Consider the following 57,671-nt stretch of genomic DNA (forward strand, 5'->3'; position numbering starts at 1 on the left):
TTCATCGCGATCCACGGAAAGTAATTGTAGAATTTCCTCCTGATTCAATGTAATATTGAGTTGAGCCATCGTGTTCTCCTTCCTTGGTATTAATGGTGATTTTGGTCGATTTTCATTATACCTAAAGGTCGAGCACCTGGCTCTTTTTAATTTTTCAATTTACACCATTATACGGACGCCGCCCCCCTGCAGGTGCGGAAATGATGAAAACGGCCGTTTTCGCACTTATGATCCTGCGCCGAATATTTAATTCATGTTTTTCTTTCGTTTTCGCACCCCGGAATTCGAAATTCAGGTGCGGAATCCCCCGAAATGATTGATTCCGCACCTTGCATACTCTTTCAAGCCCTGAGTTGGGGGATTTTTCGGCGTTTTCTCGTCATTTTCACTTTCTTAATTTAACGCACGAAAGCACACCGAAATAGAAACGCAGTGCGCAGCACTGCGCACCTCTTCTCACAATCCCGCAGTGCAATAGCACTGCGCACCTCTCTCTCATAATCCCGCAGTGCAATGGCACTGCGCACCTCTCCTCACAATCCCGCAGTGCAATGGCACTGCGCACCTCTTTCTCACAATCCCGCAGTGCAATGGCACTGCGCACCTTTCCTCACAATCCCGCAGTGCGCAGCACTGCGCACCTCTCCCTCACAATCCCGCAGTGCAATGGCACTGCGTACTTCTCCCTCACCTATGCGAAAGCCGCTGCCCGAACCCTCAGGTTCGGGCAGCGGCCCATAAGTCAATATGATTATTTCGCGTAATCCACGGCCCGGGTCTCCCGAACCACGTTGACCTTGATCTGGCCCGGGTATTCCAGTTCGGATTCGATCCGCTTGGATACGTCCCGTGCGAGCAAAGCCATTTCGTCGTCGTGAACCTCGTCCGGATTGACGATGATACGGATCTCCCGGCCGGCCTGGATGGCGTAGGAGTTGGAGACACCCGGCGTGGTGTTAGCGATCTCTTCCAGGTTCTCCAGTCTTCTGACGTAAACGTCCAGGGACTCTCTCCGGGCGCCCGGACGGGCGGCAGAAAGGGCGTCGGCAGCTGCAATCAGCACGGCTTCCATGCACTTCGGCTCGTAATCGCCGTGATGGGAGGCCATTGCGTTGATGACAGCGTCGGATTCCTTGTATTTCTTCAGGATCTGGATGCCGATATCCACGTGGGTGCCCTCGTACTCGTGGTCCAGGGCTTTTCCGATATCATGCAGCAGGCCAGCTCTCTTCGCCAGTTTCACGTTCAGGCCCAGTTCTCCTGCCATGAGACCTGCCAGATGAGAGACTTCGATCGAGTGCTTGAGTACGTTTTGTCCATAAGAGGTGCGGAAATGCAGTCTGCCCAGGAGTTTCACCAGCTCCGGATGCAGGTTGTGGATGCCCACTTCGAAAGTGGCCTGTTCGCCCTCTTCCTTGATGGTGTGGGCAACTTCCCGGCGGGCCTTCTCCACCATCTCTTCGATTTTCGCCGGATGGATGCGGCCGTCGGTGATCAGTTTCTCCAGGGCGATCCGGGCGATTTCCCGGCGGATCGGGTCGAAGCCGGAGATGATCACAGCTTCCGGTGTGTCGTCGATGATGAGGTCCACGCCTGTGGCGTTTTCGATGGCCCGGATGTTTCTGCCTTCCCGGCCGATGATGCGGCCCTTCATGTCGTCGTTCGGCAGGTTGACCACGGACAAAGTGCTCTCCGCCACGTGATCGGCAGCGCAGCGCTGGATGGCGCCGGTGATGATCTCCTTCGCCTTGGCGTCCGCCTCTTCCTTCGCTTCGGTGCGGATATCCTGGATCATCTGGGATGCTTCGTGGCGGCACTGTTTCTCAACGTCCTCCAGCAGGATCCGCTTCGCTTCCTCGGCGGTGTAGCCGGAGATCCGCTCCAGCTCGGTCATCTGCTGCTGGAGCAGGTCGTCGGCCTTCTGCTGTTTCTTCTCAATTTCCTTCTCGGTCTGGGTGATCCGGTTCTCCCGGCGCTCGATCTGTTCCAGTTTCCGGTCAGCCTGATCTTCCTTCTGCTGGACACGGCGTTCCTGGCGGGACACTTCGCTCCGGCGGTCTCTCACTTCCCGGTCCACATCATCCCGGATGCGGTGTGCTTCTTCCTTCGCTTCCAGTTCGGCTTCCTTACGGATGGTCTCGGACTGGTTCTTCGCACTCTGCACGATGTTCATAGCCTGCTGCTCGGCGCTGCCAATGGTCTTCGAACTGATATTCTTCCGGATAATGTAGCCGATGAGAATACCGATGCCAAGGCCCAGTACAGCCAGCAGGACTCCTATAATCGGAGACATGGGTTAACACCTCCTCTTTTCAGTGTTGCTTGGTTCTCTCAGTTGGTAGTGGTTGTCGATAGACAAAAGAATGGATGTGAGTCCGCTCACATAAAGAAAAAACCGGCACTCTGCCGGGTTCAACTCTGCTGCTCTAAATACATGGTCCCGCACACTGCGGGAATATATATCAACGACCGGCGCAGTCAAAAGCATCGTCTAATTGCGATAACACGCCCGCCGCAGTCGGGGTCCACCCTTCATCTATATAAAATGAACGAAATATATCTCGGAAGCCTCAGGCGGCGGCCGCCACCGGCAGCTAACCCCTGCACTGGCTTCTTCATAATATACCTGTATCATTAATATTATAAGTGCGGGCCGAAGGGGATGTCAATACCGATTCACGGGCGGGCGAACGGAGGGTCCGCCCGTTTTTTGTCAGAAAATCAATTCGTAAATCAATTAAAGCGTATGTTGCGGCTCCGGGCATGGACTGTCATGATGAAGCCGAATGCCATCATGTTCGCAATGATGGAGGAGCCCCCGTAGCTCAGGAACGGCAGCGTAATGCCGGTGACCGGCATCAGACCCATGGTCATGGCGATATTTTCAAAGATCTGGAAGATGAACATGCCGATGAAACCGACCACAATCAGGGCGCCGTACAGGTCCACAGCCTCGATGGCCACCCGCATGAACCGGATCATGAGCCACAGGAACAGACCGATCAGAATCAGCCCGCCGATCAGCCCCAGTTCTTCCGCCACCACCGAGAAGATGAAATCCGACTTCTGAACCGGAATGAAATCCAGTTCCTTCTGGGTTCCGTGGAACAGACCTTTGCCGAATACCCCACCGGAGCCGATGGCGATCTTCGACTCATAAACCTGATAGTTTCCCGCCAGCCCCAGATTGTTCGGGTGCAGGAAGGACGCAATTCTCTCCTTCTGATAATCCGCCATCACGAAATACGCCGGCGGAATGAGCACCGCCACAATGACCAGGAACCGGGCGAAGACCTTCAGACTCAGTCCCGCAAAAAACACCATCGCCAGCCACATCGTCATGAACACCAGCGCACTCCCCAGATCCTCCTTCAGCACAATGGCAATGATCGGCGCAGCCACAATCCCGGCCCGCACCAGCCCCCGGAAACTGTACAGCTCGTCCCGGTGCGTATCCAGGTATTCCGCCATAATCAGCGCAAACAAAATCTTCACAATCTCCGACGGCTGCACCGTTGTAATCCCCAGGTTGATCCAGGACCGCGCTCCGAACTGCTCCACGCCCAGTCCCGGGATGTATACCGAGAGCAGCAGCAGCAGCGACAAAACATAAAGTCCCCGGATCGATCCCTTATAAGCGTGGTAATCCACCACCATAATGACCGCTGCCAGCACCAGCCCGATAATGTAGGCCCCGGTCTGCACAATCGTGTCCCGGCACCAAAAACCGGTGGTAGAGATTGCGGTGCTCCCCACCATCAAAATACTGAGCACCGCCAGAACAGCGACAATGCCCGCCGAAATCTTATCCGCATTCCTGATACTTTTCACCAATCTGATAATCATTCTGCTATCATACCACAAACCGAAGCCGTGCGCCAGATGAAGATGGGGGCGGATGGCAGGCGGTCGGCCAAGGTGCGGGCGGTCGGCCAAGGCGCTGGCGGTCGGCGGGTGCTGGCGGGCGGCGGGTGCGATTCCGCAAAAAATCTCATTTTCGCACCCCTTCCAGGCCGATTCAACTGAAAATCAGGGACGACACGATTCTCCCGGGTGCGGAATCACAAAAATTTCCGTTTCCGCACCGGGCTGTCCGATCACCAGATTCTTACACCGTAATTATTTTACTCAAATCATCCACATCGTATGCAATCTCCGATCTGTCCGTTCATTCCACCGCTGCACCACCAATGCACCCGGAAATTCGATCGGCAGCTGAGTAATTTTTTATCCATCTCACCCAGAACGTATACGATTCATCCGGCGGCCCAAGTGCGGAAATCTAATTTTTCTCCAAACCGCACCCTCGCAGGGTCGGAAGATAAATTAATCGGGATTTTCTTTTGTTTTCGCACCCCCCGTCACGCGGTTTCGAGTGCGATAATCCACTTTTTCCGAATTCCGCACCTTTGAGATTTATCATCGCGATTATGAAAAGTGCGAAAAACGATTTATTCGCAGATCCGCACCCGTCGTCTTCTGTGCATAGCTGAATGTGCCCGCTAGCATTTTCTAATCATGATCAGAACTGACAATCTAATCGCAATTAGGCGATTCTTCGCATAACTGCCGAAGTGGAAGCTGAAGTACTAAGGAAAAAGAACGACTTTTTAAAATCACTGGAATTTACTGGAAGCCCATGTTATAATCGGTACATACATATTTTTCCAGTTGCATGACCGTGTCGATAGGATTGTCAGGAGGTGGTGCAGATGGTCGATTTCCGGGAGCTGCTTCAGGAAGAATACGAGGAGCAGAGCCGGCTGCTGAAGATTGCGGTCGAGCAGATGCGGCGGTTGGAAGACGTGGCGAACTACCGGCTGAAGTATAGTGACTCGGAGAAGAAGTCGGTCATTATATATGAAGCCGGGACGAAGAATGCGGCCAGTTTCCGTGATGCCCGGGTCAGGAGGCAGGCGATCCGGAGGACGAGGGCGTGCCGGTTCTATCGGGAGCTCGGGCGGTCGGCCCAGAGAAACCGCAGCTTGCTGCGGCGGGCTTTGAAAACGTATCAGCCGAACCGGCCGGGGGATGTGCTGGAACGGCTGAGGATGCCTTACCGAGCGGTGGAGCGGGAATTTTTTGTCAAACTTGGAGCAGAGGCGCCGACGGGATGGCTGACGCAGCAGGAAATCAACGGGGCGCTTGCGGAAGCAGTGGGGCCGGCCGTCATGCGGGCAAACGGCGTCGAACGGCTGAAAATGCTAGAGCAGCTATCGCCGCCGGAGCGGGCAGAACTGGAGCGGCGGATCGGCCGGAGCCGGGTGGAATGGATGATGGACCAGCGGTTTGCGGGAGATCTGACGAACCACGCCCGGGATGGGACACTGGTGCGCTCGAAGTCGGAGGCGATCATTGCTGATCTGCTGCGGGACATGGGGGCGAAGTTCCGGTACGAGGAACCGGTGGCGGCGGGAGGACGGGTGCTGCATGTGGATTTTTGTGTGCTGGCGCCCGAGGGGCTGACGGCGGCGTACATCGAGCACGCAGGCATGATGGACCAGCCGAACTACCGGAATCTGCTCTGGAGAAGAATGGACGAGCTGATTGAAGCGGGGTTCGAGCCGGACAGGAATCTGTTTCTGACTTTCGACGCACCGGACGGAAAGACGGACACCAATGCGCTGGCGAGGAAGCTCCGGTACATTCTGTCCGTTGCCCGATGACAAATGGAGCCCCGCATCCGATGCGGGGCTTCTAATGACAAAAACAGCCAGCCGCCCCCGGCGGCTGGCAACAGCACCCGATCGACGGATCTTTCCTCGATCGCTGCGGCTCTATTCGTCTTTCTGGTCCGGCTCGTTCAGAATCCGGTCCGCAATGGCCTCGAAATTTCTGCGGATGTAGGTGTCCGGTTTCATGACAATCGGAATGCCCAGGTTCGTGGAGATGTTGATGTTCTCGTCATGCTGGATGACACCGGCGAACTCCGGCAGCATCAGAGAATTGATCTCCCGCAGGGACGGAATGTACCCCTCCTGCATCAGTTCAACTCTGAGGTTGTTGATGACCAGGTAATGTTCCCGGATGCCCATCTTCACCAGTTCCCTGTCCACGGTATCCGCATTGCGGATGGAAGCGTATTCCGGTGTGGTGACCATGATGGCGGCATCGGCACCGGCGGATGCGATCACGAGACCGTCGTCCACGCCGGACGGGGCGTCGATGATCACGTAGTCGAACTGCTCCCGGAGTTTTTCACACAGCACCTTGGCATGAAGCGGTGTCAGTGTCCCGTCCTCCCGGACCGGAGATGCACTCATCATGTACAGTTTCTGAAAACGTTCGTCCCGGATGAGCGCCTGCCGGATGCGGCATACGCCGGTCATCACATCATGGGCGTCATACACCACGTTGTTCTCCAGACCGAAATACAAGTCCACATTCCGCTGGCCCATATCCATGTCAACGATCACGGTCCGGTACCCCCGCATTGCGAGAATTGCTGCGAAGTTAACAGCAAACATCGTTTTCCCCGTACCACCCTTTCCGGATGCTACCATGAATACACGTCCCATACTTTCCTCCAATAGCTGTTCTATCTATATCGATGCCATCTGCCGATGTGCGATATTCTCCTGCGGGAAGTGAAAACCCGCTATGACCCGATGATATTCTTTATTGTACCACAACTTCGGGCCGTCATGTATCGAATTCTGACAATATGTTGAAATATCCGAACGCCGCAGCTCGGGCGAACGATTACGACTTGGCCGAACGCAGCAGCTCGGCCGAACGGCTGCGCCTTGGCCGAACGCCGCAGCTCGGGCGAACGATTACGACTTGGCCGAACGGTTACGCCTTTCCGAACGGAACGCCTACGCCTTCGTCGAATCCTTCTTCGCCGAACTCTTCTTCTCCGCATGCTTCTTCGCCGGCTTCCGCTGGCCCGTCTTCGCATTGTACAGCTTGTAGTAGGAGCTGATGACGGACTTGTTCACCGGAGCGGCGTTGCTGGAGAAGCCGCCCTGGATCAGCAGGGTGACCACGGCGATTCTCGGGTTGTTGTATGGCGCCAGGGTTTCGGTCCAGGCGTAGTAATCGTAGGAGCCCTTTCCGGAATCGATCATGGTCTGGGTGATCCGGTAATTGCTGGCCCGCATGACCGCCGCATCCGCCGCATCGTCCTTCGAGGAGTAGCGGGTCGGATATTTGCGCATCAGGTAGGTCATGTTCTTCTCCACCTGGGACCAGGTCACTGAGGAGTGGGCCCGGCTGTTCAAAGACCCCAGGTTGGACCGGATGTACTTCACCTCCGACTTCGGCTGGCGGATGCCCTGGTTCTGGGCGGTACCGGTCTTGCCGGCCACGGGAACCTTATAGGAACCGAAGAAGGACTGGAGGGTTCCGCCGGTACACACTTTCCGCATGCCCTTCAGCACGTCCGGCACCGTGTTTTTCTTCAGGTCGATCGTGCGGGCCGACTTCGTTTTGTCAATCACCCGATCCCCGACCTGCTTCACCACCGAGGCATGGGTATATTTCCCGCCGTTCCCCAGGGCGCTGATGTAGGTGGCCAGCTGCAGCGGGGTGTAGGAGTTGTCCCCCTGGCCGATGCTCAGGTTGAACTGGTCGCCGGTGGACCACTTCGCCTGGATGCAGTAGTTGTACTTGATGGCCGTGGCCACGGACGGAATCCGGGAGGCCTTCATGTCAGTTTTCTTCAGGTCCTCCACGATCTGATCGTAGGACGGATCCATCCGGACGTAAGCGGAGATGGTGTCCAGTTCTCCGGACAGTTTGTTATAGTCATCCGCCACGGAGGACGGGAAGAACTTGTGGGCGTTCTGGTACAGGTACTGCCAGCAGGCGGTGACGTAGGATTCCATCTTCCGCTTCTTGGACGGCAGCGGAGAAACGGTTTCCCGAAGCTCCACGCCGGTGGCATGGCCCAGGCCGAATTCGCTGGCGGTGTGAACGATGTCGTTGACGCCGATTTTGTAGCCCAGCGAGGCGCCGGTCCCCCAGTTCTTTCCGGTGCCGATGCAGTAGAAGTAGTAGTTGGAGGAATGGCCGATGCCCAGTTCCAGGTTCTCGTCGCCGTAGGAGCCGCCGCCCTCGTTGTAGGCGGAAGTCGCCCACTTGTGACCGCCGATCTCGATGTAGCTGTTGTCGTGGATCATGGTGTTCGGGTTCAGGCCGCACTGCAGGGCGGTCATGGCCGTAATCGGCTTGAATGTGGAACCCGGCGCCACGGAGGCCATGGTGGCGTTGTTGTACAGCGGGGCCGGTGCGATCACGTCCCGGGGATTCTCGGACTGTACGGATTTCCACGCCTTGGTGGTGATACCGTCGGAGAAAATATTCGGGTCGTAGCTCGGGTTGCTGGCCATGGCCAGGATCTGGCCGGTCTTCACGTCCATGCAGATGACGGCGCCGCTCTGACAGTTTCCGCCGGCATGGGCGATGCCGGAGGCCAGGGCCTTCTCCGCCGCCTGCTGCAGGTCCATGTCGATGGTCAGCTTCACATTCTTTCCTTTCTTGGACTTGGTCCGGGAAATGGTGCGGACGTAGGATCCGCTGGAATTCACCTGGATCTTCTGAACCCCCGGGGTGCCGTGGAGCTGCTTCTCGTAGCGGCTCTCGATGCCTTCCTGGCCGATCAGATCGTCACTGTTGTAATTCCGTTTTTTGACGTAATAATCCGACTGGCTGTCAGAAATCGCCCCCATATACCCCAGAATGTGGGCCGCCGAGCTCTTGAACGGGTAGTACCGGCGGTACTGGGACGACACGCTGACGCCGTCGATGCCGGATTCCTCCACCATGGCGATGGTCTTCTTCGAGACATCCTTCGCCAGGGTCACCGGGGTGTAGCGCTGTCCGGTGTCCACCACCTTGTTCCGGACGACAAAGATTTTCCGGGCTTCCCGGTCGCTCAAGGATTTCGAAACCTTGTACTGTTTCCGGAGGGCACGGAAGCATTTCTCTGCGGAAACGCCCTTCTTCACTTCATCATCCGTGAAGACCCCCCACTTGGAGATGAAGTTGGTCCGCTGCTGGTCGTAGGTGTAATGCATGTTCTTCACGGAAATCGGCACATTCACCTTGTACACATCTGTCAGCTTATCGTACGCATCGTAACGGGACATGCTGTCCGGAATTCCGTAGCGCCGGCGCATGGCCAGGAACGTCTGGCTCGGGGAGAAGTCCGTGTGAAATCCTTCGGATTTCAGCCACTTTTCCTTGTTCACGTCGTAGGTGTAGTACATGGAACCGTCTTTCCGGATGCGGATCGGGAAATCGTCCTTGTAGGTGTCCCCGTTCTGCTCCAGCAGGTTCAGCACCTTCCGGGATGCATCGTTGATCTGCTTCGTGTCCAGGCTGCTGGAATTGAAGGTGACGGTGAACATCTGCCGGGTGGTGGCGATGACCTTTCCGTTCCGGTCCAGAATATCGCCCCGGGGCGCAGAAGTATAGATCATCTTCGTGCTCTGGTCGGTGGCTTTCCGGCTCCACTTCTCGTGTTCCACCACAGTGACGACGAAAAGCCGGAGGGCCAGAAGCGCCATCAGGAACGCAATGAAAATCACCAGCACATAGTACCGGTTACTGAATGTATCTCTTGGTCTGTTTCTGAATCTCATAGGAAACCCCTTCTGTTAGCGGTACCAGTTCTTCCGCCGCAGCCTGACATTCTCCCGGGCAGACAAATAGTAGAGAATGAGTCCCGCAATCAGGTTGCCGATCACCCGGGCCGGATACCCCTTCAGTACGTAGAGCAGGCCGTAAGGTGCGCCGCCGATCCGGGAGAATACCCAGGAAAGCAGCATGTACAGCAGCGTCACCGCCGCCAGGTAGATCAGGTACAGGACGAACCCCTCCGCCTGAAAGTTCCGTAGGAAAGCCAGCACCAGCAGATACACCGCCAGAGAAGCGGCGAAGCCCATGCCGATGTACAATCCGAAAACCATGTCCCAGATCAGTGCGAAGATCAGCCCGTAAACCATCCACTGCTCCCGCTCCTCCGAAAGGAACATCAGGCTCGCCGTCATGATCAGCACCACATCCGGCACCGCCGGGAGACCCGGCAGCAGGGTCCGGAGGAAGACCTGAAGCAGGAAGCAGATCAGATAAAAAATCACATTTTTCCATTGACGCCTCATAGGAGCACCGCCACCTTCCGGAGACCGTCAAACTGAACTGCCGTTTCCACGGTGATGCGTTTCAGTTTCTCCTCTTCGTCGTTGGTCACTTTCTTCACCTTTCCCACCGTGATCCGCTCCGGGTACACCCCCATGCCAGATGTGACGAGCGTGTCACCTGCCCTGACCTTTGCCGATTCGTCCAGCATATAGCCTTCCAGCTCTCCGTCGGTGCTGACGTGGAGGATGCCCATAGTCTTCCGGCTGTCTTCAAGGCAGAAAGAGATGCCCCGGGAGCTGTCCAGAATTGTGGACACCTTCGCCCAGCCCCTTCCGGCGGATTTCACAGTGCCCACCAGGCCGTCGCCGTTCACCACCACCGATCCGGTTTTCACACCGTCTTCCTTCCCCAGATTGATGGTGAACGTGCGGATCCAGCGGCTGTCGTTCATGGCGGTCACGTCCCCGGAGATCAGCTGCTCCGTGTCCGATCCTCCCTTATAACGCAGCGCCTTCTTCAGCGCCTCCAGATCCTGGGTGTCATCCTCCCGGAGCCTCAGTTTCCGGTTCTCTTCCTGCAGCTCCCGGTTTCTTCTGGAGAGTTCCTCGTTCTTCTCCCGGAGACTCCCGGCGCTGAACACGCCGGAAATATTCTGTCCCAGCCGGGCAACCGGTTCCGTGATCTTCCCGAAAACGGTGCCTCCCAGCACCCCCGCACCGGTGCTGCCGCCGCCTGTAAATACCGCAAAAATCAAGAATCCTGCCGCCAGTATGATGACCAGCACCAGGAAACTGATGAACTTATGCTCTCTGATCCAATTCATATCCCTCACCCTTCCCGGGCGGCGCCGGACCTTCGCCCCGGCGCTCCGTATTTTCATCCCTTCGCACGCCGCCTGCCGCCGCAGGGGATGTGCAATATACCGAAAATGCCTGCTCTCGCAGGCATCCTCTCATTTCTGTCATTTCAGTTCCGGATCCGCCCTGCGGGTCCCTATGATCAGCCTCTCTGAATGGTGGAAGCGTAGATCTTCAGCTTCTCAATATCGTTGAGGCTCATGCCGGTGCCGGTGGCCACCGCTTCAAATGCATTCTCTGCCGTGGTGACCTTCATGCCGGTGGCCCGGTTGATCACCCGGTCCAGATTACGGATCAGTCCGCCGCCGCCGGAAAGCATGATGCCGTTGTGGGCGATATCCGCCGCCACTTCCGGCGGTGCCTTCTCGATGGTCTGTTTCACCCCGTCCACAATGACGTCGATGGACTCCTGCAGAGCCAGCATCATGTCCTTGTTCGTGACCTCGATGGTCTTCGGCAGTCCGGAGATCAGATCCCGGCCGCTGGCCGTGGTGGTTTCGATGATTTCCTCACCATTCTCGTCCTGGTCCATTTCCGCCGTGCCCACCTGAATCTTCAGTTCTTCCGCCGTCCGCTCGCCGATGGCCAGCGCATACCGCTTCCGCATGTACTGGATGACCGCCTCGTTGAACTTGTCTCCTGCGTAACGGATGGAAGTGGAAGCCACAATGCCGCCCAGTGCGATGATGGCAATGTCGGAAGTGCCGCCGCCGATATCGGCAATCATGCAGGCCGTGGAGCTGTCCACATCACAGCCGGCGCCGATCGCCGCCGCCATCGGTTCTTCCAGAATGTACACTTCCGAAGCGCCCAGTTCCTGAACGACTTCCACGACGGCCCGCTTCTCCACTTCAGTGACGCCGCTCGGCACGCCGACAACGACCCGGAAATTCTTCACCTTGTTTGCCGAAACGGCCTTCTCGATGAACGCCGTCAGCATATCTGCCGTACTGTCAAAATCGGAGATTACACCGTCCTGCAGCGGACGGATCACGTCGATGTTCGCCGGCGCCTTTCCGATCATGTTCTTCGCACTCAGTCCGACCGCCAGAACCTTCCCGGTTCTCTTCTCGATCGCAATGACAGAAGGTTCATTCAGGACAATCCCCGAATCCTTCAAGTAGATGAGTGTATTCGCTGTTCCCAGATCGATTCCCATGTCTCTGGTGGTTACCTTGAACATCGCCATTTCCTATCATACCTCCGTACTATGGTTAACTATATGGTGAATAGATGTTCCCTTCGTTTCCTCTCCGGGACGGGCAGGCAGAACGCCGGCACCCTTCCCGCACATAGTCGCCGGGGCCTCCGGAATCCCCCGGAATAACCCCGGTCCGGCGCAGACTGGTGTAAACGCCGTCGCCGATGATGATGTGATCCAGCACCGGAATGCCCATCAGCTCCCCGCAGCCCATCAGCCGCTTCGTGGTCCGGATGTCCTCCGAAGAGGGGGTCGGGTCGCCGGACGGGTGATTATGAATGAAAATCACCCCTGCGGCGCTGCGCCGCACCGCCAGCTGGAACGCCTCCCGGGGATGAACAATCGTACTGCTCAGTTCCCCGATCGATACTTCATCATACGTTATCAATTCATTCTTCACATTCAGCAGTGCCGCCAGAAAGTGCTCCCGGGTCTCGTGCCTGAGCTGCTCCATGAAGTACATCGCCACTTCTTCGGCGCCGGTCATGGACACTCTCGCCGCCGGTCCCCGGCTGCAGATCCGCTTCCCCAGTTCCGCACACGCCAGAAGCCGGACCGCCTTCGCGGTGCCGATACCCCGGATGGAACGGAGTTCGTCGATATCCGCCGAACCCAGACCGCATAGACCGTTTTCCAGGCTGCCCAGCAGATTCTCTGCCAGCCCCAGGGCGGACAGATTCCGGGTGCCGGAATGCAGAATCAGAGCCAGAAGCTCTGTATCGGACAGGGTTCCCACCCCCTGGTTCGCCCCCTTCTCCCGGGGACGTTCCGCTTCGGGTAAACACTTAATCTGCATGAAACCTCCTGTTCTGCCCCTTCGGGACAGGCTGCTTCACGCACCGCCGAACCTTCGATCATCAGACACTGCCTGCGCCCTTCTTCACACGGATGTTGGGATTCCAATACCTGTGCGCATTCGAACGCAGACTACATTATATCATTCGCATTCCGCTTCGGCAAGCGGGCGATTGTGATGATTACGGGTTTTTTCGGCGCGGCGTCTATGCAAGTTACGCAGTTACAGAAGGTGAACGAAGAGCCCGCTGGCCAGTTTCGGTTCGAACCAGGTGGATTTCGGCGGCATGGTCTTCCCGGCGTCCGCCGCCCGGAAGAGCTGCTGAACCGGCAGCGGGAACAGGGCGAACCCGATTTTCATATCACGCTCCGCCCGGCGCTGAACTTCCTCCAGTCCTCTGATGCCTCCCACGAAATCGATACGGTCGTCGGAACGGGGATCCCGGATGCCCAGTACCGGCGCCAGCAGACTATTCTGCAGAATGGACACGTCCAGAGACCCGATGACATCCTCTGCCGGCGGAATCACCCTGTCTTCTGCAGTCATTCGGAACCAGGTTCCGCAGAAATACACGCCGAATTCATGAAGTTTCCGCGGCCGGTAGGGTTCTGTTCCCATCCGCTCCAGGCGGAAGCCCGCATCGGTAACCGCTTTCATGAAGCCCACCGCAGACATGCCGTTGAAGTCCCGCACCACCCGGTTATAGTCCAGGCAGTGGAGATCCCGGTCCGGCAGGAAGGTGGCCAGGGTATAGTTGAAGGGCTCTTCTCCCGTCCAGTCCGGATTCTCGATCCGGAATTTCTCGCACGCAATGGCCGATGCCCGGCACCGGTGATGACCGTCGGCGATGTACAGCGTGGGAATCTTCCGGAACAGTTCCACAATCCGACAGATCACATTCTGTTCCCGGACCGGCCATACCTGGTGACGCACAGCCCCGAAGGAAACCACATCCACTTCCGGATCCTGCCGGGACGTGATATCCTCCAGCACTGCCCGGAGGGCCGGGTTCTCCCGATACACCAGGAATACCGAACCGGTATGCGCCCGGGTAGCCATGATATGGCGGATCCGGTCATTCTCCTTGGCTCTCCGGGTGAGTTCATGACGACGGATCACGCCGTTTCTGTAGTCCTCCACCGAGGAGCAGCCGACGATACCGGTCTGTATGCTGCCATTCCAGATCTCCCGGTACACATACAGCATCGGTTCTTCGTCCTGTACCAGCACGCCCCGGCGAATGAGATCCTGCAGATTCTCCCGCGCCTTCTCATACACCCGGTGATCGTAGGGGTCCTCCACATCGGGCAGATCAATCTCGGACCGCCCCACATGCAGGAAGCTGTCCGGGTTCGACCGGGCCATCCTCACCGCTTCTTCCCGGTTCATCGTATCATAGGGAAGCGTGATCACATCCCCCGCCCGGTCCGGCGCCGGCCGGAGGGCCCTGAAAGGTTTGATTTCCGCCATATTCTTTCTCCTGTTCTGACTTCTTCTGTGAACAGAGTTCTTTCCCTTCCGGATCGTTCCGGTCCGGAAATACCCGATTCGAAAATGCAGAGCGGGGGCGCGTTCTCCGCGCCCCCGGCCCTGCTGCTTCTGCGGCCCGAAGGCCGCATCCTAAATCGTCACCCGGGAACAAATCTCGTCCACCACTTCTTCTATCGTCATATGTGTGGAATCGATCTCCACCGCATCCTCCGCCTTCCGGAGCGGATTCAGTTCCCGGTGGGTATCCCGGTAATCCCGTTCTTCCACATCTTTCAGAATATCTTCATAGACGACGTCCTGCCCCTTCTCCTTTAGCTCCAGGAACCGGCGCTTCGCCCGTTCCTCCGGTGCTGCAGTCAGGAAAAACTTATATTCCGCATCCCGGAACACGTTCGTGCCGATGTCTCTGCCGTCCATAACCACGTTCTTCCGGCTGCCGATCTCCCGCTGAATGTCCACCAGCTTCTCCCGGACGATGCCGATCTGGGCACAGGCGGAAGCGGCCTTGGAAATCTCGGAATTCCGGATCTCCGATTCCACATCTTCTCCGTCCAGATACACCTTTCCTTCCCGGAAGTCGATTTCCGTTTCCGCCAGCACAGAAGACAGCCGGTCCGGGTCGATTTCCCGGGACGGATCCACTGCGCCGCCGTGCATTCCGTCCTCGCCGAAGAAGCCGCTCCGGGCCATCTTCAGGCCGATGGAACGATACATCGCACCGGTGTCGATGTAATCGAAACCCAGCCGGGCGGCCACCCGTTTCGCAATGGTGCTCTTCCCGGCACCGGAAGGACCGTCGATGGCGATACGGATTCCATGCCGGGCACGGGCGGATCCCACCTGGCGAAGCTTGTCGATTTCCTCGGCGAATTTCTCCACATTCGCAAACTGACGGTAGACAGAGGCGAACCGGATATAGGCCACCTGATCCACAGCCCGAAGCTCATCCATGACCAGTTCGCCGATGTAATCGCTGGTCACCTCGCTCCGGCCGGCTGCCTGGGCCTTCCGTTCGATCCGTGCCGCCATCTCGTTAATCTCCTCCATGGAGACCGGTCGCTTCTCGCAGGCCCGGATGATGCCGCCGGCAACTTTCTGCCGGTCGAACGCCTCTCTCCTCCCGTCCTTCTTCACGATCATGAGGATGGAAATTTCTGCTTTCTCATAGGTTGTGAACCGCTTGCCGCAGGCGTCGCAGATCCGGCGGCGACGGATCACATGGCCGTCTTCCGTCTGCCGGGAATCCAGAACCCGGGTATCGGGATTATCACAAAATGGACATCTCATACGTTCTCTTCCTTCGTTTCCTACGATAAAATCTTACTATTTTCTTCTGTTTCTGCTGTCGTTTTCCGCGGTCCGGGGAACACCTTTCCTCCGGCCCATCATATTATCATAGTCGAATCATCCCCGGGATGCAAGAGTACGGACCCTCCAGGGCCAAGAAAAATGGCTGTTTCTCCGGGAACCTTCCGGTTCCCGGGGAGACAGCCACCCCCTATGCTCTTCTTTTCGTATTCGCTGAATTCGTCAGATGCCGGAGACTACTTCGTCTTCTTCGCACTGCTGTAGATGTTGTCCACGACCTTGCTCAGCATGTATGCAGTCTTGAAGTCGTTTTCTTCACCGTACTTCTCGATGGTCATACCGTACTGGCTCTGGAAGGAGGATTCGGTGTAACCCGCATTCTTCAGCATCTTCTTCAGATAAGCCTTGTACTGCTTGTCTGTCACCTTGATGCCTTCCTTCTTCGCAATAGAGTACATCACGCACTTCTGCTTCACCACTGTCTTCGCATACTCGTTCGCCTTCTTGTTGAAGGTCTTCTCCGTCATGCCCTGGGCCTTCAGGAATGTCTTGAAGGACATGTTGTAGTTCTTCGCATAGTTCTTATACTGATTCGTGAACTTTTCCTTCTCGTATGCGAGCTGCTTCTTCGGGTACTTGCCCGTGCTCTTGGAAGCCGTGACAACCTGAGACCACAGGTCGGATTTCACTTCGCTCAGAGCGGTGGCTTCCTTCTGCTTCGTCAGATAGTCCTTGATATACTTCTCGTAATCTTCCTTCGTGGAATACTTATTTCCTGTATTCTGCTTGATGAAGGCCGTGTCATACTTCGGTGTCACCGTGACCTTCTTCGCATTGATGGTCACTTCGAACACCGCCTTCTTATTTCTCAGCTTCTTGGTTCCGTAATCCTTCGGGAAAGTGAGGTTCAGCTTCACCTTGTCTCCCACCTTGTGGCCGATGAGACCGGACTCGAACCCCTTGATCATGGAGTTGGATCCCAGCGTCAGGTCGTAGTCACTGGCGGATCCACCGTCGAACTTCTTTCCGTCGATCTTTCCCACATAGGAAATATTCGCCACATCTCCCTTGGCCAGCGTGCCGGACTTCACCGACTTCTGGGTCTGGGCGGAAGTTCTCCGGGAGGTGATCTCCTGGTCGATTTCCTTCTGTGTGACACTCACCTTCTTCGCAGTGTACTTCAGTCCCTTGTATTTCCCGACCTTGACATACTTGTCATAATTCAGGAATTTATAATTCGACTTCTCGAAAAATCCGATTTCAAAAAGTGTAACGAAAACTGCGCACACAGCGACCGCAAGGATGATAACTCCGATGATGATTTTCTTCGTCTTCGTCATGTTGATAACTTCTCCTTCGCAATTTCATCTTCTGAACCGGAACTGACCGGCACGCTGTTCATTATACCCCCGGCCTGTTGCTTTTTCAAACGATCCTGGTGTTTCTTCATACAAAATACAAAATCGGCATCCGGTCGTCACAATGTCCATTTTTTCAGAATTAACACTATTATTTGTTTTTCAATCAGATTTCACTATTATTCCACTTTACAGAAGATCGAATATACGCTACAATCAGGTTGTCAAGGGGAGTTTCACTCCTTTTGAACGTTCTTTCTTAATAATAAATATCGCAACCGGAAACTCCCGCCTCTACGGTGGGAGTTTTCGGTTTTCCGGCCCTTCTTCGGGCCGCTTCGTCGAATTTCACGCCGGACTACCGCTTCAAGGGAAGGAGCTCCCGGAACCCGAAATCCAGTTTGGTTCTGTCATGGCAGTCGCTGGAGTAAATCACCGGGCAGCCCAGTTCTCCCAGCGCTTCCAGCAGGAACGGGGCGGGATACGGCCGGCTTCGGTATTTTTTTGCCATCCCCCCGGTGTTCACCTCGAAAACCGGACGGGGCCCGGCCCCCAGGATATCCCGCATTCCAGAGCGGGGGCAGACCCGGGTCTCCGCCAGTTTCCGGAGGCTGTGCAGCGCCGCCGCCCGGTACCAGTCCGCATCTTCATCAAACCACCGGTTCCCCTCATTGAACTTCGTCACCAGATCGAAATGGCCCACAATGTCGGTGCCGGTCTTCCGCAGCACGTCGGCGGCCGTCTCATAGTAGCACTCCACATAGGCCCGCCAGTTTCCGCCGAACAGGCGGTTCACCCCGTCGGCCGCAATGTCCGCCGTGTCGTCCACTGCCAGATATTCGCCCCCGGCCTGCACATAGTGTACCGATCCGATTTCATAATCGTAGGGATAACCGGTGTTTTCGTTGTAATAATCCCGCTCCATGCCCAGCCGGATGTCGATCTTCCCCCGGTACTTCTCCCGGAGAGCCAGGATGCGGTCCCGGTATTCCCGCTCCCCCGCCTCGCTCATACAGCAGTCGATGTCCACTTCACAGTACCCGTGTCCGGAAAAACCCAGAACCCGGAAACCCTTCTCGACGGCTGTCCGCACCATGTCCTCCGGGTCATCCTTCCCGTCGCAGTAGCAGGTGTGGGTGTGGAGATTAATGTCTCCGTCCGGATTCAGAACCGGACTGCCCCAGGCATTTCGGATCATTTCGTTTCCTCCTCCCGCACCGGATAATTGAAGCAGGACACGGTTCCCAGATGACAGGCCGGACCGTCCGGATGAACCAGAACCACCAGTGCGTCCCGGTCACAGTCGGCGATAATGCGGGTCACATGCTGGAAGTTGCCGGACGTCTCCCCCTTGTGCCAGTACTCCTGCCGGGACCGGGACCAGAATACGGTCTGGCCGATGGCCAGGGTGCGGCGCAGACTCTCCGCATTCATATAAGCCAGGGTCAGCACCTGCTTCGTATCCGCATCCTGTACGATGGCGGGAATCAGTCCCCGGTCGTCGAATTTCAGATCTTCAATTCCCACCGGCGTCCCTTCCCGGCCGTCTGCTTCGATATATGTTTTCTCCTTCATGTTCTGTCCTTTCCTGTCTTATCTCCGATCCACCGGACCGGCTAAAACAAGGGCGCCGGACACCTGGTGTCCTGCGCCCGCATTCGTTTCGATTTCGCTCGATATTCTCATCTTCCGGCACGTTTTCTTTCGCTCCCCTACGGTTTCTTCCGATTACAGCCGGACGTTGATCCCCTGACGGGCCAGTTCCTCCTTCAGGTCCCGGATGCTGACCTCCCCGAAGTGGAAGATGGAGGCCGCCAGGCCCGCATCGATTTCCGGAATCTCCCGGAACAGATCCACGAAGTCCTGAATCGAACCGGCGCCGCCGGAAGCAATCACCGGAACATTGACTGCGTCTTCCACCGCCCGGAGCATTTCCAGGTCGAAGCCCTTCTTCACTCCATCGGTGTCAATGCTGTTTACCACGATCTCCCCGGCGCCGTGATCCACACCCCGGCGGATCCAATCGATGGCGTCCATTCCGGTGTTGTCCCGGCCGCCCCGGGAGAACACCGTGAACCGGCCGTCCGCCCTGGCCACATCCACAGACAGAACCACGCACTGGTTCCCGTAGATATTCGCCGCCTCTTCAATCAGGTCCGGATTCCGGATCGCACCGGAGTTGACAGAAACCTTGTCCGCCCCGCACTTCAGCACCCGGTCAAAATCCTGAATCGTGTTGATGCCGCCGCCCACAGAAAGCGGAATGAAGATGGTGGAGGCCACTTCCTTCAGGATGTCCGTGAACAGCTGCCGTCCCTCGGCGGATGCGGTGATGTCATAGAACACCAGCTCATCTGCGCCGTGGTCACTGTAATACTTCCCCAGTTCCACCGGGGAGGATACATCGGTCAGCCCCTTGAAGTTCACACCTTTCACCACCCGTCCGTCTTTCACGTCCAGGCAGGGGATAATTCGTTTCGTAATCACTGTTTCCTCTCTATTCTGCGAAGGTTTCAATGACTTCCTTCACATTCAGCGCACCGTTATAGAAGGCACGCCCGATCACAGCTCCGTCGATGCCCATGTCCGCCAGCGCATGGAGATCCTCCATATTGGAGATTCCGCCGCAGGCCATGATATCCACGTAGCCCTTGTAATTCTTCACCAGTTTCCGGTACAGCTCCAGGTTGGTGCCGTTCATGGCTCCGTCCCGGGCGATGTCCGTGCAGACGATGGTGGATGCTCCATCCTCGATCAGCGCCTGAACCAGGTCGTCCACGGTAGTGGAGGTGACCTTCGTCCAGCCCTGCACCGCCACATTAGCCCCGACAATGTCGATGCAGATAGATACGTTATCGCCGTATTTCCGGATCATGCGGGCCGTAAATTCCGGATCTTCCACCGCCATGGTGCCGAAAATAACCCGCAGTGCACCGATCTGGGCATAGTCCCGGATAATCTCCTCATTGCGGATGCCTCCCCCGATCTCCACCTTCAGCCCGGTATTCTCGATGATGTCGCTGACTGCGGCGAAATTCGGCTGTGTGCCGTCCTTCGCACCGTCCAGATCCACGACATGCAGGTATTCTGCACCTGCCTTCTCGAAGTCCTGGGCAATTTCCAGCGGGTTATCGCTGTAAATCGTTTCCTTGCTGTAGTCACCCTGCAGCAGCCGGACTACATTGCCGCCGCGTAAATCAATCGCCGGAATAATTTTCATACCTACAACCTCCTGCACACACCTCGCGGTCTCTCTCCTCAGGTCCGTTCCGCCGCACCGGTCCCCCGGCCTAAGCCGAAGTTACAGCTCGCAGAACGCCTTCAGGATGCGAAGACCCACCTCACCGGACTTCTCCGGATGGAACTGGACGCCGTACACGTTTCCGTCGGCAACGGCAGCAGTGAGTTCTGCGCCGTAGTCGGTGGTTGCGATAACAGAATCGTCACAGTTCGTCCCGTAATACGTATGGACGAAGTAGACGAAGTCCCCTTCCTCCGTATTCCGAAACAGTTCGTTCTTCGGCTTATCTTTCGGAAAATGAAGAGCGTTCCAGCCGATCTGCGGCACATGGAATCCCGCAGGCACAACCGGCTCCATGGAGACCACCTCGCCCCGGATCAGACCCAGGCCCTCGTATTCACCATACTCGAAACTGCGGTCGAACAGCATCTGCATACCCAGACAGATTCCCAGCAGCGGTTTCCCGGCTGCCGCCTGCTCCTTCACCACATTTCCCAGCCCGGTGTCCTTCAGCTTCTCCGCCGCATCCCGGAAGGCGCCTACCCCCGGCAGGATGACCTTCTCTGCACTGCGGATCTCCTCCGGATCTCCGGTCAGCCGGATATCCGCTCCGATCCGGGAGAAGGAACTCACCAGGGAGAAGATATTTCCGACGCCGTAATCAACGATTGCGATCATGACCGCTCTCCTTTCTTCGTAAACCGATTATTCTCATTTTACAATTCTTTTCTGTTCCGTGCAAGAAGCAGGATGCCTGCCCGGCGAGCTGCATTCCTTCCGGGGAGAAATTACAAAACCCCTTTCGTGGAAGGAATCTCATCGGCGTGATCCGGGTCCACGGCGGACGCTTTCGCCAGGGTCCTGCCGAAGGCCTTGAACATGGCTTCAATGACGTGATGGGCATTCTCCCCGGACAGCTCCCGGAAATGCAGGGTCACATCGGAAGTTCTGGTGAACCCCAGGAAGAACTCCTTCACCAGCTCGGTATCGAAGTCCCCCACCTTCGCCTGAGGCATGTCCACATGAAATCCCAGAAACGAGCGGCCGGACACATCCACCGCACAGATCATCAGCGTCTCGTCCATGGGCAGAATGATGTCCGCATAGCGGAAGATGCCCTTCTTCTCTCCGATGGCCATGGCATAGGCCTCTCCCAGGGCGATGCCGATGTCCTCCACCGTATGATGATAGTCCACATCGGTGTCCCCGGTGCACTTCACCCGGAGACCGAATCTGCCGTGCCGGGCAAACAATGTCAGCATGTGGTTCAAAAAACCGCAGCCTGTGTCGATCCGGGTTTCTCCCTCCCCCTCCAGATCCAGGGTCAGGTCGATATCCGTTTCGGCGGTGGTGCGTCTGATAGTACCGGTTCTCATTTGCAGCTCCTTTCCTTCTGTCTACGCTTCTTCCGCCAGGATTTCCCGGATCCCGCCGAACAGTACCTGCATCTCTTCCGGGGTACCGATGGTGACCCGGTTCCAGTTGGTCACCTTCGGGCTGTAGTCGAAGTGGCGGATCAGGATCTTCCTCTCCTTCAGCTTCTCATACAAAACCTTCCCGTCCACCCGCTCGGAAGAAACAAACAGGAAGTTGGCCAGCGACGGCACCACGGCGAAGCCCAGTTCTTCAAAAACCTTCACGGCTTCTTCCCGGGTCTCCTGTATTTTTCTGCAGTTTTCCCGGTAATAATCCGCCTCGTCCAGGGCTGCTGTTCCCGCCGCCGCAGAAACCGTATTCACGTTATACGGATTGGTGGAATACTTGATCTTCTCCAGATCCGCAATGACTGTTTCGGAGCCGATGGCGTATCCCAGCCGGGCGCCGGCCAGCGACCGGGACTTGGAGAAGGTCTGGCAGACAATCAGGTTCTCGTAATCCTGCACCAGGGCCACGGCGCTCTCCGCACCGAAATCCACATAGGCCTCGTCGATCAGAACCACATGCTCCGGGTTCGTTTCGCAGATCATCCGGATGTCATCCAGGGTGATCACCCGGCCGGTAGGTGCGTTCGGATTGGCGATCACCACCAGTTTCCCGGCATTGCGGTAGTCCTCCGGATCGATGGTGAAGTCCGCCCGAAGCGGCACCTTGGTGTAATTCACACCGTGCAGTTCAGCGAAAACCTCGTAGAATCCGTAGCTGATTTCCGGAAACAGAACGCCGTCCTCCCCGAAAGACAGGAAGGCGAAATTCAGAATATCATCCGAACCGTTGGAAACGAAAATATTCCGCCGGGTGACGCCGTAGCGTTCCGCCAGTTTATCCTTCAGTTTCACCGCATCCGGGTCCGAGTAGAGCCGGAGCCTTCTGGCCTGCAGCTGATCGCAGACCGCCTGCACGGTTTTCGGTCCCGCAGGATACGGGGATTCATTCGTGTTCAGCTTCGTATATACCGTATCTTTCGGCTGCTCTCCCGGTGTATATTCTTCCAGAGAGCGGTATTTCTGATTCAAAAAACTCTTTCTCATGATCGATCTCCTGATTACTTTTTGTCTGTAAGGCTAAATCTGCGCCGCCAGGGCGTCCCGCATTGCCTCAATCTCCCGGGTCTTGAACTGGAAGGAGGACTTGTTGGCGATCAGCCGGGCACTGATCGGCACGATCTCCTCCACCACCTCCAGGTTGTTTTCCCGCAGAGTGCTTCCGGTTTCCACAATGTCCACGATACAGTCCGAAAGGCCCACAATCGGCGCCAGTTCAATGGAGCCGTGGAGCTTGATCATGTCGATCTCCCGGCCCTTCTGATCGAAGTGGTTCTTCGCGATATTCATGAACTTGGTTGCAACCCGGAGGGTCCGTTCCTGGTCCTCGTGCCAGCCCTTCGGCGCCGCCACGCACATGCGGCAGCGGCCGATGCCCAGATCCAGCAGTTCATACACCGGGGACTGGTATTCCAGCAGAATGTCCTTCCCGGCGATGCCCACATCGGCGGCCCCCCGCTCCACATATTTCACCACGTCGGTGGGCTTGACCTCGAAGTAACGGATGCCCACACTTTCGTTGACAAAGATCAACTTGCGTGTATCGCTCTTGATCTCCGGGCATTCGTAACCGGCTTTCGCCAGCATCTCATATACCTGATCGCCCAGCCGGCCCTTCGGCAGCGCCACACTGATCATCTGTCTGTTATTTTCTGTCATCGGTCTGCCCCTTTCTGTCCGGTCTCTGCCCTTCTCTGTCCGGTGCACCGCCGGCTCCCGGCATGCGCACCACCCGGCCGGCCCGGATACCCTTCGGCACCGCCCGTTCCACCAGAATCGTCTCTCCGCCCCCGGTGATCTCCCGGGACAAATCGACAATCGCTTCCGGTGAATCATCGTCTCCGTAGAGCAGAACCACGTCCACGTCATTCTTCCGGCTGTCCCCCGGCAGCATGTCCAGATAATCCAGGTAGACAGCGAACCCCAGGGCGCCGCCCTGCCGGTTCATCCGGCTCATGAGCCGGTCGTAGCGGCCGCCGGACAGGATGCTCTGAGGAATGCCCCGGACGAAGCCCTGGAACAGAATGCCGCTGTAATAGGTCAGGTCGTTCACAATGCTGAAATCAATCTTCACCTGATCCCGGTACGGAGTGGAGGCGATGACACCGAACACCGTTTCCAGTTCCGCCATGGCCTTCCGGCCGCTGTACCCCAGGGGCAGCCGGTTGAGCTCCTCCCGGACATCGTCGAAGGCGCCGTAGGCGCCAATCAGTGTGATCAGAGACTCCGCCACCATCCGGTCAATCTCTTCCTCCCGGCAGATCTTCTCGATCTCGCTCAGGTTCTTCTCTCCCACCGCCCGGATGATCCGGTTCTTCGTGCCCGGATCCCGGACCGGTTCCAGCAGATCACTGATCAGTCCCATGTGGGAAACCGCCAGAACAGCATCTTGGGACAGGACGGCCAGGCTGGCTGCCGCCAGCATCGTCACTTCCGCCACCTGGTACTGGTCGATGTCTCCCATACATTCCAGACCGGTCTGCAGCATTTCCCGGTGCTGCAGGCTGTTCTTGGCGGAGCGGTAGACATTCTCGCTGTAGAAGAGCTTCCGGACCACCCCCGGCTCATACTTGTAATTCTTCACAATGGAGAGTGTCAGGTCCGGCTTCAGTGCCATGAGTTTTCCCCGGGCATCGCTGAAGGCGATGATGCTTTCCGTTTCGATGAAGTCCCGGTTCTTCAGGTAAAGTTCATATTCTTCAAATTTCTGCATCTTGTAACGGGCGTAGCCGTATTTCCGGTAGAGTTCGTGGAGCTCCAGACCGGCCCGTTCTTCCATGCTCATTCTGGTCTTGTCAATCTGTGACACAGCATAATCCTTTCTATTGTATTCCATCGTCATACGCTTTTCGCTTTCGTGCTTTAATGCTTTATCATAATAAACCACCCCGGTATCCCTGTCAATACGGCAGTCGGTTGTTTTTCATTCTATGCACGAAGACGGGGAATGTCAAAAAAAACGAAAACAGCGCCCCGCAAAACGATGCAGGGCGCCGGAGGACGGCGGAACGCCGGTCCGGACCGGTTCATGCTACCGGTCCGCTCCCGCTGTTTCCTGACGATCCTTCCGAATTTCATTCTGTATTTCTGCCTTCAGCTCCGCCACCGTCTTCTCGTCCACCCGGTCCGCACAGGAATCACCGTCGAAATCCGCAGGCTTCAGTGAATGCATATGATTGCACATGCCGGCCATCTTGCACCCCTTGCAGGCGAACTGGGCCTTGTCCCATTCCGGGTCATAGCCGTGCTCGATATTCGCCTGTTCGCTCTTCGCCTGGAAGAACACCGTCAGTGCGCAGAGCAGCGCCGCAAATAATCCGGCCACCAGTACATATCCGATATGATTGAAGAAATATTCCATGCTCATTACCTCCTGTTCCGTTTCCTTTATACCCCGGCGCCGGGGGTTCACGCAACCGGTTTTCCGTATCTTCCCGGCGCCGGAGATGAGGACGGCCGCCCCGTTTCTTCCTTCTCAGCGCCGGCGCAGCGGTTCTCCGGTCTTCACCTTCCGGAAGAGCCACACCGCTGCCAGGCCTTCCGCCAGAAGCAGGATCCCATCCCCGCCGGCGGATGCTCCGGGCCCCCGGAGAACCCCCGGGATCCAGCGGGCCAGCAGCCAGCCGAAAACACTCATCAGGTTGTTGGCCATGTGCAAGAAAATGACCAGAGTTAGGGAGTCATACACTTCCATCAGCAGCGCCAGCACCAGCCCCGCACCGAATGCGGTGATGCACTGGGCAGGATTCCAGTGCCAGATGCCCCAGAAGGCGGCGGAAAGCAGGGCCGCCGGCCAGAACCCCGCCGCTGTCCGAAGACTCCGGAAGAGAATCCCCCGCATCAGCAGTTCCTCGTAGATAGCAGGCAGAACAGCAAGACCGATCACCGCCAGAAGAATCTCTCCCGAAGCTCCGGTTCCCGCACCGATAGTCCCGCTCCCGGCCATCCTGGCTGCAGCACCGGAGGAAGCCGTCTGTTCCGGGAGAAATATCCGGCAGATTCCGTTCAGACAGTGCAGAGTGAAAAACATCAGGAGAACGGACAGGATAAGATCCTTTGCCGTAAACCTGCGGGACACCGCACCGCCTGCCCGGGCTCTTCCCCGGAGCAGCAGGAAAGCGATGACGGCCCCTGCCCCGTCCGCCGCCAGCGTGACGCAGAGGTCACTTCGGTTCTTCAGGAGAAAAGCGCCCAGGGCGGGGAGCAGAATCCCCAGAACCAGGGTCCAGAGGACTCCGGACCGGACATCCATCGGCGGGCGGAGCGTACCGCCGGCCCGGGAAGATGTTTCGTTTTTCTTTTGGTTTTTCTCGTTGTTCATAGGTTCCTCATATGAGCATCAGAACTGCGCATTGTCGTGGTGACAGTGACATACACATACCGGATTGAAATTATCCCCCGGACCGTTCGCCTGTTCGGAACGACCCGGGGGATCCTCATCAATTATTTCGTTGGATGCGAGAAGCATGATACTTTTTTGATGCAATTATGATGCAATGCTGCTCGTACTGCTTATGCCTCTTTCTTCCGCTTGTCCTTCTCCGCCGCCTTGGCCTCCTGGGTCTCTGCCCAGATATGATCCGCAATCGGCTTCCAGTTCTTCGCATACTCCTGGCACTTCGCACACAGATGCTCCGGGCTCTCCGGGGACTGCAGGTCTGTGGACTTGGCGCCGCTCTCCTTCACGAGACGCGGGAGAATTTCCGGATTCTCCAGCATCGGGCACGGACGGAGCATGTTGTCGTTGAACGGCTGGTTGTTATGATACGCCATGAACAGCGGGCTCTGCAGAATTTCCAGCAGACTGTGATCCCGGATGTTCGCATTGGAGTAGTGAATGAACACACAAGGCTCCGCATCTCCGTTGGCGTTGATGTGGAAGTAATTCCGTCCGCCGGCAATGCAGCCGCCCACATATTCTCCGTCGTTCTGGAAGTCGAAGCAGAAGAATCCCTTGCCGTCGGTCATGTTTCTGACTTCCCGCAGTCTGTCGTGCATGTAAATCCGCTGCTTCATCGTCGGCATCAGCTCCGGAGATGCATCCATGCCCACCGGCATCAGGTGGAAGTACATGGTGAACTGAACACCCTTCTCCAGCTCCATGTCGATGAACTCGTCGGATGTGACCAGTTCAATATTGTTTCTCGTATAAGCGATGGACGTGCCGAACAGACAGCCGTTCTTCTTCAGCAGATCCATGGCATGCATCACCTTGTCGAATACGCCCTCGCCCCGGCGTGCGTCGTTGGTATCCTCGAAACCCTCCAGGGAAATGGCCAGGTAGAGGTTTCCTACCCGCTTCAGTTCATCGCAGAACTCCTGGTCCACCAGCGTACCATTGGTGAACGCCACGAAAGCGTTGTCCGGATGCATCTCACAAAGCTTGATCAGATCCTTCTTCCGGACCAGCGGCTCTCCGCCGGTGTACATATAGTAGTAGATTCCCAGCTCGTTTCCTTCCTGAATGATCCGGTCCATTTCCTCCAGGGACAGGTTCAGCTTATGACCGTACTCCGCCGCCCAGCAGCCGACGCAGTGCAGGTTGCAGGCACTGGTCGGGTCCATCAGAATCAGCCAAGGCACATTGCACTGGTACTTCTCTCTGGCCTCATTGATCATCTTCGTTCCGGTGAACATCGCCTCGTAGAGGAAGTTCAGGAAGAAGGTCTTCAGGATATTCTTGTCTGTATTGTCGATAATCCGGTTGATGTACCGGCTGATGGCACTGTCCGGATCCTGGAGAAGCTGTTCGAATTTCGTCAGATCGACACCTTTTCCCAGCTCATCCACAGCGCCTTCCGCTTTCCGGAAAAGATCCACCAGCGCTTCCTGTCTGTCCGGACCCTGTACCTTGCTGTAAGCGTAGTCGAACATCTTCGACCAAGCTGCTCTTCCGATCTTATGTTTGATTGTTGCCATAACGAACACTCTCCTATTCTCCTATTGAGTATATTCTCTTGCATCTTTTCTCAATTTTAGGGCCCACAGAATCGGAAATCAAAGTACAAAAGTCGATTTTTGTCTAATTCGAGGAAACCAGCGCCTCCCGGGCACGGTCAACAATCTCCCGTGCCACCTCTTCCTTGGACATCAGTTCCAGACGCTCCGCACCGTGCTTCGTGATCAGGGTCACCCGGTTCGTGTCCGTGCCGAAGCCGGCGCCCTGCTCCATCAGGTTGTTGGCCACGATCATATCCGCATGCTTCTTCACCAGTTTTCTGGCGGAGTTCTCCACCAGATTCTGGGTTTCCATAGAGAAGCCGCAGATGAACTGGCCTTCCCGCTTCGTCTCACCCAGCCGGGCGAGAATATCCACGGTGCGCTTCAGCTCCAGACTGAGATCCTCATCGGACTTCTTCATTTTCTGCTCCGCCACATCCTTCGGCGTGTAATCCGATACGGCAGCCGCCATGAACACCGCATCCGCCGCCATGGAGCGGCGCATGACTTCCCGGTACATATCAGCGGCGCTGACTGCGTCGATATAGTGACAAAAAGCAGGGGCATCAGCGGTCGTATGAGCACGGACCACCACCACATCGGCGCCCCGGAGCATACATTCCTTCGCAATGGCATATCCCATCTTTCCGGATGAATGATTGGTGATAAACCGCACCGGATCCATGGATTCCCGGGTGGCCCCCGCCGTCACAAGAATCCGCTTCCCCGTCAGGTCCTTCTCCCGGAGCAGTTCCCGCTCCACATAAGCGTAGAGTTCCTCTGCTTCCGGCATCCGGCCGCTGCCGGTCACCCCGCAGGCCAGATAACCCTCATCCGGCTCGATGACCTGAATCCCGAATTCTCTCAGGGTGTTCAGATTACGCTGGGTCACCGGGTTCTCATACATGCCCGTATTCATGGCCGGCGCCACCATCTTCGGACAGTCTGCAGCCAGGAAGGTGGTGGTCAGCATGTTGTCCGCCAGGCCGCAGGCCAGCTTGGCGATCGTATTGGCCGTGGCCGGTGCGATCAGAAACAGATCCGCATCCGTGGCCAGCGCCACATGCTCTACATTAAACTGGTGGTTCCGGTCGAAAGTGTCTGTGACGCAGCGGTTGCCGCTCAGCGTCTCGAAGGTCATGGGATCCACGAAGTGTGCGGCATTTTCCGTCATCATGACGTGGACATCTCCCCCCTCCTTCTTCAGCCGGCTGACCAGAGCGCAGGCCTTGTATGCGGCGATCCCGCCGGTGATGCCGATCAGGATCTTCTTGTTCTGAAATTTCTTCGCGTTCATGGAATCCTCCCCCCGTCACTCCGGGCGACGGGCTGCCGAAAAAAAGAAAACAGACGACTGCCTGCGTAAGCGGCCGCCGTCTGTGTCAATCAATTTACTTCGCCTGAGCTGCTTTCGCTGTCTCGCAGAGCTTAGCAAAGTCTGCTTCATTATGGATAGCGATCTCAGCGAGCATCTTTCTGTTGATATCGATGCCGCTCTTCTTCAGACCGTCAATCAGCTTGCTATAGCTGATACCATTCTGTCTCGCACCAGCGTTGATTCTTGCGATCCAGATCTTTCTGTATTCTCTCTTCTTCAGCTTTCTGCCGATGTAAGCGGAACGGAGCGCTCTCATGACAGCCGGGTTCGCTGCCTTGAATGTGCTGTGCTTCGCACCGTAGAAACCCTTCGCCTGCTTCAGTACCTTCTTATGTCTCTTGTGAGCATTCATGCCCTTCTTCACTCTTGCCATTTTCTTACCTCCTGTTGTTCTCTCTCAATTACTTACCCATGGAACGCAGCATTCTCTTGTGATCTGCGCTCGTCAGAACGGTAGACTTACGAAGACCTCTCTTTCTCTTCGGTGTCTTCTTAGTAAGAATGTGGCTCTTGTATGCCTTATGTCTCTGAATCTTTCCGGAACCGGTGATCTTCAATCTCTTGCATGCGCCTCTGTGAGATTTCATCTTATTCTTTGCCATTGCTAACTCCTCCTTCATATTCACAGGTTTCACGGTACGCCGTGATCCCCAGTTAACTGCTATGCTTCCGGCTTCTGTTCGTCGGAATTGCGATTCCGCTTCCGTTTCCCCGCATTGCTCGGCTTGTTGTCACCCTTCGGGGAAAGGAACATGGTGAGGCTTCTGCCTTCGAACTTCGGTTTCTTGTCAATCGTTCCGAATTCGGAGCAGATTTCGGCGAACTTCTCCATAACGTCCCGGCCCTTGTTCACGTAATCCCGTTCACGGCCCCGGAAACGGAGGCTGACCTTCACCTTGTCTCCTGCCTGCAGGAACTTGGCGGCGGTCTTCGCCTTCACCTGAATATCGTGCTCTTCGATGAATGTACTGAGGCGGATCTCCTTCACCTGCATGGATTTCTGCTTCTTCTTAGCATCCTTCGCACGCTTCTGTACCTCGTAACGGTATTTTCCGTAATCGAGAATTTTCGCTACAGGCGGTTCTGCATTCGGAGAGATTTCCACCAGATCGAGTTTCCTCTCTTCTGCCAGACTCAGCGCTTCCTTCCGGCTGATCACGCCGACCATGCTGCCATCGCTGTCGATGACTCTTAATTCTTTCGCGCGGATCTCCTCGTTGATCCTGTTTTCCTTCTTATTAATGTCAGGTTCCTCCTTAGATTCATAAAAAAGAGCGGACACCGAAGTATCCGCCCGAATTCCGCCGGTCCCTGACCGGTTATCATCGATATATACCAGCCGGCTGCCGCACCACGGATGCCGCCGATCAGGTGAGAAGCGGATGACTTCTGCTTGATTTACTGGAACAGTATAGCACCGGGATGCAAGGCTGTCAATATGAAATTTCGTCCGCCTGCGATGTCTGCGGAGCGGCACGAAGGTCAGTTGAAGTACCGGAAGACGCCCCGCACCTTCCCCTGGATGGAAACATCCTTCACAATGATCGGGCTCATGGTGTCATTCTCCGGCTGCAGACGCACGTGACCCTCCTCCCGGTAGAATGTCTTCACCGTGGCTTCACTCTCGAACCCGTCAATCATGGCGACTACCACATCACCGTTATTCGCCCAGCTCTGCTTCTCCACCAGAATCAGATCTCCGTCCATGATGCCGATGTTCACCATAGACTCGCCCCGGACCCGCAGGACGAAGCAGGTGCCGTTCACGTACTGGCTCGGCACCGGGAAGGTGCCCTCCTGATTCTCTTCGGCCAGAATCGGCGTTCCTGCGGCCACCCGTCCCACGATTGGCACGTCCACGATGTCCGTGCGCTCCACCACCTCCGGCCGGGACGGGGTATCCATACCGGTTCCGAGCTCTTCTTCCACCCGCTCCTTCACCAGCACCAGAGCCCGTGGCTTGGACGGGTCCTTCTTCAGAAAGCCCTGCTCCACCAGGGTATTCAGGTCCTTATATACCGTGGAGGTGGACTTAATCCCGATGGCCTGGCAGATCTCCCGGACCGTCGGCGGGTAGCCCTTCATCGTGATCTCCTTCTGCAGGAACTCAAGAATTTTCCGTTCTCTGGTCTTCATTCCACTCCGATCCTTCATGTTCCCTCCTTCGGCCTTGCCAAAATCCCCATTATATATATAATAATTTTAGCACAATGCAGACAGGGTGTAAACACCCGTTCGCTTTCTTTTTCGAACGATTGTGCTCATGGAATTCACGGGAGAATTATGAGTCACCAATATACGGATGAAGAGATTATCCGGGTCATCCTGGAACAGAGACGACAGCGCAGACGGAAGATGATGCGGCGGCGCCGCATTGCGGCGCTGCTGGTTTTGTCCCTCCTGATCCTGGGGGGATGCGGCGCTTTCCGGGCACTGCACCACACCGGAGATTCCCCGGACAAAACAAAAAACGCTGCCACAGCGAAAACGGTAAAAATCCGGGGCACCGTATTCATTGATGCGGGCCACGGCGGCAACGATCCGGGCGCCCAGGCCCTGAACCGGACAGAGAAGGACGACACCCTGCGCCTGGCGCTGGCCGTCCGAAGCGCTCTGAAAAAACGAGGTCTTCAGGCAGAAATGTCCCGTACGGACGACACGGCGGTTGACCGGGCGAAGCGGGGTGAAATAGCGAACCGGAAAGGAGCGAACCTTTTCGTCTCCCTCCACCGGAACAAGGCTTCCCAGGGCCAGGGGGTGGAGATCTGGATCCCGTCCGACGACCCGAAGGACAGCCGTCTGCTGGCAGAAAATATAATGAAAGAACTGAAATCGGCGGGCATCACGGAGAACCGGGGCATCCGCACCGGCACCCTGCCGGACCCGAAGGACGACTACCAGGAAAACAAGACCCCGGACATGCCGTCCTGCCTGATCGAATTCGGCTTCATCAGCGACGAGACCGACAACCGGCTTTTCGACGAAAAACTGAACACTTACGGGAAGGCACTGGCGAAGGCCATTGACCATACATATCAGTCTCTATACGAAACCCAGGGAGGTACGAATGACTAACGAAAACCCATCAATTCCACCGAAGAAACCAGCGAAAGCCCCTTCCGCCCCGCCCGCCCGAAATGACAAGGGCATCTATGACGCCCGGGTTCTGGGCAAGCCCCGGATGGCCATCCTGGGACTTCAGCATATGTTCGCCATGTTCGGCGCCACCATCATGGTGCCTCTTCTCACAGGACTGAACGTGTCCACAACCCTGCTGTTCGCCGGCCTCGGCACGCTTCTGTTCCACATTGTGACAAAGGGCAAGGTGCCGGCGTTCCTCGGTTCCTCCTTCGCCTTTCTGGGCGGATATGCAGCGGTGGCGCCGATGCTGAAGCATGGCGTTCCGAACACCGAAATGCTGCCTTATGCCTGCGGCGGTGTGTTCTGCGCCGGACTGGTCTACGTGGTTCTGGCAGCCTTCATGCGGGCCTTCGGACCGCAGCGGGTCATGCGCTACTTCCCGCCGATCGTCACCGGACCGATCATCATCTGCATCGGCCTGTCCCTGGCACCGTCCGCCATCTCGAACTGCCGCACCAACTGGCTGATCGCTCTGGTGGCCCTGCTCACCGTCATCGGCTTCAACATCTGGGGCAAGGGCATGATGAAGATCATCCCGATTATTCTGGGTGTCATCGCCTCCTACGCCGTGGCCATCGCCACCGGTGCCGTGGATCTGTCCGCCATCTCCCAGCAGAAACTGGTGGCTCTCCCGCCGATCACCCTGATGAAATTCGACCTGAGTGCCATCATCACCATCGTTCCGCTGGCCCTGGCCACCATGATGGAACACATCGGCGATATTTCCGCCATCGGTGCCACCACCGGACGGAACTACATCGCAGATCCGGGACTGCACCGCACCCTGCTGGGGGACGGACTGGCCACCTGCCTGGCTGCGGCCTTCGGCGGCCCGGCCAACACCACCTACGGTGAAAACACCGGCGTTCTGGCACTGACCCGCATCTACGACCCGAAAGTCATCGAACTTGCGGCCGTCTTCGCAGTCATCCTGTCCTTCGTTCCGAAGGTGGGCTTCGTCATCCAGTCCATCCCGGCAGCCACCATCGGCGGCATTTCCCTGCTGCTCTACGGCATGATCTCTGCGGTGGGCGTCCGGAATATTGTGGAGAACCGGGTAGACTTCTCCCGCACCCGCAACACCATCATCGCCGCCCTCATTCTGGTCACCGGCCTGGGCTTCACCTTCAGCACACCGGCCGGCCTCACCTTCAAGGTGGCAGGCTTCTCCATCACCCTTTCCGGTCTGGCAATTGCGGCGCTGACCGGCATCATTGCAAATGCAATTCTGCCGGGGAACGAGTACGTGTTCCACGACGGAAAAGATTCCGAGAAGGACCAGTACCAGACGTACAAGCTGTAGAACACCTGAGACGGGCCGTACCACCGACCTGCCGGACACGAAAAATCCGTTCCGGGCGGCGGGAATGCAGGCCCCAAAAAAGCTCTTGCATTCCCGCTGACCCGGTAGTATACTAACTAATGTCGCTTGGGGCATTAGCTCAGCTGGGAGAGCGCCAGGTTCGCAATCTGGAGGTCAGGGGTTCGATCCCCCTATGCTCCACCAAGCAGAAACCGTTGGAATTTCATTGTTCCGACGGTTTTTTCATATCTTGTACCATTATTCAACAACAAGGCAAAAGAGCAAAATGCGAACATTTTCTGTGCATCATCCGCCGCCATCCGAAGATGATATACAATTTCACTGCATACCGATGCAGCTGTACGGCATCTATACTTTTTTATAGCGACTATGTAATGCAGTGAAGTGACGAAAAGACAGGGGGTCCGTCTCGGGATCCCCTGTCTTTTCGTATGTCATTCTATCTGTCTTCTATTTCAGGTCTGCAGCATTCCGGGACGGACTGTGATTCTTCCGGTTCCGGTCCGGGCTTCCCTCATCCTCTGTGCGGAAGCAGGCGAAATGTTTCTGAAGCCACGCATTGATCCCGCCCAGATCGGATGCGGAGATGATCATCATCACGCCGTTCAAGATAATCAGTCCCGCCATGAACATTTCTGTAATCCGCATAAAGTAAATTTCCATAACAACGCCCCCATTTCTCTGTTTGGGATGATGTTCGCCTTCTGAAGTGAACATATAACTCATTACGTGTATTGCCACTTTCATTATACATCAAATGAGAGAAGATGAAAGAAAAACTATGGCGTTTTTTGTTGTTTTTTCGGTCTTCAGACCAAAAAACCGATTCTGCAGCAGACAGATTATTCGTCCCGGTCCCCTTCTGCCCGGATATCCGCCTGGGCGGCCGCCAGCCGGGCCACCGGTACCTGCCGAGCCTGGCAGGAAACGTAATTCAGGCCGATGCGGCTGCAGAAATCGATGCTGTCCGGATCTCCGGCGTGGGTGCCGCAGATGCCGGCCTTCAGGTTCGGACGGGTTTTCCTTCCGGCTTCCACAGCGTACATCATGAGACGGCCGACGCCCTCCTGGTCCAGGGTCAGGAACGGATCCCGGTCCAGGATTTTCTGTTCCCGGTATTTCCGGACGATATGGCCGGACCCTTCCCGGGACAGGCCCATGACCAGCTGGGTCAGGTCATTTGTACCGAAGGAGAAGAATTCTGCTTCCTCTGCAATTTCTCCGGCCGTCAATGCCGCCCGGGGCACCTCGATCATGGATCCCAGGCGGTATTCCACCGTCCGTTCCTCTTCTTCCCGGACCCGGGAAGCGGCGTCCCGGATCAGCTTCTTGACCTGAGCCAGCTCCCGGCCGCTGACCACGAAAGGTACCAGAATCTCCGGATCCGGTTCTTTTTCCAGTTCCCGGGAGACTGCCGCCGCCGCCCGGAAGATGGCTTCTGCCTGCATGGACAGAATATCCGGATATTCGATGCCCACCCGGACCCCCCGCTCGCCCATGGTCTGATTCACTTCGTAGAACGAGGATGCCCGCTCCCGGACCTCCTCTTCGGAGATGCCCCACTCGGAGGCCATGGTCCGGAAATCGTCTTCTGCGCCGATCAGGAACACGGAAAGGGACGGATCCAGCAGCCGGATGGTCACCGGCCGGGTACACATAATCCGGAAGATTTCCGTGAAATCCCGGATCTGGAATTCCATCATCTTCTGTACCATCTCCTGGCGGACCGCCGGGCTCGGCGCCAGAACCGCCCGGCGCATGACGGCCGCCCGCTCCTCGTTATAGAACATCCGCTCGGAGCGGCAGAGACCGACTCCCTCCGCCCCCAGACGGAGGGCCAGAGCGGCATCCTCCGGGGTATCCGCATTCACCCGAACTCTCAGATGACGGAAAGAATCTGCCCAGGACATGATCTTACCGAAGGCGTCCCAGTCGTACGGCGGCTGCACCGTCAGCCGGCCGTCGTAGACTCTTCCGTTAAACCCGCTGATGGAGATATAGTCTCCTCTGGCGAATTCCGCATCACCGATCCGAAGAAGCCCCTGTTCCTCGTCGATGGTCAGGTCCGGACAGTCGGTGACGCAGCACACCCCCTGCCCCCCTGCCAGGGATGCGGCATAGATGGAGCGGCTGCCCGCCGCCGTCAGAACACCGTCTGCGTACCGCATGCCGGACAGCCCTTCCGGGGCAATATCCCGGCAGACCAGAATCGTGCTGATGCCCCGGCTCATTTTTTTGCGGGCATCCTCCGCCGTGAAAACAATCTGACCACTGGCTGCGCCGGGGGACGCCGGCGTTCCCCGGGCGATGAGCGTCGCCCCGTCTTCGTCTTCCCGGCTGAAGCGGGAATGTATCAGGTACTCCACCTGGTCGGTTCGAAGGCGCATCACCGCTTCCCGGCGGGTGATGAGTTTCTCCTCCACCATATCCACCGCTGTCTTCACCGCCGCCTGGGCGGTGCGGCCGGCCGATGCCGTCTGCAGGATGTACAGTCTGCCGGCATCCACTGAAAACTCCACACTCTGCACGTCCCGGTAATGTTCTTCCAGCACGTTGCAGACCTGAATGAAGTTTTTCTTCGCTTCCGGAAAAGCGGCCGTCATTTTCTCCAGAGGCCCCGGATAAGCCCGGTTGGTGCTGATATCTTCCCCCTGGGCTTTCCGGAAGAATTCGCCGCAGATCTGCTTCTCCCCGGTAACCGGATTCCGAGTGAAGGCCACACCGGTGCCGGAATGTTCGTCCTTGTTTCCGAAGACCATGGCCTGAACCGTGACGGCGATACCCAGATCCTCCGATACCCCGCATGCTTTCTTCCACTGCCGGATTTCCGGGGCCTGCCAGCAGTCGAAGCCGGAGACAATGGCATCCATCAGCTGGGTCTTCGGATCCTGGGGAATGAACCGGCCGTCATTGGCACCGCGAACCAGTTCCTCGTAGGCCTGCACCAGACTCTCCTCATCTTCTTCCGACAGATCGGCGGCGGAACTCACCCGGGAGGCTGCCATCCTGCCATTGACGATGTCTGTGAACAGTTCCTTCTTCATCCCGTAAGCCGCCGTACTGTACGTCCGGATCAGACGGGCATAGCAGTCCAGAGCGAAGGTCCGGTCCCCCAGTGAACGGGCGTACGGCTCCACAGTTTCCCGGGTCAGTCCCACATCCAGAATGGAACGGCCCAGGGTCAGTCCCCGCACCGGCGCGCTGGGACGGACGGCCAGCAGAAGGGGCCGCTCCGGATCCCCGAAGCGGCGTCCGATAACCTGTTCCAGTTCTTCCAGTTTGCTGCGGATTTCCTCTTCCAGCAGCGGATCCACCAGATTCCCGTCGCCATAGTACTTCCGGCTCGCCTCTGTGGTAATGGTAAATCCGTAAGGCACCGGTATGCCGATGCGGGTCATTTCCGCCAGACTGGCACCCTTCAGTCCCAGCAGGTCTGTCATCTCTTTCTTTCCTTCGTTGAAGGAACAGACGTACATCTTCTCCATAATACACCAACTGTCTGACCGCCGATGCGGCCAGCTTTTGTCCGGACACAGGGAAAAAAACACCGGGCCAATCACCGGCCCGGCTTCCTCTCTGGCTCCGGATCCATTCCGAATTTAGAATACCAGTTTCTCTTCGATATATCCTCTGACCTCGGCGATCGGCAGACGGACCTGCTCCATCGTATCTCTGTCCCGGATCGTCACGCAGCCGTCCTCTGCGGTATCGAAGTCCACGCAGATGCAGTACGGCGTACCGATTTCGTCCTGTCTTCTGTAGCGTTTGCCGATGGAACCAGTCTCATCGTAGGTGACGCTGAAGTGCTTCGCCAGTTCCTCGTATACCGGCTCCGCCTGCTCCGCCAGTTTCTTCGACAGCGGCAGAACAGCGGCCTTGTACGGCGCCAGTGCCGGATGGAAGTGCAGCACGGTGCGGACGTCTTCCTTGCCTTTCGCATCGGTCAGATGCTCTTCGTCATAAGCGTCCACCAGGAAGGCCAGCGCCACCCGGTCTGCGCCGACGGACGGCTCGATGCAGTACGGAATGAATGTCTCCCGGTCCGCACCTTCTCCCTCGGAATAGCTCATGTCCTCTTCCGAGTATTCGTCATGCTTGGACAGGTCGAAGTTCGTTCTGTCTGCGATGCCCCACAGCTCGCCCCAGCCGAACGGGAACAGATACTCGATGTCCGTGGTCATGGAACTGTAGTGGGAGAGCTCTTCCTTGGAATGATCTCTCAGACGCAGGTTCTCATCCCGGATACCCAGATTCAGCAGGAACTGGTGACAGTAATCCTTCCAGTAGCGGAACCATTTCTCATCTTCTCCCGGCTTGCAGAAGAATTCGATTTCCATCTGTTCGAACTCTCTGGTGCGGAATGTGAAGTTTCCCGGCGTGATCTCGTTGCGGAAGGCCTTTCCGATCTGGGCGATACCGAACGGCAGCTTCTTCCGGGTGGTTCTCTGAACATTCTTGAAGTTGACGAAAATACCCTGGGCGGTTTCCGGACGCAGGTACAGCTCAGAGGAGGAATCCTCCGTGACCCCCTGGAATGTCTTGAACATCAGATTGAACTGACGGATCTTCGTATAATCGGATTTCCCGCAGACCGGGCACGGAACCTGATGCTCTGCGATGTATTCTTCCATCTTTTCATTCGGCCAGCCGTCCACAATGATCGGATCCAGACCGTTGTCATGGACATACGCCTCGATCAGCTTGTCCGCCCGGTGACGGGCATGGCAGTTCTTGCAGTCGATCAGCGGATCCGTGAAGCCCCCCACGTGACCGGAAGCAACCCATGTCTTCGGGTTCATGAGAATGGCTGCGTCCAGTCCCACATTATACTTGGACTCCTGGACCATCTTCTTCCACCAGGCCTTCTTCACGTTGTTCTTGAACAGAACTCCCAGCGGGCCGTAGTCCCAGGTGTTGGACAGTCCGCCGTAGATCTGGGATCCCGGGAAGACGAATCCTCTGTTCTTCGCAAGTGATACGATTTTCTCCATAGTTACTTCTGTGCTCATTGAAATACCAACTTTCCTATTCCTCTGTTACCGCCGTTTCGGCGTTCTCCACCGTTTTCTGCGCATCTTCAGCATCTGCAGCATCCTCTTCCGGCGCCGCATCCGCTTCTTCCGTCGCTTCCTTCATGGCTGCCGCCACATCGGCCGCCTCATCTTCCTGTTTCTGCGGAATATCATCGTTCATTCCGCCGTACCATTCTCTGTCAAAATCCTCCTCGGACACGGCCTCGTCTCTGGAGCGGCTGAAGACCGCTTCGCCGGCCTCCTTCACACCCTCATAGAATCCCGGCGCCTTCTCCTTGAATTCCTCGTAGAACCGGGATCCGGTCTCCTTCGCACTGCCCGCCAGGTTCTCCGCCTTTCCGGACAGGTCGATGGTCGTGCCGTCCTTCTTCAGAAGTTCGATCTCGCACTTCGTTCCCAGCGCCACCAGAGCTGCGGCAATCATGCCCCACGGTGCAATGACAGCGCCCAGCACACCGGCATTCACCGGAACATTCAGGAATTTCTCCCCGTCCTTCCGGATGATGATCCGGGTGACGTTGCCCCGCTTCACGATCTCCTTCATCTTGTCCACCAGCGCTTCGCTCTGCTTTCCGATCTTCTTCGTGGATGTCTGTTCATCGATCGTGTCCTCGATGGAAATGATGGCATCGACAACGTTGCCGTCCGCCGCTTCCAGCGCTTCCTTCGCTTCCTTATATGTCACGCCGGTTCTGTCTTTCACAAGTTCGATTTTCTCTAATGTGATTTCCATTGTAACATGCCCTCCTGATTCATTGCCGCTTCGCTCTTCAGCTGGTCCACATCCAGATAGTATGCCATGTACCGGCGGATGACATTCTGCATCCACGCCGCCGCTCCGTCATTCAGAGCCAGCTTTTCGAATCTCTTCAGCGGATTACTCCGAAAATAATCTATAACATTCATCATATCAAATCGGGCGGGATAAATCAATCGGTCCGGGTATCCCTCCTCTGTGAGTTTTCTGTGACATTCCCCGCAGAGAGCGCCGCCTCCCGGGACACTGAACGCCTCCAGCCCATTTTTTTTGCCGCATCGGACGCAGCAGTCCGTCCGGGGGGCCACACCCAGGAGGTCCATGAGTTTCACTTCGTAGGCCAGTCTGAGGGTCAGGAACCGATTTCTGCGGTTTTCCAGGGCAGAGAACATGTCCGTCATCAGGTCGAAGATCCGGGGCTGCGGCACTCCCTCGGGGAGCAGCCGGGCCGTCAGTTCCAGGACAAAAGCCGCCTCGCCGTACCGGTCGGGATCCTCCGCCAGCCCGTAGAAACTGCGTTCGGCTTCTGCGGACTTCACCGTGTACCGTCCCTTCTCCTCCCGGATCCGGTAGCTGCCCAGGGTAAAGGGCTGCAGAGCCAGGTGGCCGCTGCTCTTCCGTTTCGAACCGCCCGCAGCGGACAGGAAACTGCCGCAGCTGATGACGCCGTATTCCCTTGTGAACAGCTCCAGCATTCTCCGGCCCCCGGCGATTTTCGTCTGCCGAAGGACAATGCCTCTCCCATGAAGATCCATGCCTTCCCTCCGATTTTCCGGGCCGGTGCGCCGGATCACCGGTGTGCCGGTCCCGGTTCCGTCCCTCCGCCTGTCCCGGGGCATCCGGCCGGATGGCCCCGGCTACTCCTCGTCTCGCTGAATATATCCGAAGTTCGTGAGGTCCGCCATATTATCCCGCCAGCCTTCCCGGACCTTCACCCAGAGTTCCAGGTAGACCTTCGTGCCCAGCAGAGCCTCCAGCTCTTCCCGGGCCGCCTTGCCGATACCCTTCAGCTTGCGTCCCTGTTTTCCGATGATGATGCCCTTGTGGGATTTCTTTTCGCAGTATATGACGCAGCCCACCCGGATGAGTTTCGGCGTTTCTTCGAAGAACTCCACTTCCACCATGATGCCGTGGGGCACCTCTTCATTCAGGTAGAGAAGCGCCTTCTCCCGGACGATTTCCGTCACCATGAACCGCTCCGGATAATCGGTGACCATATCCTCCGGGAAATACATCGGTCCTTCCTCCATGAAGTCCTCAATGCGCTTCACCAGATCCCCCACATTCTTCCCTTCCAGTGCAGAAGTGCCGTAAATATCCCGGAACATTCCGGATGCTTCGTACTCCTTGTAGATCGCCAGATATTCCTCCGGATCCATGAGGTCGATCTTGTTGATGACCAGAATCTTCGGTGTGCTGACATTCTTCAGCATTTCAAGAATGAACTTATCCCCCTTTCCCTTGGAGGAATGGCTGTCCACCACGAACAGGATCAGATCCACCTCCCGGAAGGTGTTCTCCGCCATTTCCGTCATGGCCTCTCCCAGCTTATTGTGCCCCTTGTGAATCCCCGGCGTATCGATGAAGATCATCTGGGCTCCCTCGTCTTCCGGTCCGTTGGTACCCTCCGGCCGGGTGTAAATTCCCCGGATACTGTTCCGGGTGGTCTGGGGCTTGTCTGTGGCAATGGCGATTTTCTCCCCTACAATCTGATTCATCAGGGTGGACTTTCCTACATTCGGTCTCCCCACGATGCCAATAAAACCTGATTTCATATTCTTCCTTTCCTCTTCCGCAGGCTCAGCTGCTCCGCCGCCTGAGAGTTCCCGGATGTCCCCCTGTCACAGCCGGAATCTTCCCGGCAGCAGACCGCTCAATTTCACCGTTTTCAGATGCTCCTCGTCCGCACCGGTGATGACCTCCATCTCCGGCGAAAACTCCGCCAGAAACTGACGGCAGATCCCGCACATCTCCACTTCTCCCCCGGAGGAGCAGATCGCAATGGAGCGGAAACGGGTTCTTCCTTCCGAAACCGCCTTCACACAGGCGGTCCGCTCTGCACAGATGGTTCCGCCGAAGGAGGCATTCTCCACATTCACACCGGTCCAGACGCTGCCGTCCTCCGCTTCCAGCGCCGCCCCCACGGTGAAGTGGGAGTAAGGCGCATAGGCATTTTTCATTACCTCCCGGGCCTTCCGGTAGAGTGCCTTCTGGTAGGCGTGCTCCGCCTGCCCGCCCGCCGGCGCTTCTTTTCGTTCTTCCGCCGGTTCTTCCGGAGCAGCCTCCCCGCGGGTAATGCCCAGTTCTTCCATCACTGCCTCTTCCCGGGGCCGCATCTCGGCCTTGTCTTCCTCCGTCATGTGATCATATCCCAGCAGGTGATGAATGCTGTGGACAAAAAGATAGATCAGTTCCCGTTCGAACGAATGGCCGAAGGCTTCTGCCTGCTCCCGGGCCCGGTCGGCACAGATCACCACATCCCCCAGCTCCATGACGCCGGTCATCTCCCCCATTTCCTCCAGTTCTTCCACACTGTCAAACTGGGGAAAACTGAGGACATCCGTGACCCGGTCCACGCCCCGGTACTCCCGGTTCAGTTCCCGGATCCGTTCGCCGTCTGTGAAACTGACGCTGATTTCACAGATATCCGGATCCAGTCCTTCCTTCCGCAGGGAAATCTCCGCCGCCTTTCTCATGGTTTCAATCAGTTCTTCCGAAACCCGCTCCTGTTCGTCAAAAAAAATCTCCATAGTTCTCTATTTCTGCCCGTTCCTCCGGCGGGCGCCGCTGTCCGAGCGGCTGTCCGGGTGATTTTTGTAATATTCATCGTAAGCACTGATGATACGCTTGACCATTTCGTGACGAACCACGTCCACGCCCTTCAGGTAGCAGAAGTCGATGCCCTTCACGTCCTTCAGGATCTTCTCCGCCTCCACCAGTCCGGACCTTCTGCCCTTCGGCAGGTCGATCTGGGTGACATCTCCTGTGACCACGATCTTGGAGCCGAATCCCATACGGGTCAGAAACATTTTCATCTGTTCCCGGGTGGTATTCTGTGCCTCGTCCAGGATAATGAAGGCATCATCCAGAGTGCGGCCCCGCATATAGGCCAGCGGCACGACCTCGATGATCTCTTTCTCCTTCAGCGCCAGGGCCTTCTCCCGTCCCAGCATGTCATACAGCGCATCATAAAGCGGCCGGAGATACGGATCCACCTTGTCCTGCAGGTCTCCCGGCAGGAAACCCAGGTTCTCTCCCGCCTCCACCGCAGGCCGGGCGAGGATGATCTTCTGGACTTCCTTGTTCTTCATGGCACGCACCGCCATGGCCACGGCCAGGTAGGTCTTTCCGGTGCCGGCGGGCCCTATTGCAAAAACCACGTCCCTTTTCCGGATGCTGTTCACGTAACGTTTCTGCCCGATGGTCTTCGGCTTGATCGGCCGGCCCTGACAGGTAAAGGCGATGGTATCCCCGGACACATTGTGCTCTCCGTAGGAAACCCCCTCACTTTCCAGCGCGATCACATAATGCAGTTTCTGAGAGTCGATCTTCTCCCCTTTCCGGATCATGGTTTCCAGCTCTTCCAGAATCTTTCTGGCATCCTGCATGTGCCTCGCCGGCCCTTTCAAAGTCAGACCGTCATCCCGCTGAATGATATCCACACCGGTGGCCTCCCGGATCAGCTGCAGATTGGCATCCATGCTGCCGAACAATGTCTGCCGGTCGATATCATCCTCCACCGGAATATGAATCATGGCAGAATTCGTCCTTCCCGGCCCTGCAGCTCCCGGCCTTGCACCTGCCGTGATGCCCGGCCTTTCAGTTCCCGGCCCTGCCACCTGCACGCCCTTTCTTCTGTCGTCGTTCGTATACTCTTCTCTGTTCAATCAATACTCCTCGTTCACAGATATAATATTTCAGGTTAAATTATACACGAAAACCCGGCAATTCCAACGCAGATTCTGCGGTTTTCCGGCAGCATCCGATATCAGACAAAGAAAAAAGACCATACGGCGCTAAGCTCGCACAGTCTTAATTGCTGAATGATCGGTCCGTCTGCCACGCACATCCTCTGACCTCGTCCCCGGACGGATCAGCGCCGGACGAAGCAGATGATCTTCCGGCCTGATGCACGCACGAAGTGATACCGGGGACACCCCCGGTATCACAAATCAGTCTATGGCATTAATACTTTCTGGCCTTCTTTCTGGCTGCCTCGGACTTCTTCTTTCTTTTCACACTCGGCTTCTCGTAATGCTCTCTCTTACGAACCTCCGCCATGACGCCGTCACGGGCGCAGGATCTCTTGAATCTCTTCAGAGCACTTTCCAAGCTTTCGTTTTCTCTAACGAATACCTGTGCCATTTCACATTTCACCTCCTGACTAATCTGAAATTAGCAGTGGAACAGCACTTGCCATAACAATTATTATACTGACTGCCTCCTCACACTGCAAGGTTTTTTCCATGTTTTTTTCTGTACTTCCCTTTTTCGGATGAGATGGAGGGGTGGGAGTCAACGAAAGGAATAAACGAGCGACGAAAGAAAAAAAGCAGAAAGTGGCAGAAAACGTATACTCGAGCGGAAAAGCCGAGAGCGCCCGAAAAGCCGGAACCGGCCGGAAAACCGCAGGCGGGCGACGAAAGGTGTAGCAGACGAAAGGGATCAATGCTATAATAGTGTCATTATCTTCGGACTATTTCCGGCTGCCCGGAAACCCGACCCGGAGAAGAAAGGAGCGTCCAATGTCTGATTGTATTTTCTGTGCGATCGCCAATCACGAGATCCCGTCCGAAATCGTCTACGAAGACGACAAGATCTGTGTATACAAAGATCTGGCGCCGCAGGCGCCGGTGCACGTTCTGATGATCCCGAAGAAGCACATCGCAAACCTCGACGATGTTACGGCCGATGATCAGGAACTGCTGGGATACATGCTGCTGAAGGTGCAGGATATCGCAAAATTGATGGGCATCGAAAACGGCTACCGTGTTGTCAGCAACAACGGTGATGATGCAGAACAGACTGTGAAACACATGCATCTTCACATTCTCGGAAAACGCAAATTCACCTGGCCACCAGGCTAAATTGAACTTGAAACGAACGAAGGCGGCAGGGGCTGCCGCTGCGGACGAAGGACTCCCGACGTCCGCAGCGGGCAGCCCCGATTTTTCTGCCATCCTGCCGGATGGCGCCTATCCGAAGCGGCACGCACCGATTGTATACAATCGGTGCGGCAATTTCTATTTGGAAGAATCGTATACGATCGCTGTGCGCCACGCCCGGCCGGCCGAATCGTATACGACCGCTGCACGCCACCTTCGGTCGGCCGAATCGTATACGATCATCACGGTTTTCAAAAACACAGACAGAGATCCCATACGATTAATCTGTATACTGTATGGAAAAGGTGCGGAATTGGCCAAAAGGCCCTGAATCGCACCTAAAACACGGAATAGAGGGTGCGAAAACGAAAGAAAATCCCGGTTAATCTATTCCGGCGGCATCCGAAGGTGCGATTCAGAAAAAAATCGTATTTCCGCACCCCAGCCGGCTGGCAGATTGTATACGTTTTAATTAAGTTGGGTCAAAAATGACCCAACTTGGCGACCGAAGGTTCCGGATGTGGTCGTCCAGTTCGAGGCACCGGGTTGGAAAACCAGAAAATGTATTCGATGCACGCATCATGAGTAAATTAACTCCGGTCTTCAAATCCGATCTTCCAACCGCAGGATGCGAAAATGAAGATTATCCGATTTCCGCACCCACTGAATCGATGTCGTCCTCGATTTCAGGCCAAATCGCCCAGGATCAGGTGCGAAATCCGAAAAAACTGGATTTTCGCATCCCAGCCGGCCGACCGCTCCCCCTTTGGCCGACCGCTCCCCCTTTGGCCGACCGCCTTCTCCCCGGCCGACCGCTCCCGCCTTGGCCGACCGCCCTACCGCACCCGGCCCAGCATGCCGTCCCGGTACGGACGCACCAGTTCCACATCCCGGAACTGATCGAACAGGGCCGGGCCGCCGTTTGCGTAAACCCGGATGTAGTTGTCGGTGTATCCGGTGACACAGCCGTCCGGAAAGAGAACAGCGGCGTCTTCTGCCCGGCTTTCCGACCGGTTCTCCAACCGGTTGTCCCCGTCTCCGTTATCCATGCCCTGGTCCTCGCCGGTGACCGGGTCCTTTCCGAACTCTTCGAAGAGGACCCGGCGGGTCTCACCCCGGGAAGCCAGGAAAAATTCCCGGCGCACCCGGTTGCTTTCGGCGATCAGCGCACGGGAACGGTCGTTTTTCGTCTCTCCCGGTACCTGGTCGGTGCGGGCGGCCGCCGGGGTGCCGGTGCGCATGGAATATTTGAAGACATGGGTTTTGCAGAACATGGCCTCGGATACGATCCGGAGGCTGTCCCGGAATTCGTCTTCGGTTTCCCCCGGGAATCCAACAATGATGTCTGTAGAAATGCCGTAGTGGGGATCTGCCTCCCGGAGCACCTCTACGATGTCCAGGAAATCCTGCCGGGTGTAATGCCGGTTCATCTCGGACAACACATGGTCGCTGCCGCTCTGGAGGGCGAGATGCAGATGGTGGCAGAGTTTCGGATATTTCATCAGGCCTTTTACATATGCGGCGTCGATGACCGTAGGCTCCAGGGAACTGAGCCGGATCCGGAAATCTCCCTCCAGTGCATCCAGGCCGGCGATCAAAGGCTCGATTCCGCCATAGCCCAGATCCTGTCCGTAAAATGCGGTGTTGATGCCGGTGAGAACGATTTCTTTGTAGCCCTTTGCCACCAGGTTCCGCACTTCTTCGATCACGTCTTCTGCGGCCCGGCTCCGGATCTTGCCCCGGGCGTAAGGGATGATACAGTACGTGCAGAAATTATTGCAGCCCTCCTGAATCTTGATGAATGCCCGGGTGCGGGACTCCATCTCCCGGATTTCCCCCAGGGATTCGTAATGGTCCAGTTTTTCGTAGGGCTTCACCAGAAGTTCCGCCGCCCGGTGGGACGCCTGTTCTTCCCGGAAGCGGGCGTCCACCATTTCTGCCAGTTTCCCCTTTTCGTCGGTGCCGGTGACGATCTCAACCCCCTCGATGGCCGCCACTTCCTCCGGCTTGATCTGGGCGTAGCAGCCCGTAACGGCCACCAGCGCATCCGGGTTCAGCCGGCGGGCCCGGCGGATGAACTGACGGGATTTCCGGTCCGCCAGGTTTGTGACCGTGCAGGTGTTGATGACGTACGCATCACAGACCTCCTCTTCATCACCGATTTCCCAGTCCAGGGCCCGGAACTGTTCTTTGATCGCTTCCGTTTCGTATTGATTCACTTTGCATCCCAGTGTATGAAATGCAGCCTTCATAGTCTCTCCTTCTCCTGCCAAAGTTTCTCCGTAGTTCTTTTCCGAACGGCTCACCTAACCCCGGGGCCTGGCGGCCGCCAGAGCGCACCATTCGCCTTTTGTCCGGCTCTCCACAATCCGGAACCCTGCCGCCTGCAGGGCCTCGGTCACCATCTGTTCCTTCTCCGTCAGAATTCCGGAGGCGATAAACAGGCCCTCCTCCGCCAGATGAGCATAGACGCCATCCGCCAGCATGCAGATCAGCTCCGCCATCAGGTTGCCGGCGATGAGATCCGCCTTGAAATCCACCCCCCGGGTCAGGTCACCGTATTCGGCGCGGCAAATGTCTTCCACATGGTTCTTCTGGAAATTCTCCCGGGCCACCCGGACCGCTTCCCGGTCGAAATCCACGCCCAGGACCTCCGCCGCCCCCAGCTTGGCTGCAGCAATCGCCAGAATCCCCGAGCCGCAGCCCGCATCCAGCACCCGGCTGCCCGGCTTCAGGTACTGATCGATCATCTGGATGCACATGGAGGTGGTCTCATGGGTGCCGGTTCCGAAGGCCATACCCGGGTCGATCTCGATGACGGTATCCTCCGGACCCGCCTCATATTCTTCCCAGGACGGGCGGATCACCAGATGCTCCGAGACCCGAAACGGCTTGAAATACTCTTTCCACTTGTCCTTCCACTCCGCATCGTCCTTCACTTCCGCAGTGACAAAAAGGGAGCCGAAGTCGACCCCCGGACCGTACTCTCCCCGGCCGCAGGCATCCGCCAGTTCCTGCATCGCCCGGCGCACTGCCTCTGTCTTCTCCCTGCCCTCTTCATCATCGGCGCAGAACACCTGGATTTTCGGCGTCTCCTTCATCTGCTCCACCACTTCGTCGTTGATATAATCCCATTCGTAGGATTCCTTGTGCTCCATGATGTCCTCGATATCCCGGGGATCCGTTACCTCGATATCGTCGATGCCGATGGCTCCCAGTTTGGCCGCAGCCGGTTCGATTCCCGCCGCTGACGTCTCGATGGTGATTTCAATATATTTCATCCCGCACATCCTTTCTCGAAAAACGGTCATAACCGGCGCCGGACCGCCGGATACGCTGCGAATGTATACAATGTCAGAATTGTTCGTTCTGTTGGACACTATTCTGACATTTATTCCGTAAACAATGAATTATAGCATAGATTATTTTTGTTGTATAGGTATTTTTTCATTTTCCACTACCTTTTTGCCGAAAAACATGTTAAAATTGTGTAAGAGTTAATACAGGGAAGAGAGAAGGGAGATGGGAGTGTAATGTTCAACGTAGGCGACCTGATCATTTACGGTGGAACAGGAGTCTGCAGGGTCAAGGATATCACCCATCCGGATTTCGGCATGCCGGAGGACCGGCTGTACTATATTCTCGAACCGGTCTATCAGGCGGGAACGATCTATGCACCGGTGGACAACGGGAAGGTCTATATGCGTCCGGTGATTTCAGAGGAAGAAGCGAATGAACTGATTGACATCATGCCGGAGGTACACACCGAAATTTACAAGAGCTCCAGTATTCAGCAGCTTTCGAAACATTATCAGGCAATTATCGACACCCACAAGTGCCTGGATCTGATTCGTCTGACGAAGTCCATCCGGAAGAAGAAGGAGGCGGCCATGAAGCAGAACCGCCGCCTGGGCCAGATTGATAAGAAATTCATGAAGCGCGCCGAGGACCTGCTTTTCGGAGAGCTGGCCGCAGCACTGGATATGTCTCGGGACGACCTTGACTCCTACATTCAGAACCGCATCCATAACAATGAGCCTGTCATCGACCGAACCGTCGACTGACCGGCGCACAGAAACCCGGTATACCGAGAGTGAACAGAAGCAGCCGCCGCAAGGGGCGTCCGGAAGGGCACCCGCATTGCGGCGGCTGCTTTTTTTGCCATCCTACATCATGTAGAGCATGGTCAGCAAGGGCATGGTAATGATACAGACCAGGGTCGTGGCCACGTTGATGGACGTGCCGTACTCCGCATCCCTGCCGCAGACCGAAGCCAGCTGCACGATCATCATGGCGCTCGGGGTCATGGTGGCCAGCAGCACGGCATACAGCACCATCTTCCCGTTCGGCGCCAGGCTCTGCATGCCGGAGTACTTCAGAATGAGCAGGATGATCAACGGACAAAGGATCATCTTCAGGAACACGATCAGATACAGCCGGGCGCTGGTGAAGTATTTCTTCCAGTTCATGCCGGCGCAGATCAGACCGATATTCAGCATGGCCAGCGGACCGACGATGCCGGATACCAGATCCAGCCCGCCGTATATGATCTTCGGCACCGGCACCCCGGTAAAAAACAGGGCCATGCCGATCAGTGCAGCGACAAAATTCGAGTTGAACATCTTCCGCCAGTTGAAGCTGTTCTCCTGATGCATGCCCCGCTGCCCGAAGGACCAGAAAAACAGGGACTGCACACACAGGTACGCACTGGCATAAACCACCCACCGGTCCCCGATCGTGGCCATGATAATCGGGATGATCAGATTCCCCACGTTCGTGTAAATGAGGGAGGACTTCTCCATAATGTCCAGCCCGAAAATCTTCCCCAGAATCCAGGAAATGAGATACATCAGCACATGAATCATGAATGCCGCACCCAGGGCCAGCAGCACCCCTTTCCGTGCGGCTGACGAGTAATCCGTCAGGAACGCCTTGATGATCACACAGGGCAGCCCCACATACAGCGTAACCACCGATATGGTCTTCCCTTCCTCGACCTTCAGCAGTTTCGCCCGGACGAGCAGCGCTCCTACGGCGATGATCACGAACATGACAAAGGTCTGCCGCATGAGAAGCATGGCAATCTGCATGATGATTTCTCCTTTCCTCCTCGTGCAGACGGCTCAACCCGAAAGTCCCCTGCGGCCCGTTCGCCCGGCAGCCGGGGCGTCTTCCGTTCTGCCATGCGGTCTCCCGCCGGCCTGCTCGAGTATACAATATCCCGGAATAGCAGATAGAAAAAAACAGAACCGCAGGCTGATCTGTCGGTATACAACGCCTCTGCGGTTCCATCCGGTTTCATTGAGTGCTTATCTGTATTATATGGTATGGGATGCGGGATTACCATAGGCAGGAGCATTGTATACAGTATTTTTTAGTTGGTTTCCCACAAAACAACTTCTGTTTTCTGTTTCTATTCACCATGCCAGGCGGTCAGAGTGTTTCCCGTTCCCCGGCGACCCGCTGAACCTGCTGCAGACCGGGACCGGCAGCACCTGCTTCCGGCCGGTTGACACCGCCTCCGCCATTCCGCTATCATAGAATGCACATACGTTACAGGAAGACAGGAAGCAAGGAGAACGGAATTATGAGATTTGTCATTCAGCGGGTACGGGAGAGTCAAGTCACCATCGACGGCGAAACAGTCGGCCGCATCGGCCGGGGTTTCACAGTGCTGATCGGCGTCACCCATACCGACAACGAAGAAATTGCAGACAAGATGATCCGCAAGCTGATCGGCATGCGGATCTTCGAGGATGAAAACGGGAAGACGAACCTGTCGCTGGACAAGGTGGAAGGCAGCCTTCTGCTGATTTCCCAGTTCACACTCTACGCAGACTGCCGCAGAGGAAACCGTCCCGGTTTCACCGATGCGGCGAAACCGGAACACGCCGAAGCTCTCTACGAGTACATCATCGACGAATGCCGGAAACAGGTGCCCGTTGTTGAGACCGGCCGGTTCGGCGCCGATATGAAAGTCAGCCTGGTGAATGACGGTCCGTTCACTGTGATTCTGGATTCAGAGGATCTGCATTAGCCGGGGGGCAGCCCCTATCCCCGGATGCCGGCAATAATCCGGGTCATCAGCTTCGTCCTGCCGAACGGGGTCATCAGGTAGTAGCCGTCGATGAACGGCGCCATGTCCTTTGCAATTTTCACAGAAAGCTCCAGGGCCAGGGCCTCGGCGGCATCCCGGTCCAGTCCCTCGTAGCGCCGGATGATCTCCTGCGAAACGTGAATGCCGTTGATTTCATTTTCCATGAACAGAGCATTGCGCTGGCTGACCACCGGAATGATCCCCCCGATTATATAGGCGCCCGCCGGCTGCAGAATGCGCCGGGCCTGTTTCAGGTTCTCCAGCGCCCGGCGGGACAGCACCGGCTGGGTGAAAAAACCGACCATGCCTGCCTCCACCTTTTCCCGGGCGATCCTGAGTTCCACATCGAAATTCCGGGCATTCAGGTTCAGTGCACCGAAAACGTGGAACGGAACAGGGAAACTTTTCCGGCCCAGTCCCCGGATGAAGGCCGCCATCTTCCGGGAGTTGAACTGGTAAACGGATTTCACTTCATCCCGCTCTGCGGTGGGGATCGGATCGCCGGTGATGACCAGCACGTTCCGGAGGCCCTCCGCACTGAGACCCAGCAGGAGGGCCTTCGTCGCATTGAGGTTCCGGTCCCGGCAGGTCAGATGGGGAATGGTTTCCATGCCCAGGTCCCGTTTCACCCGGCAGGCCAGCAGGGTGGAATCCATCCTGGCACGGGCAACGGGACAGTCTGCGATGGTCAGAAGATCGCAGCCCGCCGCCGCCAGCCGGGCGGCGCCCTCCATGTATTTTCTGACGTCAGCTGTTTCCGGCGGATCCAGTTCCACCGCCACCGGCATCTCCCCCGCCCTGAGTTTTTCGAAAAACGGGCTCTCCGGGACCCTGTCCTCCCCTTCACCGGCAGCCAGTGCCTCCGACCGGGACCGACCGGGAGCCGAACGGAGATCCCGGGATTTTTTTGTCAGTTCCTCCCGGGCAGCGGCGATGTGGGCCGGTGTGGTTCCGCAGCAGCCGCCGATGATGGATGCGCCCCGGGCCGCAATTTCCGCCAGTCCCCGGCCGAAGTAGACGGGATCGCTGTCATAGAACGTCCGGTTCCCCACCACAGTCGGATAACCCGCATTCGGCATGACCGAAAGGGTCACGCCCTCCAGGTCCATATCCTCCATCAGACGGGCCATCTGACGGACGCCGCTGACGCAGTTGAACCCCACAGCGTCGAAATTTCCCCGGGCAGTGAGATCCCGGATCAGATCTTCTCCGAAGATACCGCTTCGGGTATAGCCGTCCGGCAGCACGGCGAAAGAAGCCGCCAGGAACGGGTCCTCAGTCTTGCTCCGAATGTATGCCGCCGCCTCGTCCAGTCCGGTATCATCCGCATTGGTCTCAAACAGGAAGTTCTCCGCCCCCAGGGACAGGAACTCCTCCACAATGAAGCGGTATTCCCGTTCCGCAGCCGCCGGAGGCAGCCCGGTCACCGGGCCGATGTCCGCGAAGACCTCCGCCCCGAACGGCGCCGCTGCCCGAACCGCCAGATTCCAGGATGCCCGGATGATCCGCCGCACCGTTTCCGTATGCCGGTAGGTGGGGCGGTTGGCCGCAAAGGTATTGGTCTTGATCACCCGGGCCCCCGCCTCCAGATACTCCCGGTGAATGGCGGAGATCAGAACCGGCTTCTCGATGCTGGCCATCTCGCAGCCGCTGCCGGGAAGGTGTTCCTTCGATGAAAAATATGTCCCCATTCCGCCGTCCACCAGAAGAGGCCCCTGTTCGATCCATTGTTTGATCCTGTTCATTCTATGCTCCTGTCTCATGTTCCGCCGCTTTTCAGCCGAGCACTTTTTTTGCCACGTCGCAGGACGCCTTCGCATCCGCCACGTAATAGTCTGCGCCGATTTCTTTTGCAAAATCCGCTGTCATCACGGCGCCTCCCACCATAATCCGGCACGGCAGATCCGCCTCATGAATGGCCTCGATGGTCCGGCGCATGGCCCCCACGGTGGTGGTCATCAGAGCCGAGAGCCCCACAAGCCCCACATGCTCCCGCCGCGCCGTTTCCACAATCGTCTCCGGCTTCACATCCCGTCCCAGATCGATGATGCGGTATCCGTAATTCTCCAGTACCACTTTCACGATATTCTTTCCGATATCGTGAATATCCCCCTGCACAGTGGCGATGAGGATCGTTCCGCGGTTTTCCGCCGACTCCTGCTCCTGAAGCCCCGCCTTGATGAGGTCCAGTCCGGCGCAGGCCGCATTCGCCGCATTGATCAGCTGGGGCAGGAAGATCTCCCCGGTTTCGTAGCGATCCCCCACCACATCCAGAGCCGGAATGATCATCCTGTCGATAATCTCCATCCCCGGGGTTCCGGCAGACAAAAAATCCCTTGTCAGCCGTTCGGCCTCCCGTTTCCGCCCCTTCAAAACCGCCTCCAGCATCCGGGCGGCCGGGGAGGCGTCCGTCTCACCGCCGGCGCTGCCGCTTTGGTCGGCTGAAGCACCGCCCGGGCGGCTGTTCAGTCCAGTGGATCCACCGCCGCTTCGGCCTTCGGCCTTCGCCGCCCGTTCCTCCTCCGCAAACCGTTCGATGTATGCGCTGCAGTTTTCGTCCGACCCGGAAAGCGCCCGGAAGGATGCCACCGCATCCATAATCGCCTTCTGATTCGGATTGATGATAGGCAGATCCAGGCCGCAGTACATGGCCTGGGTTAGAAAACTGGCGGTCACATGAGCCCGGGCCGGAAGGCCGAAGGAAATGTTACTGACACCCAGCACACAGTGCAGGCCCAGTTCCCGGTGAATCCGTTCCACGGCCCGGAGAGTTTCCATGGCCTGATCCTGCTGGGCCGACACAGTGAGGGTCAGACAGTCGATGAAAACATCTTCCCGGGGAATGCCGTGCGCACCACAGGCCTCGAGAATATTCCGGGCGACCCGGACCCGGTCTTCCGCCGTCTTCGGCAGTCCCTTTTCGTCCATGGCCAGACCCACAACCGCTGCGCCGTATTTCTTCACAATCGGCAGAATCCGGTCCTGCTTCTCTTTCTCCCCGTTTACGGAGTTCACGATGCCCCGGCCGTTCAGCACCCGGAGTCCCGCTTCCACGGCCTCCGGATTCGTGGAATCAATCTGCAGCGGAAGGTCTGTCACGCTCTGGACCGCCTGCACCACTTCCGCCATCAGTTCCGCTTCCGGAAGACCCGGCACACCTACATTGATATCCAGAATGTCGGCACCCGCTTCCTGCTGCTGAATCGCCAACTCCGTCACATAGTTCATATCCCGGCTTCGGAGAGCCTGCTGGAACCGCTTCTTGCCGGTAGGATTGATCCGCTCGCCGATCACATTTACCCGGCCGTCCAGGACGGTGACCTTTGACGCAGAGCAGATTCCCCTGCATTCCGGAGAAGCATATTCCGAAGCTTCAGCAGATTCCGGTGCCGCAGCAGATTTCGAACCCGCAGCAACTTCCGGCGCCCCAGCCATCTCCGAAACCGCCCTGCTCCGGTTCGCCAGCGCACGGACAAAATCCGGCGTCGTGCCGCAGCACCCGCCCAGATACCGAACGCCCATTTTCAGGAACGGAACCATTTCGCCGGCGAATTCCTCCGCCCCGATGGCGTACGCGCCGGTCCGGGGATCCGGCAGGCCGGCGTTCGGCTTAATGATCATCGGCAGACCGGTCCAGCGCCTCATCTCCCGGGCGATCGGCAGGATCTCCGCCGGTCCCAGCGAGCAGTTAATGCCCAGAGCACTGACGCCCAGCCCTTCCAGCGTCATGGCCATGGCGGCGGCGTCCGTTCCCAGGAATGTTCTGCCGTTTTCCTCAAAACTCATGGTTGTCCACACCGGCAGCTTCGTATTCTCCCGGGCCGCCAGAACCGCAGCCTTCATTTCATACAGATCCGTGAACGTCTCGAAGATCACCAGATCCGCACCTGCGGCTTCTCCGGCAGTGACGATCTCCCGGAAAACGTCCACCGCCTCTTCAAACGCCATGGTTCCCAGCGGCTTCAGAAGCGCACCGGAAGGACCGATATCCAGCGCAATTTTCACAGATGTTCCCCGGACCGAACGTTTCGCCGCCTCCACATTGGCCCGCACCACTTTCTCTACGCTGATCCCGGATCCTTCCAGCTTCAGCCGGTTGGCACCGAAGGTGTTCGTATAAATCACTTCACTTCCCGCCTGGATGTTCCGCCGGTGAATCTCTTCCACGATTTCCGGATGCTGCATCCCCCAGATTTCCGGAATCGCTCCCGGAGGCAGCCCCCCGGCCTGCAGCTGCGTACCCATGGCACTGTCTAACAAAATGTATTTCTTTTGCATTTCACACCTGCTTTCTGACAATTCAGTATTGACCTTGTATTATACTCTGATCTCCGCCGTATTTCCACACTATTTTACTTGGGAATTTAATACAGCACCTAAGGGTGCGATTTCGAAAGAAAATCTTGATTAACCTATACCGGCTGCTTGCCGGGGTGCGATTCTTGATCTGAGAGTATGTCCAGAGTGGCCAGATGCATTGACAATACCCCTCGGCGGCCGCAGCATCCAACGATCGGCAGCACTTCGGGCGGCCGGTCATTCCTCTTTTTTTGTCTGCTATAAGCCCCGGGCAGCAGCACCCGGGATCGTTCGCCGAAGGATTTTCAGAAATCCTTCGGTTTCTTGTTTTGAAAATCCGGAAAGCCGGTGGTCCGGTACATTTTCACTGTCCTCGAAATGCTGGAGGAAGTAGCGGTCTGTCCCCGCCAGCCAGCGGCCGATGGAACGGATGTCCTCTTCCGTATGAATCCCTTTTACCAACGTTGTACGGAACTCCACCGGGATGCGGGCGGCTCTGAGCAGCCGGACGGATTCTTCCACGGGTTTTGTGTCCATACCCGGGAGGCCGGCCGCCAGTCCATACCCCGCCCGGGAAGACTTGATGTCCATGGCCACGTAATCCGGCGGGCAGTCTGCCAGAAGTTTTTCCAGCACATCCGGCCGGTAACCGTTGGTGTCCAGTTTCACCAGATAGCCCAGGTGCCGGATCTGCCGGATCCATTCCGGCAGGTCCTCATGGAGAGTCGGCTCGCCGCCGGTGATGCAGACGCCCTGCAGGATGCCGGAACGTTTTTTCAGAAAAGCCATGATCTCGTCCCGGGGGATCACCGGTTCCCTTTCCGGTGCCCGGGCCAGCGTACTGTTCTGGCAGAATGGACACCGGAAATTACATCCGCCGCAAAACAGCGTGCAGGCCGTATGTTCCGGATAATCCAGGAGTGTCAGTTTTGAAAGGCCGTGTATCTTCATCATTATCGTGCCGCATATCCCATAATTTCACTGGCATTCGCATATTTTTCCGTCCCGCCGTCCGGTTTCCGGACGATCAGCGTCGGTGCCGCCATGATCCGGTACTTCCGGACCAGTTCCCGGTTCGCAGGATCGGCCGCATTCACTTCCCGGTAACCGGAAATCACATGACGCTGCTTCAGAGATGCGCAGTTCGGGCAGGAAGGTGTCGTGAAAAGCAGAAGTTCCTCTCCGGCTGCCCCGGCTGGACGAACGCTTTCCAAGGCTGCATGACCGGCTGCCTGGGCCTCATGACCATTTGGACCGGCGTGACCGGCGCCTCCTTCGTTTGTATCAGACAGTCCGGCCGCATAGCGGCCCGCCACCTCATAGCTCTTCCGGTCCTCAAACTCCTGGAGTTTCCCGTCGTTCCAATTCGAAACCGGGCGATAGTATCCCGTGATGCGGGAATATACTTCCGTCGGTTTACCGCAGACCGGGCATATCTTCTGTTCCCCGTCCAGATACCCGTGTTCTTCGCAGATGGAGTATACCGGGCTCAGAGTGAAGTACGGCAGGCGGTAATTCTCCGCCACTGCACGGACCAGCTGCATAGCAGCCTTCCAGTCCGGGAGTTTTTCGCCCAGGAAACAGTGGAACACGGTTCCGGAAGTGTACTTTGTCTGCAGGTTGTCCTGGATGTCCAGTGCCTCGAACACATCAGAGGTGAACCCTACCGGCAGATGGGAGGAGTTGGTGTAGTACGGCGTCTCTCCCTTCTTTCCGGCGGTGATGATATCCGGATAAAGCATGCGGTCGTGCTTTGCCAGACGGTAAGCTGTGGACTCCGCCGGTGTAGCTTCCAGGTTAAACAGGTTTCCATATTCCTCCTGATAATCCTTCAGCTTTTCCCGCATGAAATCCAGTACCTTTGCCGTCCAGGCCGCAGCCTTCGGATGGGACAGGTCCTCTCCGATCCAGTCCGCATTCAGGCAGGCCTCATTCATTCCCACCAGCCCCAGAGTGGAGAAATGGTTCACAAACCCCTGCGGCAGATACCGGCGGGTATACGGGTACAGGCCCATGTCCATGTACTTGTTGATTACCCGGCGCTTGATGTCCAGGGACCGGGCGGAAATGTCCATCATGTGCTCCAGCCGGCGGAAGAAGTCCTCCTCATCCGACGCCAGATAAGCGATGCGGGGCATGTTGATGGTCACAACGCCGATGGATCCGGTGTTCTCTCCCGCGCCGAAGTTGCCGCCGTTCTGCTTTCGGAGTTCCCGGAGGTCCAGACGGAGCCGGCAGCACATGGAACGCACATCGGAAGGCTCCATATCACTGTTGATGTAGTTGGAGAAGTACGGCGTACCGTATTTCGCAGCCATCTCAAACAGAAGCCGGTTATTCTCCGTGTCTCCCCAGTCAAAATCCCGGGTAATGCTGTAGGTCGGAATCGGGTAGGCGAAGCCCCTGCCGTTGCAGTCTCCCTCCACCATTGTCTCGATGAAGGCCTTGTTCACCATCCGCATTTCCTCTTCACAGTCCCCGTAGGTGAAGTCCATATCCTTTCCGCCCACAACCGCCGGCAGGTTCCGAAGGTCATCCGGGCACGTCCAGTCCAGCGTGATGTTGGAGAACGGTGCCTGGGTTCCCCAGCGGGAAGGAATGTTCACACCGTAGACGAAACTCTGCAGGCACTGCTTGACCTCCCGGTAGTTCAGGCGGTCTGCCTTCACGAACGGCGCCAGGTAGGTGTCAAAGGAACTGAACGCCTGGGCGCCCGCCCACTCGTTCTGCATGATGCCCAGGAAGTTCACCATCTGGTTGCTGAGAGTGGAAAGGTGC

The 57,671-nt window shown here is 56.9% G+C and carries 49 protein-coding genes, 1 tRNA gene and 1 pseudogene (1 of these 51 running past the window's edge); 7 read left to right on the forward strand and 44 right to left on the reverse strand.

What is annotated here, in order from left to right; all coding sequences use genetic code 11:
- Positions 1-751 precede the first annotated feature (751 nt).
- Positions 752-2,293, reverse strand: coding sequence for a ribonuclease Y (gene rny, locus BLQ24_RS04625; protein WP_090163162.1), 1,542 nt, complete (start codon positions 2,291-2,293; stop codon positions 752-754).
- A 440-nt stretch (positions 2,294-2,733) separates the two neighbouring features.
- The gene (locus BLQ24_RS04630; RefSeq protein ID WP_090163164.1) at positions 2,734-3,846 is read right to left on the reverse strand and encodes an FtsW/RodA/SpoVE family cell cycle protein; all 1,113 of its coding nucleotides are present in this window, start codon (positions 3,844-3,846) and stop codon (positions 2,734-2,736) included.
- Positions 3,847-4,712: 866 nt separating this feature from the next.
- On the opposite strand from BLQ24_RS04630, the gene BLQ24_RS04635 reads away from it, so the two are divergent.
- A complete protein-coding gene (locus BLQ24_RS04635) occupies positions 4,713-5,666 on the forward strand; it encodes a hypothetical protein (RefSeq protein WP_090163167.1) in 954 nt (317 codons plus the stop codon).
- A gap of 111 nt (positions 5,667-5,777) precedes the next feature.
- On the opposite strand, the gene minD is transcribed toward BLQ24_RS04635, so the two are convergent.
- From minD to lexA, 26 genes and pseudogenes are all read right to left on the reverse strand, one after another.
- Positions 5,778-6,518 carry a septum site-determining protein MinD gene (gene minD / locus BLQ24_RS04640; RefSeq protein WP_090163169.1) on the reverse strand — a complete coding sequence of 247 codons (741 nt, stop codon included), beginning with the start codon at positions 6,516-6,518 and terminating at the stop codon, positions 5,778-5,780.
- Positions 6,519-6,818: 300 nt separating this feature from the next.
- A complete protein-coding gene (locus BLQ24_RS04645) occupies positions 6,819-9,587 on the reverse strand; it encodes a penicillin-binding transpeptidase domain-containing protein (protein ID WP_090163171.1) in 2,769 nt (922 codons plus the stop codon).
- Between the two features lie 15 nt (positions 9,588-9,602).
- The gene (locus BLQ24_RS04650) at positions 9,603-10,106 is read right to left on the reverse strand and encodes a hypothetical protein (protein ID WP_090163173.1); all 504 of its coding nucleotides are present in this window, start codon (positions 10,104-10,106) and stop codon (positions 9,603-9,605) included.
- Complete coding sequence (mreC, locus tag BLQ24_RS04655; RefSeq protein WP_176755859.1) at positions 10,103-10,909, reverse strand: rod shape-determining protein MreC; 807 nt, start codon at positions 10,907-10,909, stop codon at positions 10,103-10,105. The genes BLQ24_RS04650 and mreC overlap by 4 nt, the downstream gene beginning before the upstream one ends.
- A 176-nt stretch (positions 10,910-11,085) precedes the next feature.
- Positions 11,086-12,132, reverse strand: coding sequence for a rod shape-determining protein (gene mreB, locus BLQ24_RS04660; protein WP_090163177.1), 1,047 nt, complete (start codon positions 12,130-12,132; stop codon positions 11,086-11,088).
- Between the two features lie 25 nt (positions 12,133-12,157).
- Complete coding sequence (gene radC, locus BLQ24_RS04665; protein ID WP_090163179.1) at positions 12,158-12,940, reverse strand: RadC family protein; 783 nt, start codon at positions 12,938-12,940, stop codon at positions 12,158-12,160.
- A gap of 222 nt (positions 12,941-13,162) precedes the next feature.
- On the reverse strand, positions 13,163-14,410 hold the full coding sequence (locus BLQ24_RS04670; RefSeq protein WP_090163181.1) for a DUF1015 domain-containing protein: 1,248 nt from the start codon (positions 14,408-14,410) through the stop codon (positions 13,163-13,165).
- A 150-nt stretch (positions 14,411-14,560) separates the two neighbouring features.
- Positions 14,561-15,718 carry a (d)CMP kinase gene (gene cmk / locus BLQ24_RS10475; RefSeq protein WP_336433258.1) on the reverse strand — a complete coding sequence of 386 codons (1,158 nt, stop codon included), beginning with the start codon at positions 15,716-15,718 and terminating at the stop codon, positions 14,561-14,563.
- A 257-nt stretch (positions 15,719-15,975) separates the two neighbouring features.
- Positions 15,976-17,079 (reverse strand): trigger factor, encoded by a 1,104-nt coding sequence (gene tig, locus BLQ24_RS04680; protein ID WP_090163183.1) that lies wholly within the window; start codon positions 17,077-17,079, stop codon positions 15,976-15,978.
- A gap of 376 nt (positions 17,080-17,455) precedes the next feature.
- Positions 17,456-18,295: a histidinol-phosphatase gene (locus BLQ24_RS04685; RefSeq protein WP_090163185.1), complete on the reverse strand. Its 840-nt coding sequence runs from the start codon at positions 18,293-18,295 to the stop codon at positions 17,456-17,458.
- Complete coding sequence (gene hisI / locus BLQ24_RS04690; protein ID WP_090163187.1) at positions 18,292-18,672, reverse strand: phosphoribosyl-AMP cyclohydrolase; 381 nt, start codon at positions 18,670-18,672, stop codon at positions 18,292-18,294. Before hisI ends, BLQ24_RS04685 begins: the two co-directional genes overlap by 4 nt.
- A gap of 153 nt (positions 18,673-18,825) precedes the next feature.
- Positions 18,826-19,584, reverse strand: coding sequence for an imidazole glycerol phosphate synthase subunit HisF (hisF, locus tag BLQ24_RS04695; protein ID WP_090163189.1), 759 nt, complete (start codon positions 19,582-19,584; stop codon positions 18,826-18,828).
- A gap of 10 nt (positions 19,585-19,594) precedes the next feature.
- Positions 19,595-20,317, reverse strand: a complete 723-nt coding sequence (hisA, locus tag BLQ24_RS04700; protein ID WP_090163191.1) for a 1-(5-phosphoribosyl)-5-[(5-phosphoribosylamino)methylideneamino]imidazole-4-carboxamide isomerase — start codon at positions 20,315-20,317, stop codon at positions 19,595-19,597.
- Between the two features lie 81 nt (positions 20,318-20,398).
- Positions 20,399-21,016, reverse strand: coding sequence for an imidazole glycerol phosphate synthase subunit HisH (hisH, locus tag BLQ24_RS04705; RefSeq protein ID WP_090163194.1), 618 nt, complete (start codon positions 21,014-21,016; stop codon positions 20,399-20,401).
- Between the two features lie 110 nt (positions 21,017-21,126).
- Positions 21,127-21,714 (reverse strand): imidazoleglycerol-phosphate dehydratase HisB, encoded by a 588-nt coding sequence (gene hisB, locus BLQ24_RS04710; RefSeq protein ID WP_090163196.1) that lies wholly within the window; start codon positions 21,712-21,714, stop codon positions 21,127-21,129.
- Between the two features lie 21 nt (positions 21,715-21,735).
- Positions 21,736-22,806, reverse strand: coding sequence for a histidinol-phosphate transaminase (hisC, locus tag BLQ24_RS04715; protein WP_090163198.1), 1,071 nt, complete (start codon positions 22,804-22,806; stop codon positions 21,736-21,738).
- Positions 22,807-22,839: 33 nt separating this feature from the next.
- The gene (gene hisG / locus BLQ24_RS04720) at positions 22,840-23,478 is read right to left on the reverse strand and encodes an ATP phosphoribosyltransferase (RefSeq protein WP_242869587.1); all 639 of its coding nucleotides are present in this window, start codon (positions 23,476-23,478) and stop codon (positions 22,840-22,842) included.
- Positions 23,465-24,655: an ATP phosphoribosyltransferase regulatory subunit gene (locus BLQ24_RS04725; protein ID WP_176755860.1), complete on the reverse strand. Its 1,191-nt coding sequence runs from the start codon at positions 24,653-24,655 to the stop codon at positions 23,465-23,467. Before BLQ24_RS04725 ends, hisG begins: the two co-directional genes overlap by 14 nt.
- A gap of 195 nt (positions 24,656-24,850) precedes the next feature.
- Positions 24,851-25,186, reverse strand: a complete 336-nt coding sequence (locus tag BLQ24_RS04730; RefSeq protein ID WP_143004249.1) for a hypothetical protein — start codon at positions 25,184-25,186, stop codon at positions 24,851-24,853.
- 108 nt (positions 25,187-25,294) lie between these two features.
- Positions 25,295-26,140: a CPBP family intramembrane glutamic endopeptidase gene (locus BLQ24_RS04735; protein ID WP_090163206.1), complete on the reverse strand. Its 846-nt coding sequence runs from the start codon at positions 26,138-26,140 to the stop codon at positions 25,295-25,297.
- Between the two features lie 191 nt (positions 26,141-26,331).
- On the reverse strand, positions 26,332-27,738 hold the full coding sequence (locus BLQ24_RS04740) for a radical SAM/SPASM domain-containing protein (RefSeq protein ID WP_090163208.1): 1,407 nt from the start codon (positions 27,736-27,738) through the stop codon (positions 26,332-26,334).
- A gap of 103 nt (positions 27,739-27,841) precedes the next feature.
- Complete coding sequence (coaBC, locus tag BLQ24_RS04745) at positions 27,842-29,056, reverse strand: bifunctional phosphopantothenoylcysteine decarboxylase/phosphopantothenate--cysteine ligase CoaBC (RefSeq protein ID WP_090163210.1); 1,215 nt, start codon at positions 29,054-29,056, stop codon at positions 27,842-27,844.
- Between the two features lie 94 nt (positions 29,057-29,150).
- Positions 29,151-29,510, reverse strand: coding sequence for a 50S ribosomal protein L20 (rplT, locus tag BLQ24_RS04750; RefSeq protein WP_090163212.1), 360 nt, complete (start codon positions 29,508-29,510; stop codon positions 29,151-29,153).
- A gap of 28 nt (positions 29,511-29,538) precedes the next feature.
- A complete protein-coding gene (rpmI, locus tag BLQ24_RS04755) occupies positions 29,539-29,739 on the reverse strand; it encodes a 50S ribosomal protein L35 (RefSeq protein ID WP_090163214.1) in 201 nt (66 codons plus the stop codon).
- 134 nt (positions 29,740-29,873) lie between these two features.
- Positions 29,874-30,419 (reverse strand): annotated as a pseudogene (gene infC, locus BLQ24_RS04760) (translation initiation factor IF-3); the annotation flags it as partial.
- Between the two features lie 200 nt (positions 30,420-30,619).
- Positions 30,620-31,291, reverse strand: coding sequence for a transcriptional repressor LexA (gene lexA / locus BLQ24_RS04765; protein WP_090163221.1), 672 nt, complete (start codon positions 31,289-31,291; stop codon positions 30,620-30,622).
- A gap of 129 nt (positions 31,292-31,420) precedes the next feature.
- Here lexA and BLQ24_RS04770 point away from each other — a divergent pair, with 129 nt between their 5' ends.
- The 3 genes from BLQ24_RS04770 (at position 31,421) to BLQ24_RS04780 (ending at position 33,785) form a co-directional block, all read left to right on the forward strand.
- Positions 31,421-32,212, forward strand: coding sequence for an N-acetylmuramoyl-L-alanine amidase (locus tag BLQ24_RS04770; RefSeq protein WP_090163223.1), 792 nt, complete (start codon positions 31,421-31,423; stop codon positions 32,210-32,212).
- Positions 32,213-32,318: 106 nt separating this feature from the next.
- A complete protein-coding gene (locus BLQ24_RS04775; protein WP_336433259.1) occupies positions 32,319-33,581 on the forward strand; it encodes a uracil-xanthine permease family protein in 1,263 nt (420 codons plus the stop codon).
- 128 nt (positions 33,582-33,709) lie between these two features.
- Positions 33,710-33,785: transfer RNA gene (locus BLQ24_RS04780), tRNA-Ala, on the forward strand.
- A gap of 267 nt (positions 33,786-34,052) precedes the next feature.
- On the opposite strand, the gene BLQ24_RS04785 is transcribed toward BLQ24_RS04780, so the two are convergent.
- From BLQ24_RS04785 to rpsU, 9 genes are all read right to left on the reverse strand, one after another.
- The gene (locus tag BLQ24_RS04785; RefSeq protein WP_143004250.1) at positions 34,053-34,265 is read right to left on the reverse strand and encodes a hypothetical protein; all 213 of its coding nucleotides are present in this window, start codon (positions 34,263-34,265) and stop codon (positions 34,053-34,055) included.
- Between the two features lie 179 nt (positions 34,266-34,444).
- Positions 34,445-37,087: a pyruvate, phosphate dikinase gene (ppdK, locus tag BLQ24_RS04790; protein ID WP_090163229.1), complete on the reverse strand. Its 2,643-nt coding sequence runs from the start codon at positions 37,085-37,087 to the stop codon at positions 34,445-34,447.
- 114 nt (positions 37,088-37,201) lie between these two features.
- A complete protein-coding gene (locus BLQ24_RS04795) occupies positions 37,202-38,611 on the reverse strand; it encodes a glycine--tRNA ligase (protein ID WP_090163231.1) in 1,410 nt (469 codons plus the stop codon).
- Positions 38,612-38,627: 16 nt separating this feature from the next.
- The gene (locus BLQ24_RS04800; RefSeq protein ID WP_090163233.1) at positions 38,628-39,368 is read right to left on the reverse strand and encodes a DUF4342 domain-containing protein; all 741 of its coding nucleotides are present in this window, start codon (positions 39,366-39,368) and stop codon (positions 38,628-38,630) included.
- Entirely contained in the window at positions 39,353-40,147 is a 795-nt protein-coding gene (recO, locus tag BLQ24_RS04805) for a DNA repair protein RecO (protein WP_173327850.1), read from the reverse strand. The genes BLQ24_RS04800 and recO overlap by 16 nt, the downstream gene beginning before the upstream one ends.
- A 102-nt stretch (positions 40,148-40,249) precedes the next feature.
- Positions 40,250-41,167 (reverse strand): GTPase Era, encoded by a 918-nt coding sequence (gene era / locus BLQ24_RS04810; RefSeq protein WP_090163237.1) that lies wholly within the window; start codon positions 41,165-41,167, stop codon positions 40,250-40,252.
- Positions 41,168-41,233: 66 nt separating this feature from the next.
- Positions 41,234-42,142 (reverse strand): rRNA maturation RNase YbeY, encoded by a 909-nt coding sequence (ybeY, locus tag BLQ24_RS10320; protein WP_242869588.1) that lies wholly within the window; start codon positions 42,140-42,142, stop codon positions 41,234-41,236.
- 6 nt (positions 42,143-42,148) lie between these two features.
- Positions 42,149-43,279, reverse strand: a complete 1,131-nt coding sequence (locus BLQ24_RS04820; protein WP_419185493.1) for a PhoH family protein — start codon at positions 43,277-43,279, stop codon at positions 42,149-42,151.
- A gap of 298 nt (positions 43,280-43,577) precedes the next feature.
- Positions 43,578-43,757 (reverse strand): 30S ribosomal protein S21, encoded by a 180-nt coding sequence (gene rpsU / locus BLQ24_RS04825; protein ID WP_090163239.1) that lies wholly within the window; start codon positions 43,755-43,757, stop codon positions 43,578-43,580.
- 380 nt (positions 43,758-44,137) lie between these two features.
- On the opposite strand from rpsU, the gene BLQ24_RS04830 reads away from it, so the two are divergent.
- Positions 44,138-44,479, forward strand: a complete 342-nt coding sequence (locus tag BLQ24_RS04830) for a histidine triad nucleotide-binding protein (RefSeq protein WP_090163241.1) — start codon at positions 44,138-44,140, stop codon at positions 44,477-44,479.
- Between the two features lie 854 nt (positions 44,480-45,333).
- Here BLQ24_RS04830 and mtaB read toward each other — a convergent pair.
- Together mtaB and prmA are read right to left on the reverse strand one after the other, a co-directional pair.
- On the reverse strand, positions 45,334-46,749 hold the full coding sequence (mtaB, locus tag BLQ24_RS04840; protein ID WP_090163245.1) for a tRNA (N(6)-L-threonylcarbamoyladenosine(37)-C(2))-methylthiotransferase MtaB: 1,416 nt from the start codon (positions 46,747-46,749) through the stop codon (positions 45,334-45,336).
- A gap of 54 nt (positions 46,750-46,803) precedes the next feature.
- On the reverse strand, positions 46,804-47,778 hold the full coding sequence (prmA, locus tag BLQ24_RS04845; protein WP_176755861.1) for a 50S ribosomal protein L11 methyltransferase: 975 nt from the start codon (positions 47,776-47,778) through the stop codon (positions 46,804-46,806).
- A gap of 252 nt (positions 47,779-48,030) precedes the next feature.
- Between prmA and BLQ24_RS04850 the strand changes: the two genes are divergently transcribed.
- Entirely contained in the window at positions 48,031-48,561 is a 531-nt protein-coding gene (locus BLQ24_RS04850) for a CarD family transcriptional regulator (RefSeq protein ID WP_090163249.1), read from the forward strand.
- A gap of 102 nt (positions 48,562-48,663) precedes the next feature.
- Here the strand turns inward: BLQ24_RS04850 and BLQ24_RS04855 are convergent, their stop codons facing one another.
- Complete coding sequence (locus BLQ24_RS04855) at positions 48,664-49,587, reverse strand: AEC family transporter (protein WP_090163250.1); 924 nt, start codon at positions 49,585-49,587, stop codon at positions 48,664-48,666.
- 497 nt (positions 49,588-50,084) lie between these two features.
- Here BLQ24_RS04855 and dtd point away from each other — a divergent pair, with 497 nt between their 5' ends.
- On the forward strand, positions 50,085-50,534 hold the full coding sequence (gene dtd, locus BLQ24_RS04860) for a D-aminoacyl-tRNA deacylase (protein WP_090163252.1): 450 nt from the start codon (positions 50,085-50,087) through the stop codon (positions 50,532-50,534).
- A 14-nt stretch (positions 50,535-50,548) separates the two neighbouring features.
- On the opposite strand, the gene BLQ24_RS04865 is transcribed toward dtd, so the two are convergent.
- The 4 genes from BLQ24_RS04865 to BLQ24_RS04880 all read right to left on the reverse strand — a co-directional run.
- Entirely contained in the window at positions 50,549-52,339 is a 1,791-nt protein-coding gene (locus BLQ24_RS04865) for a bifunctional homocysteine S-methyltransferase/methylenetetrahydrofolate reductase (RefSeq protein WP_207644942.1), read from the reverse strand.
- 31 nt (positions 52,340-52,370) lie between these two features.
- Positions 52,371-54,872: a homocysteine S-methyltransferase family protein gene (locus BLQ24_RS04870; protein ID WP_090163256.1), complete on the reverse strand. Its 2,502-nt coding sequence runs from the start codon at positions 54,870-54,872 to the stop codon at positions 52,371-52,373.
- 279 nt (positions 54,873-55,151) lie between these two features.
- Positions 55,152-55,847 carry an anaerobic ribonucleoside-triphosphate reductase activating protein gene (locus BLQ24_RS04875; protein ID WP_320799811.1) on the reverse strand — a complete coding sequence of 232 codons (696 nt, stop codon included), beginning with the start codon at positions 55,845-55,847 and terminating at the stop codon, positions 55,152-55,154.
- Positions 55,847-57,671, reverse strand: partial view of a ribonucleoside triphosphate reductase gene (locus BLQ24_RS04880; protein ID WP_090163259.1) — the 3' portion only. 665 nt of this gene lie beyond the right edge of the window; 1,825 of the gene's 2,490 nt are visible here — the last part of the coding sequence; its start codon lies beyond the right edge, outside the window; it ends in the stop codon at positions 55,847-55,849. The genes BLQ24_RS04875 and BLQ24_RS04880 overlap by 1 nt, the downstream gene beginning before the upstream one ends.

It is taken from the genome of Eubacterium pyruvativorans, from assembly GCF_900102225.1.
Taxonomy (GTDB): Bacteria; Bacillota; Clostridia; order Peptostreptococcales; family Anaerovoracaceae; genus Aminicella; species Aminicella pyruvativorans.

What these genes read in the sequence shown, in the direction of transcription:
- rny (WP_090163162.1), bottom strand. Translation starts at nt 2,293, where the DNA reads ATGTCTCCGATTATAGGAGTCCTGCTGGCTGTACTGGGCCTTGGCATC.
- BLQ24_RS04630 (WP_090163164.1), bottom strand. Translation starts at nt 3,846, where the DNA reads ATGATTATCAGATTGGTGAAAAGTATCAGGAATGCGGATAAGATTTCG.
- BLQ24_RS04635 (WP_090163167.1), top strand. Translation starts at nt 4,713, where the DNA reads ATGGTCGATTTCCGGGAGCTGCTTCAGGAAGAATACGAGGAGCAGAGC.
- minD (WP_090163169.1), bottom strand. Translation starts at nt 6,518, where the DNA reads ATGGGACGTGTATTCATGGTAGCATCCGGAAAGGGTGGTACGGGGAAA.
- BLQ24_RS04645 (WP_090163171.1), bottom strand. Translation starts at nt 9,587, where the DNA reads ATGAGATTCAGAAACAGACCAAGAGATACATTCAGTAACCGGTACTAT.
- BLQ24_RS04650 (WP_090163173.1), bottom strand. Translation starts at nt 10,106, where the DNA reads ATGAGGCGTCAATGGAAAAATGTGATTTTTTATCTGATCTGCTTCCTG.
- mreC (WP_176755859.1), bottom strand. Translation starts at nt 10,909, where the DNA reads ATGAATTGGATCAGAGAGCATAAGTTCATCAGTTTCCTGGTGCTGGTC.
- mreB (WP_090163177.1), bottom strand. Translation starts at nt 12,132, where the DNA reads ATGGCGATGTTCAAGGTAACCACCAGAGACATGGGAATCGATCTGGGA.
- radC (WP_090163179.1), bottom strand. Translation starts at nt 12,940, where the DNA reads ATGCAGATTAAGTGTTTACCCGAAGCGGAACGTCCCCGGGAGAAGGGG.
- BLQ24_RS04670 (WP_090163181.1), bottom strand. Translation starts at nt 14,410, where the DNA reads ATGGCGGAAATCAAACCTTTCAGGGCCCTCCGGCCGGCGCCGGACCGG.
- cmk (WP_336433258.1), bottom strand. Translation starts at nt 15,718, where the DNA reads ATGAGATGTCCATTTTGTGATAATCCCGATACCCGGGTTCTGGATTCC.
- tig (WP_090163183.1), bottom strand. Translation starts at nt 17,079, where the DNA reads ATGACGAAGACGAAGAAAATCATCATCGGAGTTATCATCCTTGCGGTC.
- BLQ24_RS04685 (WP_090163185.1), bottom strand. Translation starts at nt 18,295, where the DNA reads ATGATCCGAAATGCCTGGGGCAGTCCGGTTCTGAATCCGGACGGAGAC.
- hisI (WP_090163187.1), bottom strand. Translation starts at nt 18,672, where the DNA reads ATGAAGGAGAAAACATATATCGAAGCAGACGGCCGGGAAGGGACGCCG.
- hisA (WP_090163191.1), bottom strand. Translation starts at nt 20,317, where the DNA reads ATGAAAATTATTCCGGCGATTGATTTACGCGGCGGCAATGTAGTCCGG.
- hisH (WP_090163194.1), bottom strand. Translation starts at nt 21,016, where the DNA reads ATGATCGCAATCGTTGATTACGGCGTCGGAAATATCTTCTCCCTGGTG.
- hisB (WP_090163196.1), bottom strand. Translation starts at nt 21,714, where the DNA reads ATGAGAACCGGTACTATCAGACGCACCACCGCCGAAACGGATATCGAC.
- hisC (WP_090163198.1), bottom strand. Translation starts at nt 22,806, where the DNA reads ATGAGAAAGAGTTTTTTGAATCAGAAATACCGCTCTCTGGAAGAATAT.
- hisG (WP_242869587.1), bottom strand. Translation starts at nt 23,478, where the DNA reads ATGACAGAAAATAACAGACAGATGATCAGTGTGGCGCTGCCGAAGGGC.
- BLQ24_RS04725 (WP_176755860.1), bottom strand. Translation starts at nt 24,655, where the DNA reads ATGGAATACAATAGAAAGGATTATGCTGTGTCACAGATTGACAAGACC.
- BLQ24_RS04730 (WP_143004249.1), bottom strand. Translation starts at nt 25,186, where the DNA reads ATGAGCATGGAATATTTCTTCAATCATATCGGATATGTACTGGTGGCC.
- BLQ24_RS04735 (WP_090163206.1), bottom strand. Translation starts at nt 26,140, where the DNA reads ATGAACAACGAGAAAAACCAAAAGAAAAACGAAACATCTTCCCGGGCC.
- BLQ24_RS04740 (WP_090163208.1), bottom strand. Translation starts at nt 27,738, where the DNA reads ATGGCAACAATCAAACATAAGATCGGAAGAGCAGCTTGGTCGAAGATG.
- coaBC (WP_090163210.1), bottom strand. Translation starts at nt 29,056, where the DNA reads ATGAACGCGAAGAAATTTCAGAACAAGAAGATCCTGATCGGCATCACC.
- rplT (WP_090163212.1), bottom strand. Translation starts at nt 29,510, where the DNA reads ATGGCAAGAGTGAAGAAGGGCATGAATGCTCACAAGAGACATAAGAAG.
- rpmI (WP_090163214.1), bottom strand. Translation starts at nt 29,739, where the DNA reads ATGGCAAAGAATAAGATGAAATCTCACAGAGGCGCATGCAAGAGATTG.
- lexA (WP_090163221.1), bottom strand. Translation starts at nt 31,291, where the DNA reads ATGAAGGATCGGAGTGGAATGAAGACCAGAGAACGGAAAATTCTTGAG.
- BLQ24_RS04770 (WP_090163223.1), top strand. Translation starts at nt 31,421, where the DNA reads ATGAGTCACCAATATACGGATGAAGAGATTATCCGGGTCATCCTGGAA.
- BLQ24_RS04775 (WP_336433259.1), top strand. Translation starts at nt 32,319, where the DNA reads ATGGCCATCCTGGGACTTCAGCATATGTTCGCCATGTTCGGCGCCACC.
- BLQ24_RS04785 (WP_143004250.1), bottom strand. Translation starts at nt 34,265, where the DNA reads ATGGAAATTTACTTTATGCGGATTACAGAAATGTTCATGGCGGGACTG.
- ppdK (WP_090163229.1), bottom strand. Translation starts at nt 37,087, where the DNA reads ATGGAGAAGATGTACGTCTGTTCCTTCAACGAAGGAAAGAAAGAGATG.
- BLQ24_RS04795 (WP_090163231.1), bottom strand. Translation starts at nt 38,611, where the DNA reads ATGAGCACAGAAGTAACTATGGAGAAAATCGTATCACTTGCGAAGAAC.
- BLQ24_RS04800 (WP_090163233.1), bottom strand. Translation starts at nt 39,368, where the DNA reads ATGGAAATCACATTAGAGAAAATCGAACTTGTGAAAGACAGAACCGGC.
- recO (WP_173327850.1), bottom strand. Translation starts at nt 40,147, where the DNA reads ATGGATCTTCATGGGAGAGGCATTGTCCTTCGGCAGACGAAAATCGCC.
- era (WP_090163237.1), bottom strand. Translation starts at nt 41,167, where the DNA reads ATGAAATCAGGTTTTATTGGCATCGTGGGGAGACCGAATGTAGGAAAG.
- ybeY (WP_242869588.1), bottom strand. Translation starts at nt 42,142, where the DNA reads ATGGAGATTTTTTTTGACGAACAGGAGCGGGTTTCGGAAGAACTGATT.
- rpsU (WP_090163239.1), bottom strand. Translation starts at nt 43,757, where the DNA reads ATGGCACAGGTATTCGTTAGAGAAAACGAAAGCTTGGAAAGTGCTCTG.
- BLQ24_RS04830 (WP_090163241.1), top strand. Translation starts at nt 44,138, where the DNA reads ATGTCTGATTGTATTTTCTGTGCGATCGCCAATCACGAGATCCCGTCC.
- mtaB (WP_090163245.1), bottom strand. Translation starts at nt 46,749, where the DNA reads ATGAAGGCTGCATTTCATACACTGGGATGCAAAGTGAATCAATACGAA.
- prmA (WP_176755861.1), bottom strand. Translation starts at nt 47,778, where the DNA reads ATGAAATATATTGAAATCACCATCGAGACGTCAGCGGCGGGAATCGAA.
- BLQ24_RS04850 (WP_090163249.1), top strand. Translation starts at nt 48,031, where the DNA reads ATGTTCAACGTAGGCGACCTGATCATTTACGGTGGAACAGGAGTCTGC.
- BLQ24_RS04855 (WP_090163250.1), bottom strand. Translation starts at nt 49,587, where the DNA reads ATGCAGATTGCCATGCTTCTCATGCGGCAGACCTTTGTCATGTTCGTG.
- dtd (WP_090163252.1), top strand. Translation starts at nt 50,085, where the DNA reads ATGAGATTTGTCATTCAGCGGGTACGGGAGAGTCAAGTCACCATCGAC.
- BLQ24_RS04865 (WP_207644942.1), bottom strand. Translation starts at nt 52,339, where the DNA reads ATGAACAGGATCAAACAATGGATCGAACAGGGGCCTCTTCTGGTGGAC.
- BLQ24_RS04870 (WP_090163256.1), bottom strand. Translation starts at nt 54,872, where the DNA reads ATGCAAAAGAAATACATTTTGTTAGACAGTGCCATGGGTACGCAGCTG.
- BLQ24_RS04875 (WP_320799811.1), bottom strand. Translation starts at nt 55,847, where the DNA reads ATGATGAAGATACACGGCCTTTCAAAACTGACACTCCTGGATTATCCG.